The 57241-nt window shown below is 42.0% G+C and carries 56 protein-coding genes and 2 pseudogenes; 33 read left to right on the forward strand and 25 right to left on the reverse strand.

Annotated elements, in window-relative coordinates:
• Positions 1–141: 141 nt before the first annotated feature.
• The 4 genes from Q1J64_RS13810 to mutY all read right to left on the reverse strand — a co-directional run bounded on the left by Q1J64_RS13810 (position 142) and on the right by mutY (position 4129).
• Positions 142–1887, reverse strand: a complete 1746-nt coding sequence (locus Q1J64_RS13810) for an ABC transporter ATP-binding protein (protein ID WP_301109673.1) — start codon at positions 1885–1887, stop codon at positions 142–144.
• A 54-nt stretch (positions 1888–1941) separates the two neighbouring features.
• On the reverse strand, positions 1942–2484 hold the full coding sequence (gene ntdP, locus Q1J64_RS13815; protein ID WP_301109674.1) for a nucleoside tri-diphosphate phosphatase: 543 nt from the start codon (positions 2482–2484) through the stop codon (positions 1942–1944).
• A gap of 200 nt (positions 2485–2684) precedes the next feature.
• Entirely contained in the window at positions 2685–3011 is a 327-nt protein-coding gene (locus Q1J64_RS13820; RefSeq protein ID WP_301109675.1) for a gamma-type small acid-soluble spore protein, read from the reverse strand.
• A 71-nt stretch (positions 3012–3082) separates the two neighbouring features.
• The gene (gene mutY, locus Q1J64_RS13825; protein ID WP_301109676.1) at positions 3083–4129 is read right to left on the reverse strand and encodes an A/G-specific adenine glycosylase; all 1047 of its coding nucleotides are present in this window, start codon (positions 4127–4129) and stop codon (positions 3083–3085) included.
• A gap of 121 nt (positions 4130–4250) precedes the next feature.
• On the opposite strand from mutY, the gene Q1J64_RS13830 reads away from it, so the two are divergent.
• Positions 4251–5234, forward strand: a complete 984-nt coding sequence (locus Q1J64_RS13830; protein WP_301109677.1) for a metal-dependent hydrolase — start codon at positions 4251–4253, stop codon at positions 5232–5234.
• Positions 5235–5532: 298 nt separating this feature from the next.
• Here Q1J64_RS13830 and Q1J64_RS13835 read toward each other — a convergent pair whose 3' ends face one another.
• Positions 5533–5865 (reverse strand): YfhH family protein, encoded by a 333-nt coding sequence (locus Q1J64_RS13835; RefSeq protein WP_301109678.1) that lies wholly within the window; start codon positions 5863–5865, stop codon positions 5533–5535.
• Positions 5855–6667 carry a recombination regulator RecX gene (gene recX / locus Q1J64_RS13840; protein WP_301109679.1) on the reverse strand — a complete coding sequence of 271 codons (813 nt, stop codon included), beginning with the start codon at positions 6665–6667 and terminating at the stop codon, positions 5855–5857. The genes Q1J64_RS13835 and recX overlap by 11 nt, the downstream gene beginning before the upstream one ends.
• Before the next feature lie 93 nt (positions 6668–6760).
• On the opposite strand from recX, the gene Q1J64_RS13845 reads away from it, so the two are divergent.
• The 6 genes from Q1J64_RS13845 to Q1J64_RS13870 all read left to right on the forward strand — a co-directional run bounded on the left by Q1J64_RS13845 (position 6761) and on the right by Q1J64_RS13870 (position 13042).
• The gene (locus Q1J64_RS13845) at positions 6761–7657 is read left to right on the forward strand and encodes a TIGR01777 family oxidoreductase (protein ID WP_301109680.1); all 897 of its coding nucleotides are present in this window, start codon (positions 6761–6763) and stop codon (positions 7655–7657) included.
• Positions 7658–7763: 106 nt separating this feature from the next.
• Positions 7764–8564, forward strand: a complete 801-nt coding sequence (pdaA, locus tag Q1J64_RS13850) for a delta-lactam-biosynthetic de-N-acetylase (RefSeq protein ID WP_301109681.1) — start codon at positions 7764–7766, stop codon at positions 8562–8564.
• 364 nt (positions 8565–8928) lie between these two features.
• Entirely contained in the window at positions 8929–9141 is a 213-nt protein-coding gene (locus tag Q1J64_RS13855) for a hypothetical protein (protein ID WP_301109682.1), read from the forward strand.
• A 40-nt stretch (positions 9142–9181) separates the two neighbouring features.
• Positions 9182–9352, forward strand: a complete 171-nt coding sequence (locus Q1J64_RS13860) for an SE1561 family protein (protein ID WP_301109683.1) — start codon at positions 9182–9184, stop codon at positions 9350–9352.
• 26 nt (positions 9353–9378) lie between these two features.
• Entirely contained in the window at positions 9379–10911 is a 1533-nt protein-coding gene (locus Q1J64_RS13865) for a fumarate hydratase (RefSeq protein ID WP_301109684.1), read from the forward strand.
• Between the two features lie 226 nt (positions 10912–11137).
• Positions 11138–13042, forward strand: coding sequence for a heavy metal translocating P-type ATPase (locus Q1J64_RS13870; protein ID WP_301109686.1), 1905 nt, complete (start codon positions 11138–11140; stop codon positions 13040–13042).
• A gap of 39 nt (positions 13043–13081) precedes the next feature.
• Here the strand turns inward: Q1J64_RS13870 and Q1J64_RS13875 are convergent, their stop codons facing one another.
• Together Q1J64_RS13875 and Q1J64_RS13880 are read right to left on the reverse strand one after the other, a co-directional pair.
• Positions 13082–14029: a YihY/virulence factor BrkB family protein gene (locus tag Q1J64_RS13875; RefSeq protein WP_301109687.1), complete on the reverse strand. Its 948-nt coding sequence runs from the start codon at positions 14027–14029 to the stop codon at positions 13082–13084.
• Positions 14030–14067: 38 nt separating this feature from the next.
• On the reverse strand, positions 14068–14505 hold the full coding sequence (locus Q1J64_RS13880) for a YtxH domain-containing protein (protein ID WP_301109688.1): 438 nt from the start codon (positions 14503–14505) through the stop codon (positions 14068–14070).
• Between the two features lie 214 nt (positions 14506–14719).
• Between Q1J64_RS13880 and Q1J64_RS13885 the strand changes: the two genes are divergently transcribed.
• Together Q1J64_RS13885 and Q1J64_RS13890 are read left to right on the forward strand one after the other, a co-directional pair.
• On the forward strand, positions 14720–16075 hold the full coding sequence (locus tag Q1J64_RS13885) for an alanine/glycine:cation symporter family protein (protein ID WP_301109689.1): 1356 nt from the start codon (positions 14720–14722) through the stop codon (positions 16073–16075).
• A gap of 75 nt (positions 16076–16150) precedes the next feature.
• Positions 16151–16372: a DUF1128 domain-containing protein gene (locus tag Q1J64_RS13890; RefSeq protein ID WP_301109690.1), complete on the forward strand. Its 222-nt coding sequence runs from the start codon at positions 16151–16153 to the stop codon at positions 16370–16372.
• Between the two features lie 29 nt (positions 16373–16401).
• Here Q1J64_RS13890 and motB read toward each other — a convergent pair whose 3' ends face one another.
• The gene (gene motB / locus Q1J64_RS13895; RefSeq protein WP_301109691.1) at positions 16402–17169 is read right to left on the reverse strand and encodes a flagellar motor protein MotB; all 768 of its coding nucleotides are present in this window, start codon (positions 17167–17169) and stop codon (positions 16402–16404) included.
• Positions 17153–17968: a flagellar motor stator protein MotA gene (gene motA / locus Q1J64_RS13900; RefSeq protein ID WP_301109692.1), complete on the reverse strand. Its 816-nt coding sequence runs from the start codon at positions 17966–17968 to the stop codon at positions 17153–17155. The genes motB and motA overlap by 17 nt, the downstream gene beginning before the upstream one ends.
• 185 nt (positions 17969–18153) lie before the next feature.
• Between motA and Q1J64_RS13905 the strand changes: the two genes are divergently transcribed.
• From Q1J64_RS13905 to Q1J64_RS13915, 3 genes are all read left to right on the forward strand, one after another.
• Positions 18154–19386, forward strand: coding sequence for an aminopeptidase (locus Q1J64_RS13905; RefSeq protein ID WP_301109693.1), 1233 nt, complete (start codon positions 18154–18156; stop codon positions 19384–19386).
• Positions 19387–19494: 108 nt separating this feature from the next.
• The gene (locus Q1J64_RS13910) at positions 19495–19635 is read left to right on the forward strand and encodes a hypothetical protein (RefSeq protein ID WP_301109694.1); all 141 of its coding nucleotides are present in this window, start codon (positions 19495–19497) and stop codon (positions 19633–19635) included.
• 197 nt (positions 19636–19832) lie between these two features.
• Entirely contained in the window at positions 19833–20408 is a 576-nt protein-coding gene (locus tag Q1J64_RS13915) for a beta-class carbonic anhydrase (protein WP_301109695.1), read from the forward strand.
• Positions 20409–20470: 62 nt separating this feature from the next.
• Here the strand turns inward: Q1J64_RS13915 and Q1J64_RS13920 are convergent.
• A pseudogene (locus Q1J64_RS13920) lies at positions 20471–20833 on the reverse strand (NADPH-dependent FMN reductase); the annotation flags it as partial.
• A 276-nt stretch (positions 20834–21109) separates the two neighbouring features.
• Positions 21110–21655 carry a GNAT family N-acetyltransferase gene (locus tag Q1J64_RS13925; protein WP_301109696.1) on the reverse strand — a complete coding sequence of 182 codons (546 nt, stop codon included), beginning with the start codon at positions 21653–21655 and terminating at the stop codon, positions 21110–21112.
• Positions 21656–21917: 262 nt separating this feature from the next.
• Between Q1J64_RS13925 and Q1J64_RS13930 the strand changes: the two genes are divergently transcribed.
• From Q1J64_RS13930 to map, 3 genes are all read left to right on the forward strand, one after another.
• Positions 21918–22655, forward strand: coding sequence for a TspO-related membrane protein (locus Q1J64_RS13930; RefSeq protein WP_301109697.1), 738 nt, complete (start codon positions 21918–21920; stop codon positions 22653–22655).
• A 146-nt stretch (positions 22656–22801) separates the two neighbouring features.
• Positions 22802–23143 (forward strand): magnetosome magnetite crystal formation protein family, encoded by a 342-nt coding sequence (locus Q1J64_RS13935; protein ID WP_301109698.1) that lies wholly within the window; start codon positions 22802–22804, stop codon positions 23141–23143.
• A gap of 94 nt (positions 23144–23237) precedes the next feature.
• Positions 23238–23987 carry a type I methionyl aminopeptidase gene (map, locus tag Q1J64_RS13940; protein ID WP_301109699.1) on the forward strand — a complete coding sequence of 250 codons (750 nt, stop codon included), beginning with the start codon at positions 23238–23240 and terminating at the stop codon, positions 23985–23987.
• A gap of 161 nt (positions 23988–24148) precedes the next feature.
• Here the strand turns inward: map and Q1J64_RS13945 are convergent, their stop codons facing one another.
• From Q1J64_RS13945 to Q1J64_RS13960, 4 genes are read right to left on the reverse strand one after another with little or no spacing between them, the layout of a single operon-like run.
• Positions 24149–25525 carry an MATE family efflux transporter gene (locus tag Q1J64_RS13945; RefSeq protein ID WP_301109700.1) on the reverse strand — a complete coding sequence of 459 codons (1377 nt, stop codon included), beginning with the start codon at positions 25523–25525 and terminating at the stop codon, positions 24149–24151.
• Between the two features lie 53 nt (positions 25526–25578).
• Complete coding sequence (locus tag Q1J64_RS13950; RefSeq protein WP_301109701.1) at positions 25579–26268, reverse strand: helix-turn-helix transcriptional regulator; 690 nt, start codon at positions 26266–26268, stop codon at positions 25579–25581.
• 23 nt (positions 26269–26291) lie between these two features.
• Positions 26292–27470 (reverse strand): DEAD/DEAH box helicase, encoded by a 1179-nt coding sequence (locus tag Q1J64_RS13955; protein WP_301109702.1) that lies wholly within the window; start codon positions 27468–27470, stop codon positions 26292–26294.
• A gap of 38 nt (positions 27471–27508) precedes the next feature.
• Positions 27509–28552, reverse strand: coding sequence for a lipid II:glycine glycyltransferase FemX (locus tag Q1J64_RS13960; protein ID WP_301109703.1), 1044 nt, complete (start codon positions 28550–28552; stop codon positions 27509–27511).
• A gap of 289 nt (positions 28553–28841) precedes the next feature.
• On the opposite strand from Q1J64_RS13960, the gene Q1J64_RS13965 reads away from it, so the two are divergent.
• A complete protein-coding gene (locus Q1J64_RS13965; RefSeq protein WP_301109704.1) occupies positions 28842–30575 on the forward strand; it encodes a methyl-accepting chemotaxis protein in 1734 nt (577 codons plus the stop codon).
• A 143-nt stretch (positions 30576–30718) separates the two neighbouring features.
• On the opposite strand, the gene Q1J64_RS13970 is transcribed toward Q1J64_RS13965, so the two are convergent.
• The 3 genes from Q1J64_RS13970 to Q1J64_RS13980 all read right to left on the reverse strand — a co-directional run bounded on the left by Q1J64_RS13970 (position 30719) and on the right by Q1J64_RS13980 (position 33175).
• Positions 30719–31933 carry a carboxylate--amine ligase gene (locus Q1J64_RS13970; RefSeq protein WP_301109705.1) on the reverse strand — a complete coding sequence of 405 codons (1215 nt, stop codon included), beginning with the start codon at positions 31931–31933 and terminating at the stop codon, positions 30719–30721.
• 76 nt (positions 31934–32009) lie between these two features.
• Complete coding sequence (locus tag Q1J64_RS13975) at positions 32010–32711, reverse strand: RluA family pseudouridine synthase (RefSeq protein ID WP_301109706.1); 702 nt, start codon at positions 32709–32711, stop codon at positions 32010–32012.
• Complete coding sequence (locus Q1J64_RS13980) at positions 32708–33175, reverse strand: low molecular weight protein-tyrosine-phosphatase (RefSeq protein ID WP_301109707.1); 468 nt, start codon at positions 33173–33175, stop codon at positions 32708–32710. Before Q1J64_RS13980 ends, Q1J64_RS13975 begins: the two co-directional genes overlap by 4 nt.
• Positions 33176–33387: 212 nt before the next feature.
• Between Q1J64_RS13980 and Q1J64_RS13985 the strand changes: the two genes are divergently transcribed.
• The 3 genes from Q1J64_RS13985 to Q1J64_RS13995 all read left to right on the forward strand — a co-directional run bounded on the left by Q1J64_RS13985 (position 33388) and on the right by Q1J64_RS13995 (position 35454).
• Positions 33388–33762 (forward strand): SLAP domain-containing protein, encoded by a 375-nt coding sequence (locus tag Q1J64_RS13985; protein WP_301109708.1) that lies wholly within the window; start codon positions 33388–33390, stop codon positions 33760–33762.
• Positions 33763–34103: 341 nt separating this feature from the next.
• A complete protein-coding gene (locus tag Q1J64_RS13990) occupies positions 34104–34940 on the forward strand; it encodes a malate synthase (RefSeq protein WP_301109709.1) in 837 nt (278 codons plus the stop codon).
• Positions 34941–35103: 163 nt separating this feature from the next.
• Complete coding sequence (locus tag Q1J64_RS13995; protein ID WP_301109710.1) at positions 35104–35454, forward strand: DUF6568 family protein; 351 nt, start codon at positions 35104–35106, stop codon at positions 35452–35454.
• A gap of 80 nt (positions 35455–35534) precedes the next feature.
• Here the strand turns inward: Q1J64_RS13995 and Q1J64_RS14000 are convergent, their stop codons facing one another.
• Positions 35535–36251 (reverse strand): YebC/PmpR family DNA-binding transcriptional regulator, encoded by a 717-nt coding sequence (locus Q1J64_RS14000; RefSeq protein ID WP_301109711.1) that lies wholly within the window; start codon positions 36249–36251, stop codon positions 35535–35537.
• Positions 36252–36448: 197 nt separating this feature from the next.
• Here Q1J64_RS14000 and Q1J64_RS14005 point away from each other — a divergent pair, with 197 nt between their 5' ends.
• The 7 genes from Q1J64_RS14005 (at position 36449) to Q1J64_RS14035 (ending at position 41852) form a co-directional block, all read left to right on the forward strand.
• Positions 36449–37159 carry a phosphoadenylyl-sulfate reductase gene (locus tag Q1J64_RS14005; RefSeq protein ID WP_301109712.1) on the forward strand — a complete coding sequence of 237 codons (711 nt, stop codon included), beginning with the start codon at positions 36449–36451 and terminating at the stop codon, positions 37157–37159.
• Between the two features lie 68 nt (positions 37160–37227).
• Positions 37228–38370, forward strand: coding sequence for a sulfate adenylyltransferase (gene sat / locus Q1J64_RS14010; protein ID WP_301109713.1), 1143 nt, complete (start codon positions 37228–37230; stop codon positions 38368–38370).
• An 11-nt stretch (positions 38371–38381) separates the two neighbouring features.
• Positions 38382–38978, forward strand: a complete 597-nt coding sequence (gene cysC / locus Q1J64_RS14015) for an adenylyl-sulfate kinase (RefSeq protein WP_301109714.1) — start codon at positions 38382–38384, stop codon at positions 38976–38978.
• A 12-nt stretch (positions 38979–38990) separates the two neighbouring features.
• Positions 38991–39767, forward strand: a complete 777-nt coding sequence (gene cobA, locus Q1J64_RS14020; protein ID WP_301109715.1) for a uroporphyrinogen-III C-methyltransferase — start codon at positions 38991–38993, stop codon at positions 39765–39767.
• Positions 39764–40525, forward strand: coding sequence for a sirohydrochlorin chelatase (locus tag Q1J64_RS14025; RefSeq protein ID WP_301109716.1), 762 nt, complete (start codon positions 39764–39766; stop codon positions 40523–40525). The genes cobA and Q1J64_RS14025 overlap by 4 nt, the downstream gene beginning before the upstream one ends.
• Positions 40506–41147: a precorrin-2 dehydrogenase/sirohydrochlorin ferrochelatase family protein gene (locus tag Q1J64_RS14030; protein WP_301109717.1), complete on the forward strand. Its 642-nt coding sequence runs from the start codon at positions 40506–40508 to the stop codon at positions 41145–41147. The genes Q1J64_RS14025 and Q1J64_RS14030 overlap by 20 nt, the downstream gene beginning before the upstream one ends.
• A 267-nt stretch (positions 41148–41414) precedes the next feature.
• Complete coding sequence (locus Q1J64_RS14035) at positions 41415–41852, forward strand: VOC family protein (protein WP_301109718.1); 438 nt, start codon at positions 41415–41417, stop codon at positions 41850–41852.
• A 334-nt stretch (positions 41853–42186) separates the two neighbouring features.
• Here Q1J64_RS14035 and cysI read toward each other — a convergent pair whose 3' ends face one another.
• Positions 42187–43908 carry an assimilatory sulfite reductase (NADPH) hemoprotein subunit gene (cysI, locus tag Q1J64_RS14040; protein WP_301109719.1) on the reverse strand — a complete coding sequence of 574 codons (1722 nt, stop codon included), beginning with the start codon at positions 43906–43908 and terminating at the stop codon, positions 42187–42189.
• 23 nt (positions 43909–43931) lie between these two features.
• Positions 43932–45749 (reverse strand): assimilatory sulfite reductase (NADPH) flavoprotein subunit, encoded by a 1818-nt coding sequence (locus tag Q1J64_RS14045; protein WP_301109720.1) that lies wholly within the window; start codon positions 45747–45749, stop codon positions 43932–43934.
• 498 nt (positions 45750–46247) lie between these two features.
• Between Q1J64_RS14045 and Q1J64_RS14050 the strand changes: the two are divergent.
• The 5 genes and pseudogenes from Q1J64_RS14050 to Q1J64_RS14070 form a co-directional block, all read left to right on the forward strand.
• Positions 46248–46830: pseudogene (locus tag Q1J64_RS14050) on the forward strand (transposase); the annotation flags it as partial.
• A gap of 239 nt (positions 46831–47069) precedes the next feature.
• Positions 47070–47804 carry a twin-arginine translocase subunit TatC gene (gene tatC, locus Q1J64_RS14055; protein WP_301109721.1) on the forward strand — a complete coding sequence of 245 codons (735 nt, stop codon included), beginning with the start codon at positions 47070–47072 and terminating at the stop codon, positions 47802–47804.
• A gap of 18 nt (positions 47805–47822) precedes the next feature.
• On the forward strand, positions 47823–48566 hold the full coding sequence (locus Q1J64_RS14060) for a gluconate 2-dehydrogenase subunit 3 family protein (RefSeq protein ID WP_301109722.1): 744 nt from the start codon (positions 47823–47825) through the stop codon (positions 48564–48566).
• A 74-nt stretch (positions 48567–48640) separates the two neighbouring features.
• Positions 48641–50356 (forward strand): GMC family oxidoreductase, encoded by a 1716-nt coding sequence (locus Q1J64_RS14065; protein WP_301109723.1) that lies wholly within the window; start codon positions 48641–48643, stop codon positions 50354–50356.
• Positions 50357–50414: 58 nt separating this feature from the next.
• Entirely contained in the window at positions 50415–50621 is a 207-nt protein-coding gene (locus Q1J64_RS14070) for a twin-arginine translocase TatA/TatE family subunit (RefSeq protein WP_301109724.1), read from the forward strand.
• A gap of 447 nt (positions 50622–51068) precedes the next feature.
• Here the strand turns inward: Q1J64_RS14070 and Q1J64_RS14075 are convergent, their stop codons facing one another.
• The 3 genes from Q1J64_RS14075 to efeO are packed head-to-tail and all read right to left on the reverse strand — an operon-like array spanning position 51069 to position 54926.
• Positions 51069–52808 (reverse strand): FTR1 family iron permease, encoded by a 1740-nt coding sequence (locus Q1J64_RS14075; RefSeq protein WP_301109725.1) that lies wholly within the window; start codon positions 52806–52808, stop codon positions 51069–51071.
• Entirely contained in the window at positions 52783–54060 is a 1278-nt protein-coding gene (efeB, locus tag Q1J64_RS14080; protein ID WP_301109726.1) for an iron uptake transporter deferrochelatase/peroxidase subunit, read from the reverse strand. Before efeB ends, Q1J64_RS14075 begins: the two co-directional genes overlap by 26 nt.
• Before the next feature lie 5 nt (positions 54061–54065).
• Positions 54066–54926 carry an iron uptake system protein EfeO gene (gene efeO / locus Q1J64_RS14085; RefSeq protein ID WP_301109727.1) on the reverse strand — a complete coding sequence of 287 codons (861 nt, stop codon included), beginning with the start codon at positions 54924–54926 and terminating at the stop codon, positions 54066–54068.
• Positions 54927–55123: 197 nt separating this feature from the next.
• On the opposite strand from efeO, the gene Q1J64_RS14090 reads away from it, so the two are divergent.
• Positions 55124–56197, forward strand: coding sequence for a DUF2157 domain-containing protein (locus tag Q1J64_RS14090; RefSeq protein ID WP_301109728.1), 1074 nt, complete (start codon positions 55124–55126; stop codon positions 56195–56197).
• Entirely contained in the window at positions 56187–56726 is a 540-nt protein-coding gene (locus Q1J64_RS14095) for a GDYXXLXY domain-containing protein (protein ID WP_301109729.1), read from the forward strand. Before Q1J64_RS14090 ends, Q1J64_RS14095 begins: the two co-directional genes overlap by 11 nt.
• Positions 56727–57241: the final 515 nt, after the last annotated feature.

Consider the following 57241-nt stretch of genomic DNA (forward strand, 5'->3'; position numbering starts at 1 on the left):
TATATCCTGATTTCCCATCGAGATATTCATGAATAATCATCATCTTAAATTCATTACTATACTTAGCCACAATAAAACACCCCAAAAGTTAGATTTTATAACTCTAACTTTTGGGGTGCACATCACATCGACGTTTTTTTCTTATGCGCCAAGTTCCTGACGGTTAAACAGTCCAGCATATGTCCCGTTCTGTCTCATCAATTCCTGGTGTGTTCCTGATTCTTTTAATTCGCCGTGGTCTATCACATAAATACAGTCAGCATGTGTAATAGTCGACAAACGGTGCGCGACGATCAATGTTGTCCGCTCGTGCGCTAAACGTTCAAGGGAATCCTGGATTAGCGCTTCACTTTCCAAGTCAAGAGCGGATGTTGCTTCATCCAAAATCAGCAATGCCGGATTTTTTAAAAATACCCGTGCAATCGCGATACGCTGTTTTTGTCCACCTGATAATTTCACGCCCCGTTCACCGACACGTGTATCATATCCTTCCGACAGCGTTTCAATGAATTCATGTGCATTCGCAGCTTTTGCAGCCTCAATGACTTCTTCATCTGTGGCGTCAGGCTTGCCCATTAGAATATTACTTTTGACAGAATCACTGAACAGAATCGAATCCTGCAGTACCATGCCGATCTGATCGCGTACCGATTTAACCGCCACATCACGGATATCCTTGCCGTCAATGCGGATGGCGCCGGAAGTGACATCGTAAAAACGCGGAATCAAACTGATAATCGTCGACTTCCCTCCCCCGCTCATTCCGACAAGGGCTGCTGTTTCTCCCGGACGGATTGTTAGGCTGATATTCCTCAGTACTTCCTCTTCCTCATAAGCGAAAGTAACTTGATCAAACTGAATTTCTCCATCGATTGCAGGTAAATCTTTCGCATCTTTTTTATCTTCTACATCGTACTTTTCATTCATCAACTCAAGAACACGGTCCATTGACGCAAATGACTGTGTCAGTGATGTAGATGAATTAACCAGTCTGCGAAGCGGTGAATACAAACGTTCAATGAATGCGATAAATGCAACCATGGTTCCGACGGACAACGGGCCATTGATCACTTGATAACCCGCATAACCAATGACTAGCAATGGTGCAACGTCTGTGATGGTATTAACAACCGCGAACGCCTTCGCATTCCATCTCGTGTGCTCTATGGCGCTGTCGAGAAATTTATTATTCACTTCATCAAAGCGTTCCTGCTCTTTATCCTCGATCGCAAAACTTTTAATCACACTGACACCCGCCACTCGTTCATGCAGATAACTCTGCACATCGGCAAGTGCCTGGGAACGTTTGCGTGTCAATTCGCGAAGCTTTCCAAAGAAGTGCTTTACACTGAATGCGTAGAATGGAAACGCCAGCAGTGTAACCAATGTCAGCTTTACATCCAAGGTCAGCATGATACTTATTGCAATGATGATTGTTGCCAAGTCCAGCCAAACGTTCATTAAGCCGATCATGACGAAGTTCTTAGTCTGCTCAACGTCATTGATCACTCTTGAAATGACTTCACCTGCCCGTGTATTCGAATAGAACCGCAAACTCAATTTCTGCAGGTGTCCATATAAAGATTGACGGATATCAAACAGAATTTTATTACTGACAAGCTGCGCATAGTATTGGCGGTAATATTCCACAGGTGGCCGAATTAAAAAGAATAATACCGTTGTGCCGCCAAGCCAATAAAATAAATACTTGGTTTTATCCGGATCGGTCATTGTCGGCGAACCGATAATGTCGTCAATGACGATTTTCATCAATAACGGTAAAAATAATGGAATCGCAAATTTTATAACTCCGATGAAAACCGTAAAGATAATCTGCCAGTTATAAGGCTTTACGAATTGAAGATAGCGTTTAATACTTTCGCCCATATTGTTCCTCCTACCAAAAAAACCTGACTCGCACAAAGGCAAGCAGGTTGTTCTTTACTCTTCCTGAAGCTGTTTATAAAACTCATATCGGGAAGTCCAGACATCAATAAAATCAGGTGCAAACGGACCTTTCCGCTGTTTGATCCAGCCCAGGAGTTGTGTTAAATTTTCTTGTAGAATCTGATCGATGACTTCCGGATAGTTCATTTGGCGCTTATGATCGGCATATTCATCTTCGTCCAAAATCAAATAACTCATATCCGGGAATACTTTTACGTCTAAGTCATAATCAATGTATTTCAAAGACTTTTCATCAAACACAAACGGTGAACTCATATTAACATAATAGTAAACGCCGTCTTCCCGCAGCATGCAGATGATATTAAACCAGTTTTCCGCATGAAAATAACAAATAGATGGCTCGCGCGTTAGCCAAGTTCGCCCGTCTGATTCAGTCACAAGGGTGCGTTCATTTCCCCCAATGATGATGTTACGGGTACCTTTTAATACAGTTGTTTCCTGCCACACTCGGTGGATCTTACCATTATGTTTGTAACTGTGAATCTGGATCTTTTCTCCTTCTTTTGGGATTGCCATTTTTTCTACCACCTTTGAGCCCTCTGCCGCTGCCCTTGCTATCTGTTCATTATACCAACTGCTTTCCCAAATTTAAAACGATTCAACCATCTATTTCGTATTTGCTTCATTTCTATGGGACCCAAGAATGTTTTTATGTATAAAAAAACCGGTAGAAATGGCTTATGTTAGCCATTTCTACCGGTCGGCGATGTCCATACTTACTTTGAACCCTTATATTGGTTCGCACGTGCACCCGAAGCGTTTTGCTTGTTAGCTTCTGCTTGACGGTTCTGCTCTTTTACATGGTTCACATCTGTTTCAGATGCATATTCCTCATTCATGGATGACTGCATAGAAGAGGAAGCGGACTGCATTTGTCCAGCAGATTGCGCATTTTGCTGACGGACCTGGTTCACGTCCGTTTCAGATGCATACTCTTCGTTCATTGGCTGCTGCATAGCAGACTGCGCATTCTGCTGGCGCACTTGATTCGTATCTGTTTTAGATGGATCGTACTGAGCGTTACCTTTTGGTTGCTTAGGCATGGATTATTCACCTCCGTACCCCTTATGATGTCCACTGCACTTCTATTTATGCATTAAAATACAAGTAGTTTTTACCAATCAAGGCTTTCGATGATTTTCAAGACAGGTTTAGGCTTCGGAAGAGAATCAATTTCTTCTTTACTGAAAAATGTTAACTCTTCACTGGTCAGCGTTTCAGCCGTTTGTGCACGGTACGCATCTATTTCCCACGTAATGTGAGAGAAGACATGCGCAAACTCCGTCGTTTTAGTAACATTCTTCAGTTTGATGCCGCTTTGTTTTTCAAATGCCTCTGCTGCTGCAACGTCCTCCAGGTCGATCATAGGAAATTCCCATAGACCTGCAAGCAGACCTTTCCCCGGTCTTTTTTGCATTAGCCAATTGCCTTCTTCATTTTGAATTGCAAATGCACCAAGTTTAAGATGCTTCATTTTTTGCTTTTTACTCTTAATTGGCAGCTGCTGCTGTTTTCCTTGCTCAAAAGCGTTACAAAAATCACGAACCGGACATAATAAGCAGTGAGGATTCGGCGTACAGATCGTTGCACCCAGTTCCATCAGCGCCTGGTTGAAGGAGGATGGATCTTCTTCTGAAATCAGTTCCATCACAGCCTGCTCGAATAGTTTCTTATTTCGTGGAAGTGCAATATCTTCTTCAATCAATAAAATTCGCGATAATACGCGCATGACATTGCCATCCACTGCGTGTTCCGGCACTCCGTATGCAATACTCAGAATTGCACCCGCAGTATAAGGTCCGACACCTTTTAAAGAAGATATCTCTTTGCGGTTATTAGGCACTGTGCCGCCATACGTCTCCACTACTTCCCGTACGCCTGACTGCAGATTCCGCACGCGTGAATAATAGCCGAGTCCTTCCCACATTTTAAGAATCTCTTCTTCTTCGGCATTCGACAGATCCTCCATTGTCGGAAATTTTTCGATAAAACGCTCATAATAGGGAATGACTGTCTCTACACGCGTTTGCTGTAGCATGACTTCAGATACCCAAATATAATACGGATTACTTGTTCTTCTCCATGGCAGATCTCTTTTTTCGGCTTGATACCATGAAAGCAATGCCTGCTGGAATGCCTTCTTTTGTTCAATTATTTGCATAGTTACCTCACTATTCTATTCTTATGCTTTTAGTTCTCGTGAAAAAGGGTATATAATTACTATTAAGTTTAGAAAATTTTAGACAAATCTCGACACCTTCTGCAAAAAAAGGAGTGATGACTTGGATACAGGTACACATATTGCCATGGGTGTTGCCATTAGCGGACTGGCACTTGCCGATTATACGGTCGCAAATGATCCTTCTACAATGGGGGCAGTTTTTGCCGGTATCATGGTTGGTTCACTAATTCCCGATATCGATACTGTATTGAAACTTCGAAATAACGCGGTTTATTTACGCAATCACAGAGGAATTACACATTCTATTCCCGCCGTGATGCTGTGGCCTCTGCTGATATCTATTCTGCTAACATTCATAGTGCCGGGAGCTGTGTTTCTGCATGTTTGGGCATGGACATTTTTTGCGGTATTCATTCATGTATTTGTGGATATCTTTAATTCATACGGGACGCAAGCGCTTAGGCCATTTTCACAACGATGGGTTGCGATCGGCGTCATCAACACATTCGATCCGATTATTTTTGGTCTTCATGTAATGGCAATTTTAGCGTGGTTTTTTGGAACTGATCCTGTCGTGACAATGTTTACATTATATATTGTGATCTTTTTCTATTATTTACTTCGCTTCGCAGTCAAAGGCGCAGTCAAACGCGCAGTCAAAAAAACTGTGCCGGGCGCTACAGATATCTTCATTGCACCGACAATGAACTTTTTCCAGTGGCGCATAGCCGCCACAACAGAGGTTGATCACTATGTAGGACGGGCTTATGGTCGTTCAATCACGATATACGATCGTTTCAAGCGTGAACCGATGCCTGTTTCAAAAGAGATCTCGGTAGCTTTGGAGGATCCAAATATGCAGGCGTTTGTCTCCTTTTCGCCTCTTTATCGCTGGTCAGTTTCGTATGTGGGAGATCTGTGTGAGGTCCGTCTGATTGACTTGCGCTACCGCAGTAAAGGCTACTATCCCTTCGTCGCTGTTGCACATGTAGATGAAAATCTCGAAGTAGTAAATTCCTATACCGGTTGGATTTTCTCGGAAGACAAATTGCGCAAAAAACTGAACTTTGCACCAAACAATTAAAGAATGAGGCTGTCTTGAAAGATAACATTACTTTCAAGGCAGCTTTTTTTAATAAAACAGCTCGCGATTAGCCAAGTAACCGCACCAAAGAAGGTAGGATCCGAACCAAAAAGAATCAGGAGCGAACCAAAGTATGCTGGGAGCGCACATTTATACAGATTTACCGCACCAATCCAATCTCTAAACGCTCCAAACTGACAGCTCACCGCACCAATCCCTTTATCTACTGGTCCTAAAAATAAGAACCATCCTAAAAGTCAGATGAACCTGACTTTCTGGACAGCCCCGTTCTGTATTCTTATTTTCCGCTCTTTACGTCTTTAAGCATAGCAAGCGGTAAGGCTTCGATTGCTTTCTCTCCGCCTAAGCGATAACCCCAGGCGAATAAACCTTTTAAGTAATCAACCTGGAAAAACACACCGTCGTCGCCTTCAATACGATATATCTCTCCCGGCTTGATAGTTGCCGGATCTACCAGATAAGACTGAACCAATACGGCTTTGCGCTGATGCACTGCATATTCACTGATCATGCCCATCTGCTCCGCTTTTCGCGCTTTCTCCATAAGTACGCCAATTTCGCTGCGCAGTTCATTTTCATTCATTTCACTGTAATGTTTTTCAGTAGCCATCTTCTTCATTCCTTTTCTTTTCAATAAATAAATCAATTTGCGCAAGCGGTATTCCTTTTTGATACATCGATTGCTTTACGCGCTGCCGTAAATCTGAACCCGAATATTTGCTTTGGTAGCGTCTCCAGGCTTTTTCGCCAAAGGTTTCCGTAATATCAGTCCATTCATCTTCATCGCGTTCAATGGTCAAATTGCTCAACACTTCCGAAATCTGCTGATAGGAAAAACCTTTCCTTGCCAGTGTGTTCTGTATTTTTTGCTTAACTTGCGCAGGCGGCTGCTGAGAGTTTGAACGCATCGTTTTCTCAGCAAGCTTCATCGCATTTGCCATTTGATCTTCCATCGTATACTCCTCCAATGCTTGATTTTGCAGTTCTTTGGGTATACCTTTCTTATAGAGAGACTGCTGAATAGCTCTTGGTCCTTTAAGAGAGCTGTTCTTTTCTGTTCGAACGAGCGCTTCCGAAAAGGCTTCATCATTCAAAAAGCCCAATCGTTTCAGTTTCACGATTGCTTCGAGGACCACGGCCTCTCCATACTCCTTTTCGAGAAGTTTCTTTTTGACTTCCATTTCACTGCGCATGCGGAAAGATAAAAAATGCAGCGCACGGTTAAAGGCTTTTTCAATTTGATCGGCATAGACAATTTCATCGGATGCCCAGTCGTCCAATTCCATGCCCTTCGTGAGCTCAAATTTCACTAAAACGGATTCATGGACACTAAATGCGTACTGTTCATCGACGAAAATATTATAACGTTCGCTATCTCTTTTTTGTTGTGATATTTTGGTAATAAGCGGCACTTCTTCATCACCTACTTTGTATCAGTATACCGCTTCTTTAGAAGTTGGTCAGTAATAGTGTATTAATTTCTCAGAGATTGGAGGGTAACTATTATGAAAGTGGCAATAACAGGAGGAACAGGATTTATCGGCAGCATACTAACTGCCAAACTTCAACAAAATGGCCATGATGTAATTATTCTAACACGCAAACCTTCGTCTGAGCATGACGGCATTCAATACGTCCAGTGGCTGACAGATCATGCAGCACCTGAGAATGAAATCGGCCATTTGGATGCAATTGTGAATTTAGCGGGTGTATCGATCGATGAAGGTCGCTGGACATCTGAGCGTAAAAAAGCGATCCGTGATAGTCGGATTACAGCTACACAAGAGGTTTTGCGAATCGTACGGACATTGCCTGAAAAACCAAGTGTTCTGGTCAATGCCAGCGCAATCGGGATTTATCCGCCGTCACTCACTGCGGAATATACAGATTCATCTACAGCCGTCGGCGAAAACTTTCTTGCAAAGACTGTATATGACTGGGAAAATCTAGCTGAACATGCTGGCGATTTAGGTGTACGAACGGTGTTCACTCGATTCGGTATTGTCTTAGGCAAAAAAGGCGGTGCGCTTCCGCTGATCAAGTTGCCTTATCAATTATTCGCTGGCGGAAAAATTGGTTCAGGTAATCAGTGGTTTTCATGGGTCCATGTGGATGACGTCGCAAATGCCATTATCTTTTCATTGGAAAATAATGCAGTAAAAGGTCCTGTAAACGTTGTAGCGCCAAGTCCTATGCATATGAATGCATTCGGTAAGACGATAGCGAAAGTGCTCGGCAGACCACATTGGTTTCCAGTTCCAAGTTTCGCAATGGAACTGGCATTGGGTGAAAAAAGCATCGTCGTATTGGAAGGGCAGCATGTGCTGCCTACAAAGCTGTTACAAAACGGCTTTACATTCCAATATCCTTCATTAGAACCCGCCTTAAAAAATTTGTTGTAGAGCTCATTCGATTCAGGAGATGCCATCATCGCATCTCCGGTCATTTTAACATTCATACATATTAAAAGCCGTACAGCACATGCTTTATAAAAAGGAGTTGTGATGTATGGCTAAACATATTTCAGGAATTTTATTAGGCTCCATCTTGCTCATCGTAGGGATTCTGGTCAATCCGTACGCGGTAAAAGCAGAGGAATTTCATTGGGGATTCAAGAAATCGACGGACGGGGTTCCGCCTTCTGCAGGTTCTGAACTCGATAAGCTACTGGATGATCATGGAGCAATTTATAAAGGTCAAGGCGAAGAGAAGATTGTCTATTTGACCTTTGATAACGGCTACGAAAACGGCTACACCGAGAGTATTCTGGATACTTTAAAGAAAGAGAAGACCCCCGCCACCTTCTTCATAACAGGCCATTATGTAAAAAGCGCCAGCGATTTAGTGAAGCGCATGGTGAAAGACGGCCACGGAATCGGCAACCATTCCTATGATCATCCGAATATGGCTAATTTATCCGAGCAGCAAATGAAAGAAGAATGGAAAAAACTTGACGAAGCACTATATGCTGTTACAGGCATAAAGCGTACAGTCTACGCCCGCCCGCCTGAAGGCGTATTTAATGCTAAATTGCTTCAAGTAGGAAACGACCTCGGCTACCGTCATATTTTCTGGTCGGTTGCATTCATTGATTGGCACAGGGATCAGCCTAAAGGCAAAGACTATGCCTATAACGAATTAATGAAGCAGCTGCATCCTGGCGCTTTGATTCTGATGCATACGGTTTCTCCTGATAACTCGCAGGCTCTTCCCGATTTCATCCGGGACGCAAAGAAACAAGGTTATAAATTCCACACGCTGGATCAGCTGGTTGAAGAGTATGAAAGCAAAAATTCGATGACTCAATAAAAAAGAGACCTTGTCTGTATTGTTTCTCCAACAGACAAGGTCTCTAATTATTTGGTTCTTCTTCAATTTGCATGTGTGTATTCGTAGTTATCCAATTCCTAACCTCAATTGGACAGTTACGGATCCCCTCCTTCGTGTTTACGTATCTAGGATTCGATTCGTTTCTATAACTACGACCTCCTTTTCTTTTAATTATTCTGACTATACCATCTATTCTGTTAGTTGTAAACCCTTTTAATTCATTTATTTAAATATTTTGCTCGGGCTTAGGCTACAAGTATTTTCTGAATCCTCTCATCTACCGTCGAAATTAACTGCGGTTCCAGGCTATGAGCGCGCTAGCCGGTCCAATGAGCACGGCGGGGTGCGTAATGATCACGTAGACGAGCCAAATGATCACACGGCAGGAGTGTATGAGCGGCGGCGGCCGGGCTATGAGCGCTTGAACTTTTACTATGATCATTCGAAAAGTTTCTCTGGCATGCTAGCCGCGTCAAGAAGGCTTCCGTCGGGAAAGTCGGACATTGACCCGCACAAACATGAATCTCAAGCAGAAAATCAGATTGAAAAAGATTGATTTTTCATATACGATATCAATGATGGAAAGAGGTGGATGTATGGACACGTCACAGAACAAAGACCAAGTCGTCGAACTAAAAAACCGGTTCAATCAATTCCTAGAAACACTCGAAGCTATGGAACCGGAAAAAACTGACCTCCAAGAAATAGACCGGCTGATCATGCTTTTGGATGAGCTGGAAGAACAGATGGACAGTTATAAAAAATAACATATATATATATCGGGGGATTTGAGATGTACATAGAGAATATCGAAAAAAGTATGTATAATCTGATTTGTGAAACATCTACGAACTTACCTAAGGATGTTAGACGTGCGATTCTGGCTGCTAAAGAAAAAGAGAACAAAGGAACGAGCTCAGCCATGAGTTTAGACACGATTGCCAAGAATATTAATATGGCGGACGATAAGCTCTCTCCTATCTGTCAGGATACAGGACTTCCTACTTTCAAAATTAAAACACCAGTCGGCGTCAATCAATTAGAGATCAAGGCGGCAATCGTACGTGCAATTGAACTTGCTACAAAGGACGGAAAACTTCGCCCAAACGCAGTTGATTCATTGACTGGTGATAATAGTGGCAATAACTTGGGAATCGGTCTCCCTGTTGTGAAGTTTGAACAATGGGAAGAAGACCATATCGAAGTGAAATTGATTCTTAAAGGCGGCGGCTGTGAAAACAAGAATATCCAATACAGTCTGCCAACTGAATTAGAAGGTCTTGGACGTGCTGGACGCGATTTAGACGGTATCCGCAAGTGTGTACTTCACTCCGTTTATCAGGCGCAGGGACAGGGTTGTTCAGCTGGTTTCATTGGAGTGGGAATCGGCGGCGACCGTTCTTCCGGCTATGATTTGGCAAAAGAACAGCTATTCCGCGATGTAACAGATGTTAATCCTAACCCTGAGCTTGCTAAACTGGAAGAGTATATTCTGGAAAAAGCGAACACACTTGGAATTGGTACGATGGGCTTCGGCGGCGAAGCGACATTGCTTGGCTGTAAAGTTGGCGTCATGCACCGTATCCCTGCAAGTTTCTATGTTTCTGTAGCGTATAATTGCTGGGCTTATCGCCGTATGGCAGTGGATATTAATGCGGAGACTGGCGAAATTACAGACTGGCATTATAATGAAGGCGAGAAAATTGCATTTGAACAGCCAGCAGAAGAAACAAAATCGACTGCACGTGTAGTGAAACTGCAAGCTCCTATTTCAGAAGAAGAAATCCGCGATCTTCGTGTCGGCGACGTAGTGAAAATCTCCGGACGTATGTACACTGGACGGGATGCGATTCATAAGCATTTATCGGAAAATGATGCACCTGTAGATTTGAACGGCCAAGTTATTTATCATTGCGGCCCGGTTGTATTGAAAAATGAAGAAGGTAAATACGAAATCAAAGCAGCAGGGCCTACTACTTCGATTCGTGAAGAACCGTATCAAGGTGATATCATGAAGAAATTTGGTATCCGTGCGGTTGTCGGAAAAGGCGGCATGGGTCCTAACACGTTAGCTGCGCTTCAGGAACACGGAGGTGTGTACTTGAACGCAATTGGCGGTGCTGCTCAGTATTATGCAGACTGCATTAAAGAAGTTGAAGGTGTCGACTTGCTGGAGTTCGGTATTCCCGAAGCACTTTGGCATTTGCGTGTGGAAGATTTCACAGCCGTTGTCACAATGGATTCTCACGGCAACAGTCTTCATGCAGATATCGATAAATCATCATTGGAAAAACTATCTCAATACAAAGAAAAAGTCTTCAATTAATCAGCCGGTAGCGAATGAAATTTCATTCGCTGCTTTTTTTGAGTTTTCCGGTCAATTCAGTAACACTCCTTTTAAATTAGTGCTATACTATAATTAATAACAATTACAATTTCATAATCATTCTATTTTGAGGTCCAAAAAGTCGATTCTACTACTGTAGAGTCGACTTTACTGCTTTAATTATTCATTTGAAATTGAAATTCATTATCAATTAGGAGGAGTTCAAATGACAACACACACAAAAGAACAGCCCGAACAGAAAATTGACTGGTCAGCCCGCTTTGAATTAATTGCTGCTATTGTTTCAGGTATTTTCATATTAGCTGCATGGATTTTGAGTAAAAATGGCACAGAATCATTTGCTATCACACTATACATCATCGCATTTTTAATTGGCGGGTATGCCAAAGCGAAGGAGGGTATCGAAGAAACCATTAAAAATAAAGAGCTGAATGTTGAGATGCTGATGATATTTGCGGCAATCGGTTCCGGGATTATCGGCTATTGGGCTGAAGGTGCCATATTGATCTTTATTTTTGCAATCAGTGGTGCACTGGAAACCTACACGCTCAATAAAAGCCATAAAGAAATTTCTTCATTAATGGAGATGCAGCCTGAAGAAGCATGGTTGATTGGTGAAGATGGCAACGAGCACAAAGTCTCGACCTCTTCCTTGTCAATTGGAGCGGTATTACTGGTGAAACCGGGTGAACGCATTCCGGTTGACGGTCAAGTCGTAAGCGGGATTACATCGATAGATATGTCGGCAATTAACGGTGAATCGATTCCTGTGACGAAGCAAGAAAACGATGAACTGTTTGCAGGAACAGTGAACCTCAGCGGAGCCATCCGAATGACGATGACAAAGCCAAGTTCTGAAACATTATTTCAAAAGATTATTGCAATGGTCCAGAATGCACAAAGCGAAAAATCTCCTTCGCAGCAATTTATTGAACGCTTTGAAGGATCCTATGTAAAAATTGTACTGACTGCGGTTTTAATCATGATGGTCCTCCCCCACTTTGTTTTCGGTTGGGACTGGACGACAACATTCTATCGTGCCATCGTATTGCTGGTAGTCGCTTCCCCCTGTGCACTGATGGCTGCGATTATGCCTGCGACACTTGCAGCTGTTTCGAACGGTGCCCGACGCGGTGTGCTGTTTAAAGGCGGCGTTCACCTGGAGCATTTGAGCTCGCTGAACGCTTTTGCATTTGATAAAACTGGTACGTTAACAACAGGCAAACCGATTGTCATGGATTTCATTGTCAGAGAAGGAACTGATTCAAATGAAGCACTCGCTTTATTCGCAGGTGTCGAGTCTATGTCGAATCACCCGCTGGCTAAAGCAATCATTCAGTATGCCGATCAGCAGCAGGTCTTACCTGAGCGAAATCTTCAAATTGAAGACGTCCCGGGCTACGGGATCAAAGCCGAAACAGATCATGGTCTTATCCATATCGGGAATCCTAAATTTGTCGGCGTCGACCTAGTGGAGACATTTCAAGACGGCATCGCAACATCACTTGCCAATGAAGGTAAAACGGTCATTTTTATGAAAGATGAACAGGGTATTGTCGCGCTGGCCGCACTGAAAGATACACTGCGAAAAGAAGCCGTATCCTCTATTAAGGCATTGCAGGCGCTTGGCATCCGCACGGTGATGCTGACAGGAGACAATGAAAAAACTGCCCATGCCATTGCAGAAGAGGTCGGTGTGGACTCTTATGTTGCGGAATGCCTGCCTGAAGAGAAGGTTATTCATCTTAAGAAGTTATTGCACGAGTATAAAACAGTCGGCATGGTCGGCGACGGCATTAATGATGCACCCGCTCTCGCTACCGCCACTTCAGGCATTGCAATGGGTGAAGGAACAGATGTCGCTTTAGAAACAGCGGATGTCGTGCTGATGCAGAACGACTTGAACCGCCTGTCATATGCCATTAAGCTCTCAAGAAAAATGCAGCGCATCGTCAAGCAGAATGTCTTCTTCTCGATTGCAGTTATAGCAATCCTCATTATCTCGAACTTCATGCAGGTGGTTGATCTGCCGCTCGGTGTCATCGGTCACGAAGGCAGTACGATACTCGTCATACTGAATGGACTGCGAATGCTCAATAAAATTGAATAGGAAAAAGGCAAGAGCTGAATCATTCAGCTCTTGCCTTTTTTATACTATTGCCTGTTGCTTCTTTTCGTACCGCCCTTGCATGACTGAATTAATAATGCCGCCAATCAGCAATATGATAGCTGACAAATAGAGCCACATAATTAAAATGATGATTCCCGCGATACTGCCGTACGTATTCGCATAGCTGCCAAAATTACTAATATAGAAAGAGAAAGCCAGCGAAGTAAGTATCCAGCCGATCGTCGCGAAAATGGAACCTGGAATTATGCTTTTATAATGCAGCTTGGTATCTGGAACGAGCCAGTACAGCAATGAAAATACAGCAAAAATCATTACTGGCGGAATGAGAAAACGAATAAAATTCCAAACCGTTAAGAATGATTCTTCCAATCCTAAGAAGGAGAAGAAGAACTTACCGATTGGCTGGCCGAAAATCGGCAGAACCAAAGCTACTAGAACTGTAGCGATCAGCATGATTGTAAAGCCGATGGAAAGTCCTTTTGAAACGAAAAAATTACGGTCGTCTTCTACTTCATATGCTTGATTCAATCCTTTCGAAACAGCACTCATACCTTTAGATGCAGACCAGATTGTCGCGAGGATACCGACTGACAGCAAGCCGCCGCTGCGATTATCCAACACTTCGGAAAGTGTTCCTTCAATCAACGAAGCTGTGCTTTCTGGCGCGTACTCACGAATGAACAGGAATATCTGGCTTTGATCCAGATTCAAATAAGGTAAAAGCGTGAAAAGAAAGATTAGTAGAGGGAATAATGACAATAGGAAAAAGAACGCCAACTGTGAGCCAGCAGCTGATACATCCAATTCTTTCAATCGAATAATTAATTGTTTGATGAAGCCGCTCGTAGTTGTGGGATTAAAATCATCATCGTTCCCGTCCTTGACGTCATGAATAAATCCTTTTACTTTTTCGGTTCTAGAAACTTCCTCAGAATTTGAAGAAGGGGCTGCTTTGTGATGATTCACTTCATGCGTCCCCCTTTCATTTATTGACTCACTATTTATTACTTCACTAATGATACTACGTTTTTTTTTTGAACCATCGGCGGTAATGAACCGTCCTCCTGGTTAGTTTCGGCAGAAGATTGATTTGAATCCTCGTCGATAATCTGCTGATACTCTGTTTTTGCTTCGCTAAATGCCTCTTTCGTGTCGGTAAACATTTCTTTCACCTGCGGAGTCAATGTTTTAATTTCATCCACTTGTGCTTTAATGTATCCCACATCACCCTTCACTTGCTCGACAAGAGATTGAACTTTGTCTTTCTTTTCTTGGAACTGATTTTTCACTAAATCTGGATTTTCTTTGTAATACATAATTTTTTCATAAGAAACTCTTGCTGAAGTTGCTGTAGATTGTCTCGTTGCACGATCCAGCATACTGACGGCCGCGCCAATTATTGCGCCTCCTAAGATAAATCTTCCTAACTTGCTAGAACCCATGAATTTCGCCTCCTTATCGCGTTGACCTTTCACTTCATTATACCCACACTGCAAGTTACCAAACAACGAAAGTGACACTTATTTTAAAAAAAGCTTGACGCAGTGGTCTATTTTTCGGATTATTAACAATAACATGAAACAAGTGTATTTCTTTGAAAGGAGCTGATGCACAAGATGTAAAGATTGGATAAAATCATGTATTGGGGGCGAGAATATGGAGAGAATAGAGAATTTTTTAACTGCTGCATCAAATTTAATTTGGGGACCACCGCTGCTGATCTTATTAATTGGTACCGGAATATTTCTTACCATACGACTGACAGTTATTCAATTACGTTTATTACCGTACTCATTAAAACAAGTATTTTCACGAAAGCATGAAAAGAAAGCTGACGGAGATATTTCACAGTTCCAGGCACTAATGACAGCCATGGCCGCAACGGTTGGGGTCGGTAACATTGTCGGTGTTGCTTCCGCAGTAGTTGCAGGGGGCCCGGGTGCAATATTCTGGATGTGGCTGGCTGGATTCTTCGGGATGGCAACCAAATACAGTGAAGCGATCCTGGCAGTAAAATATCGTGTCAAGGATTCAAAAGGCTTAATGGCCGGCGGACCAATGTATTACCTGGAGCATGGTCTCAAGCAAAAATGGCTGGGTGTATTGTTCGCAATCTTCGGTGCGCTTGCGGCATTCGGAATTGGTAACGGCACACAATCAAAAGCCGTTGCGGACGTTATGAAAAGTACTTTCAGCGTTCCCCATTGGATTACAGGAGTAGCTCTTCTTGCATTTGGTGCGCTAGTAATCCTCGGCGGGATCAAATCTATCGGACGTGTAACCGCATTTTTCGTACCCATTATGGCATTGTTTTATTTCATTGCCGGGGCGATTGTTATGGTACTTAACATTGAGCAGGTACCGGCTGCATTTGGACTTATTTTCTCTGACGCATTTACCGGGCAGGCAGTAGCAGGCGGTGCAATCGGTACGGTCATCCGCTTCGGTGTTGCACGTGGTCTCTTCTCCAATGAAGCCGGACTTGGTTCTGCTCCTATTGCGGCTGCAGCTGCAAAAACAGACTATCCTGGACGTCAAGCTCTCGTGTCAATGACACAAGTTCTGTTTGACACGTTAATCATCTGTTCCATTACGGGTGTTACAATTGTTATGAGTAATCAATGGCAGGACAAATCGATTGATGCCGGCGCATTAACCGCTGCAGCATTCGGTTCATTCTTGGGAGACATCGGACCAATACTCGTCTCCATTGGTCTCGTATTCTTTGCTACTTCTACTATTTTAGGATGGAGTTATTATGGCGAGAAGTGTTTCCAATATCTTGTGCCGAATGCTAAAGCAGTTCTTATATATCGTGCAATATTCGTTTTATTCATTTATGTCGGTGCAACGTCTTCACTCGATCTGGTATGGCTGTTAGCAGATGTTTTGAACGGTCTGATGGCAATTCCAAACTTGATAGGACTTCTTGGATTATCAGGAGTAGTTGTGCTAGAGACAAGACGTTTCAAGAAGAAGATCGACGAAGAACGGGAAGAAGCAAAAAAATAACGTTTTACAGTTTAGTTGACAGCTTCCTGCTTTCGTGAAATGATAGATTTAATAGCATAGAAAGGCGGTTCCGTCATGGATTTATCTACAAAATCACCTGAAAATATTGCCTACATGATTGAAAAAATCAAAGAAAAGCTTCGCATGGTAAATGTGGATGCGATGAAATCTGATAATTTCAGCACAGAGCAATATGAAGACTTGTACTATATGTATGAAATGGTCATGAAACGTGATAATATCACACCAAATGAAATGCAGGCAATTGCTGCAGAGCTTGGTTCATTACGCAATTAAAAAGACTCCCTAAAGGGAGTCTTTTTTCGTTATTGCGGTTCAATGCTGGTCCCGTCTTCCATGACAAGCGGCTGAATGAGTACTTCTACTCTTCGATTTTTACTACGGTTTTCAATTGTATCATTTGGTACGATTGGTTTAAATTCACCGTATCCTTTTGCACTGAAAAGATTAGGATCCACTTCATTACTTTGAACGATAATTTCTAGAAAGTTCACCGCACGCATGACACTCAGTTTCCAGTTTGATGAATACTGCGCATTGTGAATTGGAATATCATCGGTGTGTCCGGTAATAATAACCTGACGCGGCCTGTCCAATGTAAGGAGCTGGGATATATCATGAGCAAGACTTTTATATTCCTGGCTAATCGCTGCTTCACCCGATTTAAATAGTACGCTGTCTCGGATTGTCAGCAATAATCCTTCACTCGTGAGCTCGGTATCAAATTGACTTTCCAGCTCATTCACTGCGATATACTCCTCAAGGTCCGCCTGCATTTCACCCAGCGACTGCTGATCTTCCAAATACGATGAGTTTTCATTCAGTTCCCCTACAGAATCGTCCGGCACCGGAACATTTGTTGGAGCGGATTCACTCATGATGCCGCTGCCGCTTTCGAATATTTCACTGAACACTGCCGACATCTGCTGAAATCGTCCTTCATCCACAGAACTGCTGGCAAATAGCACGATGAACAGCGCGAGCAGCAATGTTAATAAGTCAGCATAAGGCAGCAGCCAGGATTCATTGATATGTTCGATTTCATGTTTCTTTTTCTTACGTTTCTTCGACAACCTGACCAGCCTCCTTGCCATCGCCGCCGTCTGAAGCCAGCTTCTTCCGGTCTTCTACTGAAAGATAAGATGCGAGTTTTTGTTCAATCACACGAGGCGCTTCCCCTTCCAGTACGGATAGGATGCCTTCGATGACCATAATCTTCTGCCTGACTTCTTCCTTCGACTTACGAACGAGCTTATTAGAGAATGGGTGCCAAAGTACGTACCCCGTAAAGATCCCTAGCAGAGTGGCAACAAATGCTGCCGAGATTGCGTAACCAAGTGCATCCATATTATTCATATCGCTCAAGGCAGCAATAAGTCCGACAACTGCTCCAAGAACACCTAGCGTTGGTGCATAAGTACCGGCCTGTGAGAAGATCAACGCGCCAACAGAATGTCGTTCTTGCATCGCTTCCACTTCCTCACTTAACACATCACGTATATAATCTGCGTTCTGGCCGTCAATGGCTAGACCTAAGCCACTTTTTAAAAACGGATCTTCAATTTCATCTGTTTTAGCTTCTAAAGCTAATAAACCTTCACGGCGTGCTACATCTGCCCACGAAGAGAACAAACGGATTAAATCAGCGTCCGATGTCAGTTTTTGCTGAGTGAAAATAATTTTGAAAAGTTTAGGTACACGCTTCAATTCATTCATTGGGAAAGCAATAACTACTGCCGCTACAGTTCCGCCAATGATGATCAAAATTGCTGCCGGGTTGATTAGTGCATCAGGTGTTACCCCTTTAAGCGTCATCCCGACGAGAAGTGCGACTAAACCTACTACTAGTCCTACCACTGTGGATAAATCCATTTTAAAAGCCTCCAAGTACTTCATTCTTCTTATTATTTCGGTCAATTCCCGTAGTTCTTTAGTAGAAATGCAGAGCAAAACGTGATGATTTTATGACCGTTTAAATTCTTTCTGTTGCTTTATAATTGCGAAGTGAGATCCGCCCTTGATAATATTGACTTATTAAGTAATAAGGAGATGTTACAATGGAACAATTTCAACCACAACTTTCCAACTATGCTGAACTAGCCGTTAAAGTAGGTGTCAACATTCAGCCAAACCAATATTTATTTATAAGTGCTTCTACAGAAACTACTCAATTAGTCCGATTAATCGTTGAAGAAGCTTACGAAGCAGGTGCACGTCAAGTATTCGTTGACTGGACAGATGATGTTGTCACACGTCTACGCTTCGAAAAAGCTCCGGAAGATTCATTTGCGGATTTCCCATCCTGGAAGAAGATGGAACGTGAAGAGCTTGCTGAAAAAGGTGCTGCTTTTATGTCTATCGTCTCACAGGATCCCGATTTATTAAATGGCATTGAGTCCAAACGTATCCGAGATAATCAAAAGGCATCCAGCACTGCGCTCAGTAAGTTCAGACAAGCGATGCAGGCGGATAAATTCAGTTGGACTGTCATTGCTGCCGCTTCACCTACATGGGCTGCTAAAGTATTCCCTGACAAACCTTCTAATGAACAGGTTCCTGCTTTATGGGACGCGATTTTGCGCGCTGTGAGGGCGGATTTGCCCAATCCTGTAGATGCGTGGCTCAAGCATGATGAAAACCTTCATAAAAAGGTAGATTACCTGAATGGAAAACATTATCACAAACTCCATTATACAGCTCCTGGGACAGATTTAACAATAGAATTACCGGAAAAGCATCTATGGTGCGGAGCAGGAAGCATCAATCAGGCAGGACATGAATTTATGGCAAATATGCCAACGGAAGAAGTGTTTACAGCTCCGCTTAAGAATGGTGTGAACGGTTATGTATCAAGTACAAAACCCCTTAGCTATGCAGGGACAATCATCGATAAATTTAAAATTACATTTACAGACGGTGCGGTAACTGATATTTCTGCGGAGCAGGGAGAAGAAATGTTGAAGCAGCTGATCGATACAGATGAAGGCGCTAAGTTTTTAGGTGAAGTGGCGTTAGTGCCGAATGACTCTCCTATCTCAAACTCCAATATTTTATTTTATAATACGCTGTTCGATGAAAACGCCTCTAACCATTTGGCGATCGGCAGTGCATATGCCTTTAATTTAGACGGCGGGAAAGAGATGACTTCTGAGCAGCTGCAGGAAAATGGTTTGAACCAAAGCCTGACACATGTGGACTTCATGATCGGTTCAGAAGACATGGATATTGATGGAATTACAGCAGATGGAAACGTTGAACCTGTATTCCGTAAGGGTAATTGGGCATTCTAAAATCCGTCACATTTTATTCAAACTTTGATTAAGACTCTTAAAATTCACTTGGATATGGTGTATAATAAGTAATAGAACATATCATAAATTGAAATGAGGGACTCACAGATGGCTTTAATGTTCACTACAGTTATCGGTTACACAGTAGTACTTGGGCTGGCGTCATGGTTTACAATGCATTTCTTGGCGACTGCACTGGATTCATCTGACTCAGTAATCATTGATCCAAAACCTGAAGCAAGAAACTAATTTGTTATATTCCGTCTGAGATGGATATAGCTTTACAGGACAGAGTTGCCTCCCCGGCGACTCTGTTCTTTTATAATCTATTGAATACAACTGCAGTAGACAGAACATTTTGATGCTTCAGGCTGGAATATTAGGTAGCAGCGGGTGTAATATATGTATTGAGTGAAATAAGATTAAAGTCCAGGAGGGTTATAGAAATGACATCGTTATCTGAAATTATGAATTACAATCAAGCATTCGTGGAAGAAAAGAAATACGAAGAATTCGCTACTACCAAGTTTCCAAATAAGCGGATTGTCATCCTAACTTGCATGGACACCAGACTGATTGAATTGCTTCCTAAAGCAATGAATCTTAAGAATGGCGACGCAAAAATCATTAAAAGTGCAGGCGCCATTATTACACATCCATTCGGAGGTCTTATGCGAAGTATTCTGGTAGCAGTCTACGAACTGCAGGCAGATGAAGTATATGTAGTCGGCCACCATGACTGTGGTATGAGCTCGATCGATACAGACCGTATTCTCGGCAGTATGGTCGACCGTGGAATCAATCCCGAAATGTTTAAAACACTTAAATACTCAGGTATCGATATGGAAGCATGGCTGCATGGTTTCAGCGATGTCACAGAGAGCGTCAAAAAGAGTGTCGATGCAATCAAGAACCACCCATTGATTCCAACAGATGTAAACGTCCACGGACTTGTCATCGATCCTTCGAACGGCAAGCTGGATGTTATTGAAAATGGTTACGAAACAGCTGAAAGTGTATAATGGCTGTTAGTGGGCTGATCCCAAAATCATGATTGTATGATTTCTGGGACAGCCCTATTTTTTTATCTGAGTGTTTTTAACGCACCACTCCAGGCAATAACTTGGTCAAGCATCAAATCCACATTATCCCAATGCAGATCTTGCGGCTTCAATACCGATCCGTTTTCAAAATCAGTAAAAAGAGATAGTGTAGGATAAGTACGCACATCTGCAATCATTAGTTCTCCCCATATACCTCGCAAATGTTCTGCCGCTCGAGCCCCATCTGTTGAACCATAACTTACAATACCCGCAGCTTTGTTATTCCACGCATCACGTGCAAAATCCAATGCATTTTTCAACGCTCCTGAAATACTATAATTGTATTCCGTTACAACAAATACAAAACCATCCAAGCTAGCCAGTTTGTCGTTCCAAGCCGTAATTTACCGAGGAAGATTCTCGATTACCAACAGCCAGCCGTTCTATTTGAACAAGAGCTAGCGAAGTTAGCGTAATTTTTTAGAAAGTAAACCAAAGAAAAAACAGCTTTTAAAGGGAAGGAATAACGTCCACCTTCCATACATACACTGAAATTTATCTAAGTGGCTAACTTAATATTGCAATTTAGTAATATTTGTATACGAATTAAGAACCGGCTTCTATTCGAAGAGCCGGTTCTTAATTTTTGCTATCCATTTCCGCCATGCGGTCTTGCCCTGTCAATAATCTTCTTCTAAAATCGCGTACATATAGTGATCTTCCCATACACCGTTAATAAACAACAACTGGCGTAATAAGCCTTCTCTCTTAAAGCCTGCCTTTTCCAGTACTTTCACAGACCCGACGTTACGGGGAGATACATAAGCTTCCACCCGATGCAGATTGGCTTTCTCAAAAGCAAAATCATTCACCAAGCTCACTGCTTCTGTTCCAATTCCTCTGCCTGCCTGGTTTTGATCGATGGAATAACCGACAAACCCGCTGGAAAACGGCAGCCGCTTAATACTGTACAAAGAAATCTGTCCGATAATCATACTCGACCTCGAATCAAAAATCCCAAAATTGTATTCTCTTCGGTCACGCATTTGATAAAGTGATTCTCGGATTTTATCTCTCTGCATAGCAACAGTGTAATACGTGCTGTCATGCCGTGGTTCAAATTCTGTCCAATAATCTTTATTCGCAATAAGCAGCTGGGTAAACTGATAGGCATCATCTTCTGTTAGTACCCGCAAGTAACACTGCTCCCCTTCCAGTAAAATCATATTCTCCTCATCCTTTTCCAAGCATTCTGTTCTTATCGTATATTTCATTCTGGTTATGAATGAAATGGAGAATCCATGCTGTTTTCCTGAATTTGTTAGTATTCATTATAGTATCTTTCGCTTCTATAAGACAACTATATCAAAAAGTGAAAGTTTACAGTGAACAGAATGCCATACTTTTTTTATTTGTAAAGGAAAATTCATACTTTCCTCATTTATTATCCAATATTCTCTGTATACTATTGTTCAGGAGGATTTTATCATGCTAAGAATAATATTTATGGTACTTTCGCTGCTCATCATGATCGGCACACACATAGCTGCCAATTTGATTCCGTTGAATGGGCTGACTACATGGGAAATCGCCAATCGAGTACCTGTTTTGTTCATGCCGGCAGAATATGTCTTTTCCATCTGGATTGTGCTTGATCTGTTACTGGTGAGCTGGTTATATTCATTTGTTAAAACTTCAGCTGGTCTTTCTTCATCGATTGTCACTTTACGGACAATCTGTTTTAGTCTCAGCTGCTTTTTAAATATCGCATGGCTATTATTATGGCACTATGGCTTTTACTACTGCGCGATCGTCAGCGTTATCACTTTACTGATCTGCTTATTGGTTTTCTATTTTAGTTATCCGAAAATGGATTATCTGAGTCGGGAGCGCTTGCCAATCTCCGCCTACATGGGCTGGATTTTCATTGCGGTCATTGCGAACACATACTATGCTTTCAAATTTCATGACTGGACAGGATGGGGTCTCAGTGATCCGTTATGGACTGTCATCTTCTTGAGCCTGACTACCGCTATTGCTTTACACTTTATGTATCATTATCGGGATTCGATTTTCAATTTGATCATCATTTGGTCTTTCATCGGAATAGCGATTAAAAATGGTACGGATGAATTGTTTGTCTCTACAGCAGCTTTATTTCTTTCGGCAGTGATTGCTTTTATTTTATTCATGGGAAAACGTTTTTCTAAATTGAAAAGTTTATAAGCGGGCTGTCTGGGAGTCATGAAAACATGACTTTTTACAGACAGTCTTTTTTATGAACAATATTTCAAGTGATGTTTTAAGTAAAGAAGGGTATAGGTTATAGTATGAACTATCATGCTATAGTGGACTGAATTGGAGGTTACATTATGACAAATTCAAAATTACTCTCTTCTCTATGTTATTTCAGTATTTTTTTTGCTCCTCTTCTGCTGCCTGCTATTATCTTTTTTGCGACAGATGAGTTTGACGTCAAGCGACACGCAAAGAAATCCATTATTTCACATATCATTCCGATGGTTTTATTAATTGCAGGGTTTGTAGTCATGTCATTCTCTATTTTCTCTTTCGATCCACAGGTTGTTGCACCGTCTGACAACAACTTTATATTTTGGAGCCTAACTCCACTCGTTTTCATTATTTTATACAGTCTGCTGTTCCTTGTGGTATTAATTTGGAATGTTTATCAAGGAATTAAGGTATTAAGATAAGATAAAGCTTTTTGTGCAAATCACTAAAAGTTCATTGGGAGAGTATGATATAGTATGAATTGTATAATTTGTACGGAAGAAAGGACTTGTGAATATGATTATAAAAAGTGATGAGCAGTTAGAGGGGTTACGGAAGATCGGACGTATCGTCGCAGAAATTCGCGAGACGTTGAAAGAAGCTGCAGCACCGGGCGTGACGACGAAAGAACTTGATGAACTAGCCGGACGCTTATTTTCCGAAAAAGGTGCAGTTTCCGCTCCAATCGATCAATATGACTTCCCGGGCTATACGTGCATCAGCGTCAATCATCAGGTAGCACACGGGATCCCCGGCAGCTATGTTATTAAAGACGGCGATCTCGTCAACGTGGATGTGTCTGGTTCATGCGGCGGCTATTTCGCTGATACTGGTATCTCATTTGTAGTCGGTACGCCTGACGCCAATAAACAAAAACTGTGTGATGTGGCCAAATCTTCTTTAGAACGCGCGCTGGCAAAAGTCAAAGCAGGCTCCAGCCTGAATCAGATCGGTAAAGCAGTGGAACGTGAAGCAAAAGACAACGGTCTGCATGTCATAAAAAATCTGACAGGCCATGGGATCGGCACGTCGCTTCATGAAGAGCCGCAGCACATTCTGAATTACTATGATCCATGGGACAAGGAACTTTTGAAAGAAGGAATGGTTCTTGCTGTAGAGCCGTTTATTTCACAGAAAGCTGAACATGTCATCGAGCTGGATGATGGCTGGACGTTTGTTACGCCGGATAAATCCTTAGTGGCACAAATTGAGCATACAATTGTCGTGACGAAGGACGAACCGATTATCCTGACTTCCATTGACTAAAATTCATGAAGAGCATTTGCCATACGCGCAAATGCTCTTTTTTGTTTAGCTCTGTTAAACGAGATTACCGATAATTCATTAATATAGAAAAAGAATGTGTTTGGTACTATGAGATAATGCAATCCAATAAACTTTGCTTTTTGAAAACCTCAAGTGACCTTTTAATTCCCGCTATCTGTATATAAGGTTTTTTTGGCTTTACTAAAGAATAGTAAAGCAATAGCCAGAGTCAATATATCTGCCAGCGGGATTGCAAAGAAGATGGAAAATGCCGGACTAATGGAAAATATATCATAGTTCTCAAAAATATACGGCAATACTACGACTAACGGGATGACTGAAACGACTTGTCTCGTTATCCCAATGATTACTGCTTTCATTTCACTTCCTGTAACTTGCAGTAAAGTCATGATTGTATAAGTAATTCCCAGCATCGGGAAAGTGATGAAAATAACCTTGATAATGGACATGACCGATTCAATAATTGCTTGATCTCCTGTAAATATAATAAGGATGTACTTTCCGGCCAAGAATACAATCGCCGTTATCCCGATACCGTAAAAGAAGCAATATTGCACTGTTTTCTTCACAACCATAAACTTCTTCACTTCATCGCCTTTTCCATTGAAATAAGCAATAATTGTTTGAATAGCTTGTGTGATGCCGATGATTGGCATTAACATGAGCATGTACATTTTATTGGCAATATTCCACATCGCGATATGAGCATTGCCCCCTACAGTGAGTAACTGATAATTCACGATAAATGCGGTGACTCCTGCCAGCAATTGAATCGTCGTTTGGGCAAATCCAATTTTAAACATCTTATATGACATATAAACGAACGCTTTAAATGGAAATCGATTCGATGTAAACCAGTTTTTATTCTTCACCAGGTACATAACTGATAGGAAAGCACACACAACTTCACTAATCAAAGTTCCCAGTGCAATACCTACCATACCCAGCTGAAAGCCGAATGTGAGTATAGCATTACATACAATGTTAATAATCACAGAAAGAACAATGATCACGGCTTCAGCTTTTGGATTTCCGAATGCTCTGATAGTACTTGTCAGAGTGTAACCAACCGCACTAAATACATTACTGATAATAATAATTTTCAAATAATCCTGAGCAAGAGTATATACCTCCGTTTCAGCACCAAGCATTGATAATATGGGATTCATAAATAAGTAGACAAGCAGAGATGTACTTATGCTGACAACCAGCGTCATGGTAAAGCCGCTCTTGAAATAGTTGTTCAATTTCAACATGTCATTCCGACCTAAATATTTGGAAATCATAATGGCTGTAGAAATAGCAAAAAGTGTCTGGAGTGCAACAAACACAGCCAAAAGTGGTGATAGTAATCCCATTGCAGTCAATGCACTTTCACTTTGGCTACCTAAATGTCCCGCAAAGGATGTATCCACTACCGAAGTCATCGTTTCTATTATTAACGAGAACATTGCCGGAAGTGAGAATGTCATAATTAATTTATTTACTGATTGGCTTTCATATATATTATCTTTCATGATTTATCCCCCCAAAATACCATAATAGCACTCAAAACAAGTCATATAATGTCTTATTTGAGTGCTATCTTTATATTATCTTTATAAGGGATAAAGGTTCTTTCAAACTCCACATCCTTGATCTCCGCTTGACTAATTGTTGAGATTTTAATTAATAGATATTCTTTCTCAAAAGCATATAAATGTAAACCTTCAGGTCGCAACACATCACTAATAGGCGCAACAACGAGCTGCTCTCCATTTACTAAAATATCGAGAAGTTGCTCTTCATCCAGACAGTGATTTATTTTCTCATATATGCTTTCTGTCATATCAATTTTCTCTTCCACAAGATCTACTACTAAATAATTTTCTGCATCGTTCTCGTAAAGGTCAATCAACTCAGGCGAAATAAGAGACAACTTTTTCAACACACTATCTTTATGTTTTTTTATTGAGATACTATCAAACATAGATAGCGCAAAGGTAATCGTTTGCAGGTCTTCCTTTGTCAAAAAGCTTTTTGATAACTTGAAGTTTTCCTCTATATATATCCCACCTTGATTCCCCTGTTTGCAAGTTATTGGTATCCCCATCATAGACAGTTTATCGATATCTCTCTGAATGGTTTTAAGGCTCACCTCAAAGGTACGTGCTAACTCTTTATGGGTTGCTTTTTTCACTTTCAGTAAATAGAGCACGATTTCAAATTGACGATTTCGTATGATATTCCCCTCCAATGAATATAAAAAGAGCAAGCACAAATTACTTGCGCTGCTCCTCTAGGTTATTTCTTTTTCTTTTTTGGCTTTGAAGGCTTCGGGGCAGATTTACGCATATCGTCAACCGTTTTGGCGTTACCTTCAATCAGCTCACCGCTGTACCATACTTTCTGTACAGTCTTGATACCTTTTGTGACTTTGCGGTAATCCCGCTCTTCATTGTAAGACAATAAAGTAAGTACTTCCCCATCTGCTCCCGCACGTCCTGTACGTCCCGAACGATGCAGATACTGCTCCACTGTATGCGGAACATCTACATGGATTACATGTGTAAGTCCTTCAATATCCAGTCCGCGTGCCGCTAAATCCGTCGCGATCAGTACACGTATATTACCCTTCCGGAAATCTTCCAGCGTTTTCTGACGGTCAAATTTTTTCATATCAGAATAGAGAACTGCAACCGGCGCATCATTATACAGCAATTTCAGCTCTTTCATTCGCAGCTGATCTACATTGTTCATGAACGCAAGTGCACGTACGCCTGATAAGGATGATACCCCTCGCAGTGTATCGGTTTTCTTGCGGTCATCCACTTTTACATACGAATGAATAACATGTCCGATGTCTGGGATTTCATCAGCGTTGACTTGCAGACGAATTGGCTGCTGCATCATATTCTTAGCCACAAGCTCAATTTCTTCCGTTATGGTAGCAGAAACAACTGCCAGCTGACGTTCAGGATTGGCCGCTTCAATCAAATCTTTGACCAACACTCTGTACTCGCGTGACAATAGTTGATCCCCTTCATCGATTACAACGTATTTGACGTCATACATTTTCAGCTTTCTCTCTTTAACGAGTTCGTTCAGTCTTCCAGGCGTCCCCACAACAATCGTCGGCTTTTTCTTAAGCTTTTCGATCTGACGCTGCATATTGGCGCCCCCAATTAGCTGCGTGACCGTTACAGACGTACCTTCTACTAAATCACGAATGACATTGACGATTTGCATCGACAGCTCCTGAGAAGGTGTGATGATTAAAGCCTGTGTCTTCGGTAGATCTCCATTGACCATCTGAATCAAAGGTAATGCATAGGCTAATGTTTTACCTGTCCCCGTTGGAGATTCTGCTACGATATCTTTGCCAGCAAGCATTTCCGGAATCATCAATGATTGGATCGGCATCGGCTGTTTAAACTTCCATTTCGTGCGCAAAGATTCATTCAGCTCATCTAAAAAAGTCATTCGGTTCACTCTTTTCTTCAGTTGAGGAATTCAACCGTTTATTTTTTTTGGAGTTTCTTTTTCATCTTTTGAATTTTGGGCACGACTTTTACAAACATATTATAAATGAAAGGCTTATAAACTTTATCAATTTCACCAATAAATTCCGTCACACCGTCTTTTTGACAAAAACTGTTTTTGAAATTATATAATCCGTCCTGTTCACTATCCAGAACGAATACTCCGCCGAGGTCATATTGCTCTGCCCCGATCTCCAGTCCCCACAGCATCATTTCATAATTCATAAGATAGCTTGGGTTTAGATTGCGCTTTGTATTCGAACTGCCGGCATATAAATAATAAAGCTTGCCGTTATAATTGATTGTAATCGCGCCTGCTAAGTAGTCGTCTTCATGCTTCGCAATATAAATACGCAAATCATCGAATGCTTCACGCATTTTTACGAAGTAATCATACGAACGGATCGCAATTTGGTTACGCACGGACATTTCTTCATAAATTTCATAGAATCTCTTTAAATACTCATCACTTCGGGAATAGGAAACTTCTACGCCTTTACGCTCTGAACTTCTAATTTTACTTCTCGTACGGCCACGGAATTTCAACATTAAGGAATCAGGATCTTCACCTGTTAATTTGACAATCATATTGTAACGCGGCTGAATCAAGTCCTCTTTCCCGGCACCTTCATTACGCACTATGTAACCTGCATTACGGTAAAGTTTATCGAGCTCTTCAGTAAAGAGCTGTTCAGGATCCATTTTCAAAGCAAATGCTTTATATTTCTTCGCCAGCACATCTGCTTCTTTCAGCAGTTCTTCCACCAGTGCCTTGTCATGTAGATCACAAATCGGTCCTCTTGGAGCATATAGCAATGAATAGCCGCCAGGTACGGATTTGATGAGCAGTGACATAGCAGCTACGATTTCACCATCGCGTTCTACATATACTTGTTCATTTCCCCAATCATCTTTTACATTCGCCCAGTTAGGATCTTGTGTAATGGAACGAGTAGGTGCATTTCTTACAAATGTTTCATATCGTTTAACATCTTCTGCATTAGTTTTATCTAAAATCGGCACTTCCGGAACACTCCTTACGTTACTGCAGCTCCGTAAAATCAAGCTTTATAGACGATTCATTAAAGCGCTAAAAGTTACAGCCACAGCTCTATTAAGTGTATCCTACTGCATTTTTCAAGTCAAGAAACGAAGAGCCGCTGTCCTATTTGTGTCCTCCCGATGTCTCAATTACTTGACAAAGTATACATGTAAAGTGTTAGAAGCTATTCCGTTATTAATCAGAATAGCCTATACTAGAGAAAGGGATAAAGGTTTCACACTTTTTAGTTAACAGAGGGGGGAATACATAGTGAAAGGTTCAGTACGCAACAAATTGATAGCGCTTGCAGCTTTAGTGATTTTAATTCCATTATTAGTCGTGGGAATTGTTAACTACTTCGTTGCCAAGTCAGAATTAGAACAGGTTGGAGAAATGGGCCTGCAGAATGGCACTTATGCTGTCCTGGACTTAATTGACGAATTGAATGCACAGGTGGAAGCCGGTACACTCACTTTGCAGGAGGCACAGGATCGAGCCAAAGATAAAATCATGGGGTCATTGCAAGATGATGGGACACGTTCAATAGACAATCCATCAAAATATGGTGAAAACTTCTACTTTTATGTGGTAGATGAAGAAGGGATATTGCTCGTCCACCCTCAAAAAGAAGGCGAAAGTTTATATGAAACGAAGACAAAAGATGGACGTTATTTTATTCGCGAGGTAATCTCAGAAGCAAAAAATGGTGGAGGCTATGTCCAGTACGATTGGCCACTGCCTACAAACTTAAATGTAGAAGCGCCCAAAATTACGTACAGTCTGCAAGATCCTCATTGGGGATGGATCATTGCGGCCGGAACATACTTGGTAGACTTTAACGCAGGCGCGAAAAACGTTCTTTGGTATACCTTAATTTCTGTTGTTGTTTCAGTAGTTGTCGGTGTTGCCCTGTTTTCAATTTTCTCCGGCAGACTGACATCGTATATTAAGAATATCCGCTTAATTACAGCTGAAATTGCAGAGGGTAAGCTGACAGGATCTGATATTCCTATTCGTTCACGCGACGAACTCGGCCACCTTGCTGAAAATGTCAATGAAATGAAAAACAGTCTGAATGAAATGGTAGGTCATACGCGAGAATCATCAGATCGCATGCGGACATCCTCCGAGACTCTTAGCGCTATTACAGAAGAAGCAACCGCTTCAGCTGATGAAATCCACAGCGCCATTGCAGAAGTTTCAACAGGGGCAGTAACGCAGGCTGAGGAAGCAGAAGTAGCGATTAATATGGTTGATCACCTATCTTCTTTAATTTCAAATACGACAGAGCAATATGAACATGTCGTCAGCGAAATACGCAGTATCAATAGTCTGCAAAGCTCCGGAATGGAAAAAGCAGAAAACTTGGAAGAGAATTCGCAGAACTTCACAGTCGTCATCCATGATTTGCAAGGGAATTTCACGCAACTGATGTCTCGCATGAATGAGATTCAAACGATTGTACAGACAATTTCTTCGATCTCTGAACAGACTAACTTGCTGGCACTGAACGCTAGCATCGAAGCAGCACGTGCAGGTGAACACGGAAAAGGATTCGCCGTTGTAGCCAATGAAGTCCGTCAATTATCAGAAGATACGAATGAAGCGACGACAAGAGTCCGCGATTTATTGGTTCATATCCGCAAAGATACAACATCTGCAGAGAATCAAATGAAACATACATTGGATCTGTCGAGCAACCAGGCAGGCACAATATTAGAAACGAAGAGTGCTTTCGAGCAGTTATCTGGTTCAATCAATAACATTACAAGCCTGCTGCGTACGATGGAAAACGATATGAACAGCATGGATGACAACCGCCAGTCAGTTGTTCAGGCCATCAATCAAATTGCCTCTGTCGCAACCCAATCAGCAGCGGCGACTGAAGAAGTGAATGCTTCTATTGATGAACAAAAAGCAGCAATCAACACGATCATGCATGCTTCACTTGAACTTCATACAGAAGCTGAAAAGATGCATGACCTGGTGGACCGGTTCAGCTAAAAAAACCCATCTCCGTTTTGACGGAGATGGGTTTTAAGTTTGTAAGTGTGTAAGATGCCATTCCCCTGCGTTAGAGGCGGACGCCTTCCACTACGGTTCATTGGTTTGATTAGCATATATCCCTGCATCCTGAGTTTATTTACTTAATCAGAAGAATTATTATACTTCTTGTAGTAATTTATCTGTCTCATCAGCAAATACAATTTGCGTTTCATATGCTGATCTTTTTTGTAGAACAGCGGATTGCCGTACTTTCCTGCTTTTAGCAACGAACGGATTTCCTTTTCAATCGGCGGATTGTCGACGAACTTTTTCAGGACGGCTTTCGGCACGACCGTGAATAAGAAATGCTCATCTAGATATTTCAAAGGCTTCTCTTTTCCGTAAACTAAATCATCCACTAAGTACTTCGCCATATTCTCTCCGCACTGGGTAATATAGTAGCTTGAGCGTCCTTGTCGGATATTTACTTCAAATACTTTGAACTTGCCGTCACGCTCATCATATTTCAAATCAAAATTACCGTAGCCTACATAGCCGACTGCTTCCAGGAATTTGGTGAGCTTTGTCATGACCTCTTCATTGAATCGTGTGATGAGCGCCGTATAGTTCCCGATTGCCGTCATGGCGCGTTCCTGCAGAACGACCTGCGCAAATGTGATGAGCTGCGGTTTGCCGTGCTGATCTGCATAATAAACCGCGTCCCACATGAACGTATCATCTCCCGGAATGAAATCCTGGATGATCAGATCTTCTGTATAACCGCTAGCTTTTACCATCTGAATAATGCGATTGATCTCTTCATATGTATCTACTTTATAAATCTTTTGAAGACCTTCAAATGGATGACGATAATACTGTACTCCATCACTTGGCTTAATGATTACAGGAAACAGCACATGCTCCGTAAACGGTTCATCCGATAAACACGAGTGAAAATAAGTGGACGGTGTATCGATTCCATGGGCTGCGCACAGTTCATAGAAGTTCTTCTTAATATACACTTGGTTCATGATTTTTTCATCAATGTAATTGAATAGGAAATCTTCCTTTAACAGCTCGCGTTGTTCAATGATCAGCCGCACGTATAGATCGTCAGTTCCCACTAAAATCAGCTTTTGACCGTCCGTTCTGTATTTCTTTGCCACTTGACGTAAAAATTCCACAAACACTTTCGGATCATGCAGACCCGGATTCAGTTCCTGGATATCCGTAATCGTACTGTAGCTAGTAAAGGGTAACGGTTCTCTCCCTACAATAACGGATTTAATCTGATATTCTTCATGAAAAGATATTGCCATATTATATGCGTTAATATTTGTTCCGACAATGATCGGAATAAAAGGATGCTTGCTCATAAATTCCTCCAGCAGACGTTTTTCCATTTAAGTGTAGATGTCTCGAAATCGTAAGTCAAGAAACTGTCATCTCTCACTAGCCATAAGTTTTGTAAACTTGATTTCGATCATTCCAAAGCTCCCATGGATAGACTTTAGGCGGCTTTGATACAAACTGCATAATTTCTTTAGTGACAGGATGTTCAAATTCTAGCTTGTGCGCCCACAACGCAATCTGCTCACCGCGTTGATTGACCTTACTCCCATACTTTTGATCTCCATACAAAGGAAACCCTTCAGATGCAAGCTGAACGCGAATCTGATGAGATCGCCCTGTATGCAGGCGAACATTTACCAGACTGCTCTCAGAATAGGTTTCGATTACACGATAGTCTAATTTGGCCGACTTCGCTTCAGGGTGATTTTGCTTGACGCTGAACACTTGATTCCTTTGCCGGTCCTTGTAAAGAAAGTGATGGAGCGTTGCCTGTTTCTTTTTCGGCACCCCTCGCACAATTGCTAGGTACTCGCGATCAATAGACTGTCTTCGTAATTGATCTGATAGCCGGGAAGCTGCTTTTGAGGTTTTAGCGAACACCATCACACCGCCCACAGGACGATCCAATCGGTGTACTAAACCTAAATAGACATTTCCAGGTTTCTGATATCTTTTTTTCAAATCTTCTTTAAGTGCTGTCAATAAATCTTGATCACCGCTGCGGTCTTCCTGAACAGGTATATTAACTGGCTTTTCAATAACTAATAAATGATTGTCTTCGAATAAAATAGGAATGTTCATTTCGCAAACTTTTCCTTCTTTATAAGTTCCAACAATGACTGGCAGCCTTCCAAAACCAGATCATAAGTCTCTTGGAAATCACCTGTAAAGTATGGATCTGGCACGTCTTTTTGGTGACCCGTTAAATCCAAAAATCGAATGATGCGCTGATGGTCAGTATCTCCGAACCGTTCACGAATGTTCGCAATATTTTCCGCATCCATACCGATGATATAATCGAACCCTTCAGCATCCTCTTTTGTTAATTGACGGCCTGCCATTCCTTCAGAAGATACCTTATATTCCGCAAGTTTGGATAAAGTTCCCTGATGTGGCGGCTTGCCTACATGCCAATCGCTTGTACCGGCTGAGTCCACTTCGATTTTATCAGCAAATTGCTCATCAGCTATCATTTTTCGAAAGACCCCTTCTGCCATCGGTGATCGGCAGATATTTCCTAGACAAACAAATAAAACCCGTATCATGTCAATCTCTCCCCAATTCATATTTTAAGTGCACATTCCAGTATACATCATTCCACATGACCATTCAGCCAATCGAAAGAAGAATGTAACACGAATGAAATATAATTTACGAAACTTGCCTACCCATATATTCGTCAACTGAATTAGAAGTTATTTCTAGGACTAAATTATTAACAAGCAGGGAATAACTATGAGTAAAGGAGGTCTGTGATATGCAGGTTATATTTGAAAAAACATGGGAAGATACCTTGTCTGATAAACAAAAGCAAGCATTTATTCAAAAATATGGTATGAAAGATATGGTCAATGGAGGATTTACCGCTAGTCCCATTCTTATGAAGAAAAAGCGAAACGGCGGTCTCGTAGCTACGGTCTTTTTGCAAAATAACAGTTCTGTCCTTCTATCCTTAAATGAGATTTTTGCACATATAGAAAATGATTCAGGAGAGACAGTGGCAGAGGAACATTTTACACTGTCCCTTGAAATCCCACCATTCGCAGCTACTCCTTGGTCATTGGTTTTCTCGCCAGATCATGTGAACACTGTTTATGAACCTTTGGATTCTTGGAAATTAGTAGTAAAATAGTAGTGAAAATAGCTGCCTACATATTTCATGCTGGTAGCTGTTTTTATTTGGAAGAACTTACGCACGAGAGAGTCAAAATACTACATTGTACGATAAGCAAATGACTAATGTCAATGGTAAATTTGAGGAATTTCAGATTATATGGTATACTATATACATTACAGTAATAAAGACAGCACTCAATAGTCCTGCGCACTTGTTCCAGAAAGGAACTAAGAGCGTTTTTTTAATTTAAAAACTTGTTTATTTCATGTAAGAAAACAACTTTTTAAAGACAGGCAGTTCAGAAAAGATAAGCTGTCAAAATAAATATCAAAATATTATTAGGAGGAGTTTTTTTAGTGAATTTAGTTAATGAAGAAATAACTCATAACGTGTTTGGCGAAGGAAATATTGTGGAACATGAGGAATCGTTCATCACCGTAGATTTTAACAAGAACCTTAAAAAATTCGTTTATCCTGATGCTTTTGAGAACTTCATTACGTTAAATGATCGAGATATCGCCAAATCTTTGGAGCAAGTTTTCTCGAAAAGAAAGGCTGAAGAAAAAGTACTTGAAAAGAAACGGATAGAAGAAAAAGAGAACCAAATGCGTGAACAACAACGGAGAGAAATATTAAAAAATCATAAAATCCATGAAAGCTCACAAATTGTTTTCTGGCTTGATGAAACAGAACAAGAAGATGTATTTACCGACTGGAAAATCTCTACTGGCAGCATTCAAAGCGGGAAAAATAAAGGCCAGCCAAACAAAGTAGCTCGTTTGAGTGCTAATAGCGCAGGAATTTTAACGGCAAGAGCATCCGATCAGCAAGAAACCGAAAGACTGATTCTTGGACTCTACATGGTAGAGGAGACGTTCACCGGCAATCTAGACGCGGACGGTATGGTCCCTTCCCATACGAAATACAGAATTCAGCTATCCGAGCAAGAAGCAGAAAAAATGCCTTTCTGGAATTATTATGTGAATAAGAACTATCCTGATCGCGCTTCCTGGAACTCTGGTAAGTTTCGCTACTTCGACAATATTTGGACCGCTCAAATCCTAAAAGATCTCATTGCATTAAAAAAGGATGAAGAGCAAATTAAAGAAGCAGAACAATTCCTGGAATACTTCTGTAAAATGAATGCAATTGATATAGATAATATTCCAGAAGCAAACGGAATCTTAAGATAACGAAAGTAATTGTAAAAACAAGCGTAGTTGAGATATTCTCAACTACGCTTGTTTTTATAGGAAGAATAAAATGCAATGATGAGCCCAAATAAATAAGCATAATTTTTCTGGTCATTTACACATTACTGTATACTAATGATAATTAGAGGAAGGAGATTGAGAGATGTTTACTACTTATGAAAAGAATGTAGCTGGTTTTGATAAAATTGATTCTACAAAAGCTCAGGAATTGGTTAAAGGAGAAGGCGAAGCCGTTATCTATATCGGCAAGTCAGTCTGTCCTTTTTGCCAAACCTTTGTTGGCAAACTAAAAAAAGTTGCTGAGGAAACTGCTACTCCTATCTACTATGTAAATAGTGTGGAAAGCTCTGATATGGAAGGTATTACAGCCTTCCGTAAAGAATACAACATTCCAACGGTACCTGGTTTCATCTTTACGAATGGTGATACAGTTAACGTGAGATGTGATTCATCCATGTCAGAAGACGAAATCAAAGCTTATATGCATAAATAATTTGATTGCAAAACGATTTATTATCGACTTTGTATACAGAAAAAAGCAGCTGCCTGAAAAATTTCAGGACAGCTGCTTTTTTATGCTAAATCTACATTATGGTGAACTTGCTGCACATCTTCAAGATCTTCCAGTGCGTCGATCATCTTCTCAAACTGCTCCTGTGATTCTTCATCCAATGAAATTTCATTCTGCGCAAGCATTGTTAATTCAGCAACGGTAAAGTTGGTTACGCCAGCCTCACGTAATACTTCCTGTACTTCATGGAATTGAGATGGCTCTGCATAGATCACGACTTGCTCATCATGTTCTTCGATATCACGGACATCTACGTCAGCTTCAAGCATTAGCTCCAGCACTTCGTCGCCTGTCTTCCCTTCAATACCGATGACAGCTGACGGATCGAACATGTAGGCAACTGATCCGCTGACTCCCATGTTCCCTCCATTTTTACCAAACGCTGCGCGTACTTCAGACGCAGTGCGATTAACGTTATTAGTTAACGCATCTACGATAACCATTGCACCGTTGACTCCGAAACCTTCATAACGAAGTTCGTCGAAGTTTTCCTCGCCGCCGCCTTTTGCTTTTTCAATTGCCCGGTCAATGATGGCTTTCGGCACGCTGTATGTTTTAGCACGTTCCAGCACGAACTTCAGCGCTTGATTGGATTCAGGACTAGGGTCTCCTGACTTTGCAGCCACATAAATTTCACGGCCAAACTTCGCATAGATTCTACTTGTATTCGCATCTTTAGACGCTTTCTTTTCTTTAATATTATTCCATTTACGGCCCATTCGGTGCACACTCTTTCCTTTAGTTAGAATGGATTACTTCTATCTTTTAGTATACCAATAGAGAATTAACATGAAAAGTAAAAACTATTACTATTTTTTATCAGTCACCTCTCATATCCGACTATTCTAATTTGTATTGACTATTTTTAATTATCTGTTAAACTATAGGAAATCTTATAAGCGAGTGAGGGGAAGTAATGATCACGTTTGAAACTTGGAATGAAACGCCTGAACTCCCGATTTTCCCAGAATCCTCTGACACTAAGGGTGCCTCGGAAGTGTTGAATTGGGCTTATGATCATTATGGTGATGATCTAGTATACGCCTGCAGCTTTGGTATTGAAGGAATTGTACTGCTGGAACTGATTTCACGGGTGAAGCCGGATGCCAAGATTATCTTTTTGGACACCAACTATCATTTCAAAGAAACGTATGAAACGATTGAAAAAGTGAAAATACGTTATCCTCAGCTTACTATTCACATGCAACAGCCCGCTCTGACAATTGCTGAACAAGCTGAGAAATTCGGTGTGGACCTATGGAAAACGGAACCGAATAAATGTTGTGATATTCGCAAGGTTCAACCTTTAGAGAAAGCGATCTCCCCTTCTGTTGCCTGGATATCAGGTTTGCGAAAAGAGCAGTCCGAAACGCGAAAAGCGACGGAGTATCTGAATGTAGACCAGCGTTTCAAGAAAATTAAAGTATGTCCACTCATTCATTGGACGTGGAAAGATGTATGGCGATTCGTTCATAAACACCAGCTTGACTATAATGTACTGCACGACCAAGGATATCCGAGCATAGGATGCGAGACTTGCACAAAGCCAGCTTTCACTGAGGAAGACTTGCGATCGGGGCGCTGGACAGGAAGCGATAAGACAGAATGCGGACTGCACACTGATTAAATTTTTTTATTGTTAAAACCAAGTAATTTGATATGACTAATAACATTAAAAAGGATAGGTGTTTTTACATGACAAATATTCAAGCACATGGCGGTACATTGGTTAATTTATTCGACCCTTCTCTGTCGATTGAAGGCTTAAGCAAAAAAGTTTCCATTGATGCTACATCAGTAAGTGACTTAGAACTGATTGCGACTGGTGCCTACAGCCCGTTAACAGGATTTCTGACTTCAGCTGACTATCAGTCTGTTGTCGACAATATCAGATTAGCAGACGGAACGGTCTGGAGCCTGCCGATTACACTGCCTGTAAAAGACCGCTCTTTGTATACTGTAGGAGAAACCGTGCTATTGGAATATGAGGGAGATATTTACGGCACACTGACTATAGAAGATATTTTCGAACCTGATCAGCAAGAGGAAGCAGTCAAAGTTTATAAAACAGCAGACCTGCAACACCCCGGGGTCGCAAAGTTACACGACCGTGGGCATGTCTATCTAGGTGGCCCTATTAAATTAATTAAAAGAATCGAGCAGAAAAACTTTGCGGAATTCTATTTTGATCCGACGGAAACACGCGAAGTGTTTACAGCAAACGGCTGGAAGAAGATTGTCGGATTTCAAACACGTAACCCTGTCCACCGTGCACATGAGTATATCCAGAAAACTGCGCTGGAAATCGTCGATGCTTTACTGCTGAACCCGTTAGTCGGTGAAACGAAGTCTGATGACATTCCGGCAGACGTGCGGATGGAGAGCTATCAAGTGCTGTTGCGAGATTATTACCCGGAGGACCGCGTGAAATTAGCTGTCTTCCCTGCTGCAATGCGCTATGCGGGACCACGTGAAGCAATTTTTCATGCGCTTGTGCGAAAAAACTACGGCTGTACTCATTTCATTGTCGGTCGCGATCATGCGGGTGTCGGCGATTACTACGGAACGTATGATGCACAGGAAATCTTCTCGAATTTCACAACGGAAGAAATCGGCATTACGTTGTTGTTTTTCGAGCACAGCTTCTACTGCACAGCCTGCGGCAATATGGCTACACCAAAAACATGCCCTCATTCCAGTGAACAGCACGTCATTTTATCTGGAACGAAAGTGCGTGAAATGCTGAAACACGGAATATTGCCACCGCCGGAATTCAGCCGTAAAGAAGTAGTGGATGTGCTGATCAAAGGATTGAAACAAAATGAACTGGTGAAGTGAGGAGAGAAAAGATGTCGAAAAATATTGTATGGCATGAACAATTAGTCACGAAAGAAGAACAGCGAAAAAGAAACCGTCACCACAGTGCAGTCCTCTACTTCACTGGTCTGTCGGGATCGGGTAAATCGACAATCGCAAATGCAGCTGCTCGCCGGCTGCATGATCTCGGAGCAAATACGTATGTGCTCGATGGCGATAATGTCCGTCATGGTCTGAACAGCGACCTTGGCTTTACTGATGAAGCGCGGAAGGAAAATATCCGCCGAATCGGCGAAGTGGCGAAGCTGTTCATTGACAGCGGCCAGTTAGTTTTCACGGCTTTTATCTCCCCTTTCCAAGAAGATCGGGACAGTGTCAGGCGTTTAGTTGAAGCAGATGAATTTGTGGAGGTCTATATCAGCTGTCCTCTTGAGGCATGTGAAGAACGTGATCCAAAAGGTTTGTATGAAAAAGCACGTGCCGGTGTGATTCCCGAATTTACGGGTATCTCTTCTCCTTACGAAGCCCCTGAAAAGCCAGAATTGGTATTGGAAACAGATCGCTTCACAATTGAAGAATGTGTGGAGCAGCTGATCAGCTATTTGCGTGAAAATAAATGGATTGATTGAGGAGTGAATGAAATGGGCAAAATTTGGCTAGTCGGTGCCGGTCCTGGTGATCCAGACTTATTGACCGTAAAAGCAATGAAGACAATCGAGCAGGCTGACGTGATTCTGTATGACCGTTTAATTAACCAAGAAATTTTACAATACGCAAAACCAGGAGCTGAACTGATTTTTTGCGGCAAATTGCCGAAGCACCATTTCGTTCAGCAAGATACGATTAACTTTTTATTGGTTCAGCATGCGAAGCAGGGCAAACAAGTTGTACGTTTAAAAGGCGGCGACCCGTTTATTTTCGGACGAGGCGGCGAGGAAGCTGCATTCGCAGTGAGGCATGACGTACCTTTTGAAGTGATTCCGGGTATTACATCCGGAATCGCCGCCCCTGCATATGCAGGAATCCCGGTGACGCATCGTGATTACAGCGCTTCATTCGCCATCGTCACAGGACATCGCAAAGAAGGTGCTGAAGAGGAAGACAAGTGGGAGGCACTCGCTAAAGGGATCGATACACTTGCGATTTATATGGGGGTCAGCAATCTCGCCTATATTGAAGAACAATTAATCCGCCACGGAAAAAATCCAAATACGCCGGTTGCTTTTATTCATTGGGGGACGACGGAAACACAGCACACTGTAACAGCGACATTACAGACAATGACAGAAACGGCCCAACTGGAAGATGTCAAGAATCCGAGCATGATCATCATCGGAGAAGTCGTCCGACTGCGTGATGAATTGCAGTGGTTTAAAGAATCTTCTGAAGAGCGCCGATTGCACGAGGCGATGATATGAGAGCGATCCTATATATTTGCCATGGCAGCCGTGTGAAGTCTGGACAGCAGGCTGCTTTGGCGTTCTTTGAGAAAACGATGAAGACAGGCACTGCAGCGATTCAGGAGGCATGTTTCCTAGAGCTTGCGGAACCATCGATCGCAAAGGGTGTGGCAAACTGCATAGAACGCGGTGCGACAGAGATTGTTGCCTTACCGTTCCTGCTGTTGCGGGCGGGTCATGCTAACTTGGACATTCCCGCAGAACTGCAGCACGTAATGACGAAGTACCCTACTATTCCTCTTTATTACGGTGATCCAATCGGTGTGGATGAACGAATGGTCGACGTATTGATTGAACGCCTGCAGGAACAAGAAGAAGCGATACCCTGTGATGCAGAAATTTTACTGGTCGGTCGCGGCAGCAGTGATCCAGCAACCAAGCAGGATTTCACTGCAATCAAGCGGATATTTCAGGAGAAAACAGGATTGCAGCAAGTCAGAGTCGGCTATTTGGCGGCGTGCGGTCCAAGTTTCGAAGAGGAGCTGGAAAGGATTTTAGACAATCGTCCAGCTGAACTTTATATTCTGCCCTATCTGTTATTCACCGGGATTTTATTGAAAACAATCGAACGGACACTGAAAAATCTCGATACAACAACCGCCGTTCATCTATGTAATGAATTGGGCTATGATCCCGCCATTCACGCGATTTTAATTGAACGCGCTAATGAAGCGGCAGAAAGGAAGTGTGGACTGGATGTTCCCTATTATGCTTGAAAACTTGAAAGAAACAACCGTCACATTAGTCGGCGGAGGGCAAGTTGCCTATCATAAAGTAATCAATCTACAGCGATTCGGAATCTGTCCCACTGTCGTCAGTCCTGATTTCCATCCTTCGCTATTGACACTTGCCGAAAAAGGCACAGTGAAGCTCATTCAGAAAGAAGCAGAATGGGAGGATGTGAAAGACAGCTTCCTGACACTGCTTGTAACAGCCAATGAAACAGTCAATGACGAGCTTGCACGTCAATTGAAAAAAGCTGGTAAACTCGTTGTCCATGCTTCAAATCCTTCATTAGGAACGGCTCAAGTCCCTGCAGTTACAAGACGAGGGAAACTCGTCATCAGCGTATCGACCAGCGGTGCCAGTCCCTCTCTGGCGAAGAAGATCCGCACTGAGATCGCGGAACAGTACGATGAACGTTATGAAGAGTATGTAGATTTTCTGGCGGATGTCCGCCACTATGTAAAAGAACATATTTCAGAGCGTACGGACCGCAAAGTATGGCTGAAAGAGGTAATTGAACCGATCTATCTGAATGATAAAGCAGAACGGCAGGCGTTCCTAAATGAACTGCTGCGAGCCTTCCCTTCCGAACAGAAGCAGCTCAGCCGGTAAGAGTCAACAGTCTCTTACCGGTTATTTGTGTGAGGAAAACGTCAGCTTTTAGCAGATGATTTTAAAGATTACTTAACAAAAGAACCTTTTTCAAAAGTAGAAATTTCTACTTATACAAAGAAGACGATACATAAAAAGAGTAAGTGTAATAGAGAAACAACAGGACACGATAGATTGTGTAAAGGACACTAAACCTTCCGAATTATCGGTGTTATACTTATAACATTCCAGTTTTTGTTTACAATTAATAAGGGAGTGAATTATACAATGAATAGGATTAATCTAATTACACTTGGTGTAAAAGATATTCGAAAGTCACTACAGTTCTATCGTGATATTGGTTTTGAGGCTTCTGTAACAGGTGATGAGGAACAACCTGTCATTGTGTTTTTTAATAATGAAGGGTCAAAACTTGAGTTATTTCCGCTGGAAGAATTGGCAAAGGACATTAACAAAGAAAATCCTCCTGTCCTATCAAAAGATGGATTTCCAGGTTTTACGCTTGCTTATAATGCTAAATCAGCAAAAGAGGTTGATGACATTATTCAGTTGGTTAAAAAAGTGGGGGCTGAAGTTGTTAAGGAACCACAAAAACTTTCGTGGGGTGGATACGGAGGTTATTTCATTGACCCAGATGGTTATTACTGGGAAGTCGCGTATGGTTCTCTTTGGGAATTCGATGATTCGAATATGTTAATCATGTAAAACTGAATATTCTATAACTACCTTACTAGTGTAATTAGTTTAATGGAATCTCCAAAAAGCTAATGAATGAAGCTGGTGACCAATTAAGAAAAGATGAATACACAGAAGTAAGACTTAGTGCTTTTTCGGGGAATACAGCTTATACGAAAACATGGGCTTCAATATCAGAACAGTTACAATGAACTTACAGTTATAAACCCACATTTTATTGGGCATTTCTCATAATCGGAGTGTGGCAAAAATTTGTTTTGAGGCATCTTTTTTAAAAAAACTTCAGACCACACAGCAAAGCCTCATGCCCACAAACTTCGCATGAGGCTCATTCGTATTTTTATTACACCGTATGAAAATTTGTTCCATCTGTCGTCGCGGCAACAATTCCTACCCGTATGACAAAGTCACCGAAATGTTCGCCTGGCTCCCTTTCCTTCGCATAGCGGTTCAGGATCGGCCCAAGCTCCTCTAAAATTTCTTTCTCACCAACATTCTCACGATAGATCTTGCTCAATCTCTCCCCTGCAAATCCGCCGCCTAAATACATATTGTACTTACCCGGCCCTTTGCCGATGAATCCAATTTCCGCGAGTGCTGACCGGGCACAGCCATTCGGGCAACCTGTCATGCGCGTAATGATTTCTTGATCACCAAGTCCCGCTTCATCCAGCAGCCCTTCAAATTTTGTAATCAATGAAGGCAGATAACGCTCGGCTTCCGCCATCGCTAGACCGCATGTTGGCAATGATACACAAGCCATTGAGCTGCGTCGTAGAGCAGACTGTTCCGCAGGAGATTCTAATTGGTACGACGCAATAATTGCTTCGATTTTCTTTTTATTCGCAGCTGTTACATCGCCGAGCACCAAGTTTTGATTGGGACTCAACCTGAAATCGCCTGTATGGATTTCGGCAATTTCCCGCAGGGCTGTCATTAGTTTATAACTCTCCGTGTCGCACACACGGCCGTTTTCAATGAAAAATGTGTAGTTCCAGCGATTATTCACCGCTTCCACCCAGCCATAGCGATCACCATTATGATCAAAGTGATACGGCCGCACTTCCTCTAGTTCCCGTCCTAAACGGCTGTGCAGTTCTCCAATCAGCCAATCGAGGCCGCGTGAATCGATCGTATATTTGAACCGCGCATATTTCCGTACGGAGCGGTTGCCATAATCGTGCTGAATCATCATCAGCTGTTTTGCGACTTCTACTGTCTGCTCTGCAGGTATATAGCCAATTAAACGCCCGAGCTGCGGGTACGTCTGCTCATCACCGTGGGCCATCCCCATCCCTCCGCCAACTGCTACGTTGAAGCCTATCAGCTTACCATCTTCAACAATGGCAATCAGACCGATATCTTGCGAGAAGACATCCACATCATTCATCGGCGGAACCGCGATGCCAATTTTGAATTTTCGCGGCAAATATGTCGCGCCGTAAATAGGTTCTGTTTCTTCCGTACTGTCGACCACTTTTTCTCCGTCCAGCCAGATTTCATGGTAGGCATTTGTTTGTGGAAGCAAGTCTTCGCTCAATCGTTTCGACCATTCATACACTTCGGCATGGACCGGTGATTCATTCGGATTCGGGCTGCACATGACGTTTCGATTGACGTCTCCGCAAGCCGCAATCGAGTCAAGCAGTGCATCATTCATTTCCTTGATATTTTTCTTCATATTCCACTTTAGAATTCCATGCATTTGAAATGCTTGGCGTGTCGTCAGCTTTAATGTCCCATTACCGTATTTATGTGCGAGTTCATCCATCACCAGCCACTGTTTCGGTGTTGCAAATCCAGCTGGTGTTCGCACGCGGATCATGAATTGATACGCAGGTTCCAGTTTCTGCCGCTGGCGTTCCGTCCGTAGATCCCGGTCATCCTGCAGATAGCTGCCGTGGAATTTCATCAGGCGGTTATCATCGTCCGGAATTCCGGCGCTGAGAGAGTCTTTCATCGTTTCAATCAGATTCCCCCGAAGGTAATCACTCTCGATTTTAATTTCTTCCACGTCACTTGGCGGTCCTTCTACTATATGGACAGGTTTTGTTGTTGAAGTCATATCTCATTCCCCCTTCTAAATATTTAGTAAACGTCTCGCTGATAACGTTTTTCCTGAATCAGCTGCGTCAGGAATTGCTCGGATTCTTCAAGCGATTTGCCGCCTTCATGCCGAAGGATATCCACTAGCGTGTTATGAACGTCTTTCGCCATGTGCTGCTCGTCTCCACATACATAAATCGATGCCCCGTCTTCAATCCACTGGTATAATTCCTTGCCTGATTCTTTCATTCGGTGCTGTACGTAGACTTTCTCCGCTGTATCACGGGAAAACGCAACATCAAGGCGTGACAATGTGCCGTCTTTGACATAGTTTTGCCATTCTGTCTGATAATAAAAATCCGTCACATAATGTTGTTCTCCGAAAAATAGCCAGGACTTTCCTTCAGCACCTGTTTCACCGCGTTCTTCAATAAATGAACGGAATGGTGCAATCCCTGTTCCAGGACCTATCATAATGATCGGAGTTTCCGGATTGGCTGGCAGGCGGAAATTATCATTTTTGTGTATATAGACTGGCAGCGTATCACCGGGCTCTAGATTTTCAGCACACTGGATTGAACATACCCCCTGCCTGTTTCGGCCATGCGCTTCGTAACGCACTGTGCCAATCGTTAGATGCACTTCATCCGGATTCGCCTGCAGACTACTGGCTATCGAATAAAGTCTTGCCGGCAGCTTGCGGAGGATACCAACCAGCTGCTGTTCACTAATAGAAACCGGTCCGAAATCACGAAGGGCATCCAGCAGATCGCGACCATCCAGATAAGCGCGTAAGTCGTCTGACTGATCTGGTTTCAGCAACTGTTTCAGCTGTTCAGATTCAGAGTGATTTGACAGTTTTTCAAGCAGCGGTTTTGTCAATACGGTAATTTCAAAATGATTCAGCAATGCGATGCGAAGCGCCCGCCGTTCCCCCTGCAAATTAACTTCTACTGTTTCCTCCGCATTCCAGCTTCCAAGGTTTATAATCTCATCGACTAACTCGGAATTATTTTCAGGAAAAACCCCCAAACTGTCTCCCGGCTCATATGTCAGACCAGAACCCTCAAGAGAAAGTTCAATATGTCGCGTTTCTTTATTAGAGCCGCGGCCGTTTAAGTTAATATTCTCGAGTACTTCTGCTCGGAACGGGTTGGTACGGGAGTATTGTGAAGCTGAAACAGTCTCACCTGCCAAAGTCGCTGCCGCAGACTGTCCGCCTATAGAAATTTGAAGTGCGACTTCGACTGCCGCCAACCATTGTGCAGCAGGCTCGTCATAATCCAGATCACAATCGACACGCGGTGCCAGCGGTTTGGCACCAAGTTCAGCCAGTTTCTGATCGAAATCCGCACCGGTCTTACAGAAAAATTCATAAGAGCTGTCTCCTAGCGCTAATACGGAATACAGTAGATGATCGAGTTTTGGCGCTCTGCGGCCGTGCAGAAATTCATAGAATGGCAACGCGGTATCAGGCGGATCTCCTTCACCATGCGTACTGACAACTAACAGCAAATGCTCAATTTTCTTTAGAGTATTTGGCTTAAAATCACTCATCGACTGGATTGTTACATTAAAGGACTGCTCTTTTAATTTAGCCGCAGCTTGTTCCGCAATGCCCTGCCCGTTACCTGTTTGAGAGCCAAAAAGTATGGTCACTTCTTTCACAGCAGTCGGTACTTCGATTGCCGGACGTTCCAATACAGCGACAGCCGTGTCAGAAGACTTTCCCGTTGAATTAACTGCTGTCAGATAGCCGCTAAGCCAGCTTTGCTGTGATTCCGTAATAGTCGGAAGCAGCCGATTAAGCAATTCGATCTGCTCTTCACTAAAAGGACTGTTCGTTACTTGTAACGCCACATTCATCACCCTCACTTACTAATATAGTATTCTCTTTTGTCATCGTTTCATCGACAGCACCCCAACTGGCTTTGATGACAACTATTGTAAAAGATGTTTTTATTGTATTATGATTATTCCTATTAGTCAAGTAGGTTTTAAGTGTATTGTGATTTTTCAGAAACAAATTCCCGGCTGCAGCGATTAAAACGAATGGCGTGGTGAACAACGGCCTTGGTTCGTCTATAGAAAGTTTTGGAGCTGCACGGAAACATTTTGGTTCACTTTTTTTCGTTCAGTGCGGCGATGTTTTCAATCGGTAAATCGGCTTTTGGGCGCGCGACTCCCCCTTTCACAACGTCCAGAACAAAAATTTCACAAGACCACAACAGTTCAGCGCAAGTTATACAGCTTGTTCTTGTTGACCGTAGGTATCGGCAAGAATCGAGGTCTACAATCAGCGTTTTCGCCTGACGTGCGCGATGAAACCGATCGAGCAGTGTTTGATTCGCCGCCAGAAGCTACAATGCGCATTGTCAGACAATCGGTTTCCATCTCTTAGTCGCGTTCGACGGCTTGACCAGCGATTTCCTTAAAGCGAAACTGCGTCCCTGCAATGTCTACACGTCGAATGGCGTTGTGGATTTTATCCGACAGACGAAATACAAGATATCTCGAAGACCGACACCTACGTAGAAGATTCGATTTATCAAGCGGCTTCCTGGTCGAAACCTAGACCGATCGTCATTCAATCGACAAGTCCGCCGGCGAGCTGTTCTTTTGCCATGCCTTTTTCGTGACGAGCCTCGGAGAGTGCTTTTCTCCGCAAGCGATTGTGTATTCGTATCAGCAGCGTGGCACGATGGAAAACTTCATCAAGAAAGCCAAGGAGGGGTTCGGGTTCGGGTTCGGGTTCGATCAGATGAAAAGCCATGATTTCACGGTCAATGCCGCCCGCATGATGATCAGCTTGCTGGCCTACAATTTGACCAACTAGCTGCGCACACTCAGCTTTCCGGCTGCGTCGAAAGGGATTCAGATCGGAACGATCCGTACCCGATTAGTAAAAGTAGCAAGTAAAATAGAGCAGCTAAACCGTTCGACACCTTCTCTAATTCTGTCAGCTAAAAAGTGGTGAGAATTCGTAGATTTTCAGCTGATCATAAATAATTCTGGACTTAGTAAGAATATAGTTGGTAGTGTTAAGCATCTGATAACAGAAGAGATCATTATATTCAATTTTTAAAAAACAAAAAAGGTTATTGTAAATTCTTATTCAAAGTACTAAGATTAAGAACGCAAGGACGCCACTATTCAAAGTAAAAGGTTAGGTGAGGTAATTTGGAGCAGGAATTGACCTTGATAGGACACTTGAATGAATTAAGAAAAAGGATAATTATTGTTTTGGTTGCATTTATCCTTTCAATAACAGCAGGTTTTTTGGGGTCACCATTAATCCTTGAATTCATCAAGAATCAACCTTCCGCTCAAATGATCAATTGGAATGTCTTTGGATTCACTGATGGTTTTTTGATTTATTTTAAATGTGCAGTGCTGATAGCCATTTTATTCACATTGCCAGTTTTACTTTACCAACTTTGGGCTTTCGTAAAGCCAGGGCTTACAGCTAAAGAAGCGAAGGGGTCAATAATTTATGTTCCCATTTCGTTTTTACTATTTATTGTAGGTGTTTCTTTTAGTTATTTCGTTGTTTTTCCAATGGTTATACACTTTATGTCTAGCATAAATCAAAGCATTGGGGCGATAGAGACATACGGTATTTCACAATACTTTACTTTTATGTTTAATATCATTCTCCCCATTAGTATTATTTTTGAGATGCCAGTTGTTATTGTATTTTTAACCAAGATAGGGATTTTGAATCCCTTTGCACTAAAAAAGATGAGAAAGATTTCTTATTTCGTCTTAGTGATTGTAGGTGTTTCAATAACACCACCTGATTTCATATCAGATGTACTGATTATTATTCCTTTACTTCTTTTGTTTGAATTGAGTATAGTTTGTTCTCATTGGACTTACAAAAAGAGAATGAGAGATAGTAAGGATTTAAACTAATATTTAGGGGGTAACAAGATGTCGGAGCAAGACAAGAATCAGAGCAAAACATTTTCCAGACGCAACTTTCTTAAAAATGCAGGGTTGACGCTAGGTGGACTGGCTGTTGGTAGCGGGGTTGGAAGTGCGCTGACAGGCGGAAAAGTAAAAGAAGTGGAAGTAGAAAAAATCGTCGAAAATAAGGCCAATAAAGCGCTAATGTATTTCACTCCTGAACAGTTCCGGGTCATCGATGCAGCGAGCGAAAGAATTTTCCCGAAAGATGACAATGGTCCTGGTGCACATGAATTAGATGTTGTATACTTCATTGATCACCAATTAGCAGGCTCTTGGGGAACAGGGGCAAAAGAATATAGAATCGGTCCTTTTTATAAAGGTGAACCAACACAAGGCGATCAAAATCAATTAAACAGACAGCAAACGTTCGAAAACGGGATTAAAGGATTACAAGAACACAGTAATTCTATTTACCAAAAGAATTTCGAAAAACTAACAGAAGAAGAACAAGACGCAATTCTAACGGACTTTTCAGAGGACAAAGTACCGTTAAAAGGAGTATCATCACTTTATTTCTTCAATCTACTTCGCTCCGCTACACTTGAAGGGGCTTATTCCGATCCATTATATGGAGGGAATGCGGGTATGGAAGGCTGGAAAATGAAGAACTTCCCAGGACACCAAATGAGCATGGTAGAATCGATTAAGAGTGATAAATTCATCAAAATTGAGCCAATGAGCTTAAATTCTCAACACAACCACTAAGAAATAAGTTTATATAAAAACTTAATAGAGTAAACACATTAAAAATGTTTACTCTATTTAGGAGTGAATGGAAAATGGCAAAAACAATGAAAAAGACAGATGTAGTATTGATTGGAGTAGGCTGGTCGGGCGGTATTTTAGCAGCTGAACTAACAAAACAAGGGTACAATGTTGTTGGACTGGAAAAAGGAAAAGAGAGAAAAACAGCAGATTACTTCATGGGACACGATGAGTTACGCCAAGTATCTCGTTTTGAAATGGCGCATAATTTGTCGAAGGAAACTATCACATTTAGAAACAATGAAAAAATGAGAGCATTGCCAATGCGCCAATATGGTTCTTTTGTCTTAGGTGATGGACTCGGTGGGTCAGGAAACCTTTGGAACGGACAAACTTTCCGCTTTTTGCCATATGATTTCCAAATTAAAACGCTGACTGAAAAGCGTTATGGGAAAGATAAGATTCCTAAGGGAATGACATTGCAAGACTGGGGTATTACTTACGACGAAATAGAGCCTTATTACGATAAATTTGAGCAGATGGCTGGTATTTCCGGCGAAGAGAATCCATTAGCCGGAAAACGTTCTAATCCATATCCAACAAAGCCTATGTTAGCTCCACAATCCGTTGAAATATTCAAAGAAGCAGCGAAGAAATTAGGCTATCATCCATATATGATTCCATCAGCCAACTTATCAGAAAACTATACAAATCCCGATGGTGTTTCACGAGCAGCCTGTCAATATTGTGGTTTTTGTGAGAAGTTTGGCTGTGAGTATGGTGCAAAAGCAGACCCTGTCGTGACAGTCATTCCAACGGCAAAAGAGACTGGAAAATTTGAAGTGCGAACACATTCAAATGTCGTTGAAATTTTACATGAAGGAAATAAAGCAACAGGTGTGCGTTATATCGACACACAAACTGGGGAAGAATTCATCCAGCCAGCAGAAGTAGTAGCGGTAACAAGTTTTGTGTTAAACAATACTCGTTTGCTCTTAACTTCCAAAATGGGGAAACCATACGATCCAAAAACAGGCCGCGGTGTTATTGGTAAAAACTATGCATACCAAACTTTTGGAGCTGCAGCATTAGGTTTCTTCGATGAGAAGCAATTTAATTTATATGCAGGTGCAGGTGCACTCGGAGCTTCCATAGATGACTATAACGGTGATAATTTCGATCATACGAATTTGAATTTTCTACATGGCGGCAGTATGTCAATCCTTCAACTTGGTAACCGTCCAATCGAAAGCAATCCAACATTGCCAGGTACTAAAACTTGGGGTAAAGAATTTAAAGAAGGATCACTTAAATACACAAATCGTATGATTTCTATTGGTTCACAAGGTGCTTCAATGCCATATCAACACCATTATTTAGACTTGGATCCGACTTATAAAGATCAGTATGGAACACCTCTTCTAAGAATGACATTTGATTTTGAAGAGCAAGATCGTGAATTAGTTAAATACATGGGACCAATAGCAGAAGGAATCATGAAAGAAATGGGAGCAAGCAAAGTAATTGCTTACAACCAAATAGGTTCATACGACATTTCCCGGTACCAATCTACCCACAACACTGGTGGAGTGATTATGGGTAAAGATCCAGAAACAAGTGCATTGAATAGTTACTTGCAAATGTGGGATTTTGAAAATGTGTTTGTCCCAGGGGCAAGTGCTTTCCCTCATAACTCCGGCTACAACCCGACAACAACAGTGGGCGCGTTATCTTATCGTGCAGCAGAAGGAATCGATAAGTATCTTAAAAACGGCGGTTCTTTAGTATAATAATCATAATGGTTGAGGGGCTCGCCTTTTAACTCATTAAAACAGGAGTGAATGGAATATGATGAATATCGGCGTACCAGGGTTGGTTTTAATTTTAATTATTGCTTTAGTTATCTTTGGCCCAGCGAAATTGCCTCAATTAGGGAAGGCGATCGGTGAAACATTAAAAGAGTTCAAGAATTCAACTAAAGACGTTATGGATGAAGTAACTGAAGAGTTCAAATTGGAAGAAAAGAAAGAAGCTAAAAAAGAAGAACAAAAATAATAAAAAGCACCCAATTGATGTGCACCCCGAAAGTTAGAGTTACTATCTAACTTTTGGGGTGTTTTATTATGGCCTCAACGACTAACTGGTCCACTTTTTTAGGAAGCGAAGTTGGTGAACTACGACGTGATTCATGGCTATCATTGCACTGATATTGGTTAGAAAAAAACACTTCACTATTTGACTGCATGTTTTCTTCACAAGACTATTTTTAACTTTAGCGGAATCGTATCGGGGGCATCACCCGATCCAACACCTTAGGTTTCAGCTGCTTCATAAATTCACATATCGCTAACGAGTTCTTAGTACTACGTCCCGTTCAATCACCTCCCTCTCTATAAGTACCCGCGATTTCAGCGCACTCCTAACTTTACAACGCACAGGACAAAACTCTACAAAAAAACTGTTCTGAAAGTAGTTTATACTTTCAGAACAGCCTGTAACGCATCAGTTATATATGCCCATGCGGGACTTTTTGATTTTCTTAAGCCACGCTGCAGCCACAATGACAATCAATAGGGCCAGCTGTGCAACAATCGTTTCATTGGTCGGATAGAAACCAATCCAGTCAATAATCGGAAGTTTTGGCTGAACAGTAGTACTCACAACGTTTGTCAGCTGTAGCGTATGCAGGCTGACTCCGATAATTTTGAAGGCCAGTACATAGATTAGTATTGTAGCGACCGCGAAAAATCGGTGAATCGGAATACGATGACTTAATTTCGTAAAGATAAACGCTATAACCGCCAGAATGACTACAGCCAATAAAATACCAGCGACAAATTCCATCATAGACATTTTTGGAGCGATGCCTGCATAGAAAACCAATGTTTCAGCGCCTTCCCGGAATACCGAAAGAAAACTGACAGAGGCCATGGCTACGATGCTTCCTTTTGAGATGGCTTGCCCCATTTGTTTAGAAATATAGCGGTTCCAGGCAGCGACCGATGACTTCTGATGCATCCAGATTCCTACACCGATCATCAAAGCCGCTGCAATCAAGCCGATATATCCTTCCATCATTTCCCGGTCATTGCCGATTGTGACGGACTGAAGCACCGTAGACATCAAAATAGCTGCCACAATACTTAATAAGACTCCGGCAATCGCGCCAACATACACCCATTTACGCATCGATTGCTGATTTGCATTCGTCAAAAACGACAGTAATGCGACAATGATAAGCAATGCTTCCAGGCCTTCACGCAGTAAAATAAGAGCGGAATCCCAAAAACTAAAACTGTCATTTGACTGAAGCAAAGCCAGCTGCTGCTGAAACCCTCTGAGTTCATCATCGGCTTTTCTAACATCGTATCCGCTGTTAGAAAGCTGTCCAATCATCAAAGGCAATTCATTCTCCAGCTTCGTATAAAGAGAAGCGTTTTTTGTGCGCACTTCCCCTTCAACATTCGGCCAGATCTGAATAAATTCACGCAACGATCCTTTTGCATCTTCCAGCTTCCCATCCTGCAAAGACGCTGAGCTGTCATCCAATAATCCGATTAACGTTGACAAGGAATAATCCCCGGCAGCCTGTTCTTTCAAAGTACCCGCGACAAATTGATCAATCGTACTCGTTAAATCGTCGAACTGCGTCTTGAGCTCATCCAGATCTGGCTGTTGTTCTGCCAGTGTAATTCTCATGAATGCCATACTCGTCTCAATCGCACCGTAAGCAGAAATACTCTGTTCACGAACTGGACGTTCATTGCGGGTCCAGACAGCAATGAATTGCTTATTCGCTTGTTCAATCTCTTCTAATGAACCAGATTCAATAGACGCATGTAAATCGTTCAAAGCTGGTTCCATCACCTTACCGAACTCTTCACGCTGCGCCTGTTCATCAACAGGATTTTCTGCTTTTTCCAATGCATGCAGTGCTTTAGAAAGCTGACTTAATGCTTCACCGCGAGTTTGTGCATCGGCATTCAGTGAGTCTTTAATTGCTTGATCGATATTTTTGGCCAGCTTTTTATCAGAAGGCTTCTGCTGTTGCCAGCTCACTTCAAACTCTTTAATTGCCGCAATCGCTTCTGTGTCATCGCCTTTTTTCGTATCCATAATGGCATCGCTGATTGAAATGTACAGCTCACTGTAATTGGTTTCAGCAAATGCCAGACGAGTTGGAAAAAGCAGTAAAAGCAGTAAAAGAGGAATCCATTTATAAAATCGAGAACAGTGAGTCACCGATAAATCCTCCCTTTTGAATACCCGGGAAGCATGCAAACAGCGCACTGCCGCGATGCGTGATATATTCATTCAATTTATCTTCACGTCCAAAACTGTTTTGAATCGCGATAAACTGCTGAGGCCGTTTCTGGAATGAAAGAAACAGCAAGCCTGCGTCAAATGTTCCCGTTGCATCCATTACACCTGAACTGTAGGAAAAAGAGCGTCGGTAAATCCTCTCTTTTGCCTGCATAGCCAAACGAACATGGGAATTTTCCGCTACGACATACTCTCCGGAGGCGTCTTTTTCGTCCAAGTTCATTTCTTCCATTTCTTTCTTTTTACCAAGGGGTGCTCCCGTATCACGGTGTCTGCCGAATGTTGCTTCCTGTTCTTGCAATGCCGTCCGGTCCCACGTTTCCAAATGCATCTGAACTCTACGCACAGCCAAATAACTGCCGTTTGTCATCCAGCTTTTCGATTCGCCCGAACCAATCCAGACGACCTCGTTCATTTCTGTTTCTTTCGCAGCGTTCGGATTAATAGATCCATCTTTAAATGCGAATAAATTTCGTGGTGTTTCTTTCTTCTTGCCCTTCATCGGAAATGAGTTAAATCCTGCCTGCGACCATTTCAGACTAACTTTTCCCGAAGCTGCACGGACAAGATTTCTCACTGCGTGAAAGGCTACTTGCGGATCATCTGCGCATGCCTGAATACAGATGTCTCCTCCAGTATAGGCAGGGTCCAGCTGATCTTTCGGAAAATGCGGCAGGTCTTGTAATTCAGCAGGGCGTTTTGAAGCAAGCCCAAGCTGCTGTTTCTCAAATAATGAAGGACCAACTCCGAATGTCAGCGTCAGATTGGAAGCATCCAAGCCCACTGCTTCCCCTGTATCTTTTGCAGGAATCAGCATATTCGTAGCCGGATCTCCTACCTGCTCGCCATTCATCATTCGTACGGAAAGCGGTGTCCACATTTTGAACAAATCCATTAGTTCTTTCTGTGAGTTCACCAGCACATTCAGCGAAGCAAAATACACATAACTCTGCGTTTCAGTTGCAATACCGGATTGATGTTTACCATAGAAGTTAATCTTATGTTTCGCACGCGGATTATCTTCTTCCTCCACCATTCCAAATACGTTCAGCATACTGCCTATCCCCGAAGCCCCAATGACTACACCTGCAGCTCCGGCACCTGTATATTTCAGCATTTGACGACGTGATATTTTCTTCTCGTAGAATTTCTCTTCGGTTTGATCCGTCATTTCACTCACTCCATTACGATGCCCATCATACTTAATGGTTCACCTAGTTGATTGACCGCTTCGGATAAAGCTTTTGTATCTTCTTTGGTTAATTCTTCATAAGATATATAGCCGCCCTTGCCGTCTTCGTACTTCGCAAGCAAATCATCAATGGTTGTAAATTTATTATCCAGCTCTTTTACCAGGTCTTGGTCTTTAGAGGCGATTTTCTCTTTAAGAATTTCAAAAATCTTTTCTGCCCCTTCAATATTGGCTTTAAAGTCATAAAGGTCAGTATGGGAATAAATTTCTTCTTCCCCCGTGATTTTAGAAGTCGAGACTTCATTCAATAAATCAACTGCGCCGGTAATCATCAAGTCAGGTGAGACTTCGACCGTTTCAACACGCGCTCTCAATTCTTTTGCATCTTTCAACAATTGATCAGCCACTTCTCCGTAGCCATCCGTAGTGTTCTCTACCCACAAGCCATACTCGATTTTATGATAGCCGGACCATTCTTCTTCCCCCTGGCCTTCTTCTTGAATATCGGCAAGACGTGCATCGATGCGCGGGTCCAGATCACCAAAGCTTTCTGCAATCGGTTCAGACCGCTCAAAATACATTCTGGCGAGCGGATAAATTTCTTTTGCTTCTTCGATATTGCCTGCATTTACTGCGTTAACAAATTTCTCTGTATCCAGTACGAAATCATCCATCTGATCCAATGCAAATGCTTTATATGCTTCTGTTTCCGCCGTTAAATCAGGACTTTCACTCGGTGTGTCAGAAGGTGCTGGTGCTGTTGATGTTTCATTGGTATCTGTACCGCAAGCAGACAGCAAAATCCCTGTAGTAAGTGCAAATGCTCCTAGAATTCTATAGTTCATGATTTTCCCACTCTCTTTATACTTTGTTTTTATCAATGATAATCGTTCTCAAATAAAAGTCAATAGGAACTTAAAGGGAGTATATGTATTTTTCTTGTATTTTATTGTGATTCATAGATAGATAAGCGATACTATAGATGTAACTTCATACGATATAGTAGGTCTCATGAGTAACGAAACGAGAGGAGGCAGTTGAAATGAAGAGAAAAATCAGCAAGCCGCAGTACGAATTCCTCAAACAAGAATTCACTTTTCTCGAGCAACAGGGCAAGTTGGATTCAAGAAACACGCAAGACATATTGGAACTTTATGAACCAAAGGGAGCGACAAACTTTGTGCGCTTACTGCTTGTCTTCGGGGCTATATTAGTCGGAGTAGGGATTTTAAGCTTTATCGCAGGCAACTGGAACGGTCTAACTCCATATTCTAAGTTCGGATTAATTCTCATTACCTTTGTCTTATCTTATATCGCAGGCTATAAATTGGAACCAAATTACGAACGAACTTCCCGCAGCATGTATTATATCGGTGCAGCAATATACGGGGCCGGGATCTTTTTGATTGGCCAAAGTTTTCATTTGGACCACGCTGTCTATACAGATTTTCTATTATGGTCTGTCGGTATCCTGCCGCTAGCGTATTATCTGAAAGACCAGCTGCTCGCCGTATTCGCCAGCACCTTTTTAATTATCTATAGCTTTACAGCCTTCGAAACAGGCGGATTCGGACCATACTGGCTACTCTTAATGCTCCCGATTCTGTTTTGGATGAACGAGAAAAGGTTAGGGAGAAGAGGATCCATTTTCATTATGTCAGTCTTGCTGGCGACAGCGTTCATCGTCAATACACTGGAATCACTGTATGTTGACGAATGGATATCCATGCTGATCATCTTTGCTGGCGGACTGTTGCTGGCTCTCTTCCCTGTGAAACATTATGTGACAGAATCATCATGGATTGGCTCTATTTTGTTTGGTGTTACAGGCATCATGCTGACTTTCCCGTTTTCTTGGAGAGAGCTACCGTTTGATAACGTATTTCCTTTTATATTCACAGGTTTATTCATTATCTTATTAATTTACTTTCTCAGAAAAGACAGCTTACCAGCAATCTTGATTACCTGCGCATTAATCTACCGATATTACACAGATATCACGTATGATTTTATGCCAAAATCCTTATTCTTTATCATCGGCGGACTGCTGTTGATCACCTTTGGCTTCTGGTTCGAAAAATCGCGACGAGAGACGGTGAAACGTCATGAAGAATAAACGCAATTTATTCCTCATCGCTTTGGTCATTCCGATCCTGCTGCTATTATCATTGACATGGAAACCATTGTGGACACTTAATACAGGTACACCAATTGTGCTAGAGACCATACCGGTTGATCCACGAGATATTTTATATGGAGATTATGTCAGTCTACAGTTTGCTGTAGAAGAGTTTAAGGAAGATGTGATCGAACCCGAACTTCTGAAAGATCTAAAAAAGCAATCGTTCGGAAAAATAGTTGTCTATGCCGTACTGCAGAAGGAGCATGGAGATCTTTACGGATTAAAATCTGTTACTGCTGAAAAACCTGACAGTGGCATATTCTTAGAAGGACAGATGTACCGCTACGGCGACAGCATAGTGGGAGAAGAAATCACCTACTACGCTGACTTCCTGCCTGACCGCTTCTATGTACCCGAAAACACCGGGCAGCGGCTTGAAAACCTTTCGAGAAAAGGCAAACTCATCGCTAAAATGAAAGTTTACAACGGCTACACCGTACTTCAAGATATCCAACCAAAATAAGACTGTTGCCCATGTGGCAGCAGTTTTTTTAAATACATATTAAATTTTTAAGAAGTAAAGTGATTTATATTCATACGATACGCTTTCTGCGGACACTGCCTTAGCTAAGCGAACAGTGGTGGAATTCGTCTTGGAAAATTTCTGTGTTCTTTACAGAAATCATACAGCATGCACTCATGATGCTAGACTTTTACTTAGTTCAGGGACTTCGGCTCGCTGCGTTTTTTTACAAATATATTTGTTTTTCCTGCAAGTGTCGACCCTCCTACGCTACATTATCTTATTAACCTCTTATTAATACTTAATTATAGTAGGCTTAATCCGCAGTAAATCTGCAGAACTAATTGTATAAATTATTGAAAACAAAGCCAGTGTACCGGAGTGCAAGGCGGCGACTCCCTCTTGGAAATACGATAGTGACAAGGTTTATCGCGTTCTGAGTAAGACCAAAAAATATTTTTTCGGATGTATCTGTAGTATGTGTTCCCTAAATATACATGACTTTACGTATTATG

The sequence above is a fragment of the Sporosarcina sp. genome, assembly GCF_029257255.1.
Lineage (GTDB): Bacteria > Bacillota > Bacilli > Bacillales_A > Planococcaceae > Sporosarcina.

Excerpts from the sequence above, each read along its gene's own strand:
- Q1J64_RS13810 (WP_301109673.1), bottom strand. The coding sequence starts at position 1,887 with ATGGGCGAAAGTATTAAACGCTATCTTCAATTCGTAAAGCCTTATAAC.
- ntdP (WP_301109674.1), bottom strand. The coding sequence starts at position 2,484 with ATGGCAATCCCAAAAGAAGGAGAAAAGATCCAGATTCACAGTTACAAA.
- Q1J64_RS13820 (WP_301109675.1), bottom strand. The coding sequence starts at position 3,011 with ATGCCTAAGCAACCAAAAGGTAACGCTCAGTACGATCCATCTAAAACA.
- mutY (WP_301109676.1), bottom strand. The coding sequence starts at position 4,129 with ATGCAAATAATTGAACAAAAGAAGGCATTCCAGCAGGCATTGCTTTCA.
- Q1J64_RS13835 (WP_301109678.1), bottom strand. The coding sequence starts at position 5,865 with ATGGCTACTGAAAAACATTACAGTGAAATGAATGAAAATGAACTGCGC.
- Q1J64_RS13845 (WP_301109680.1), top strand. The coding sequence starts at position 6,761 with ATGAAAGTGGCAATAACAGGAGGAACAGGATTTATCGGCAGCATACTA.
- pdaA (WP_301109681.1), top strand. The coding sequence starts at position 7,764 with ATGGCTAAACATATTTCAGGAATTTTATTAGGCTCCATCTTGCTCATC.
- Q1J64_RS13860 (WP_301109683.1), top strand. The coding sequence starts at position 9,182 with ATGGACACGTCACAGAACAAAGACCAAGTCGTCGAACTAAAAAACCGG.
- Q1J64_RS13865 (WP_301109684.1), top strand. The coding sequence starts at position 9,379 with ATGTACATAGAGAATATCGAAAAAAGTATGTATAATCTGATTTGTGAA.
- Q1J64_RS13870 (WP_301109686.1), top strand. The coding sequence starts at position 11,138 with ATGACAACACACACAAAAGAACAGCCCGAACAGAAAATTGACTGGTCA.
- Q1J64_RS13880 (WP_301109688.1), bottom strand. The coding sequence starts at position 14,505 with ATGGGTTCTAGCAAGTTAGGAAGATTTATCTTAGGAGGCGCAATAATT.
- Q1J64_RS13885 (WP_301109689.1), top strand. The coding sequence starts at position 14,720 with ATGGAGAGAATAGAGAATTTTTTAACTGCTGCATCAAATTTAATTTGG.
- Q1J64_RS13890 (WP_301109690.1), top strand. The coding sequence starts at position 16,151 with ATGGATTTATCTACAAAATCACCTGAAAATATTGCCTACATGATTGAA.
- motA (WP_301109692.1), bottom strand. The coding sequence starts at position 17,968 with ATGGATTTATCCACAGTGGTAGGACTAGTAGTAGGTTTAGTCGCACTT.
- Q1J64_RS13905 (WP_301109693.1), top strand. The coding sequence starts at position 18,154 with ATGGAACAATTTCAACCACAACTTTCCAACTATGCTGAACTAGCCGTT.
- Q1J64_RS13910 (WP_301109694.1), top strand. The coding sequence starts at position 19,495 with ATGGCTTTAATGTTCACTACAGTTATCGGTTACACAGTAGTACTTGGG.
- Q1J64_RS13915 (WP_301109695.1), top strand. The coding sequence starts at position 19,833 with ATGACATCGTTATCTGAAATTATGAATTACAATCAAGCATTCGTGGAA.
- Q1J64_RS13925 (WP_301109696.1), bottom strand. The coding sequence starts at position 21,655 with ATGATTTTACTGGAAGGGGAGCAGTGTTACTTGCGGGTACTAACAGAA.
- Q1J64_RS13930 (WP_301109697.1), top strand. The coding sequence starts at position 21,918 with ATGCTAAGAATAATATTTATGGTACTTTCGCTGCTCATCATGATCGGC.
- Q1J64_RS13935 (WP_301109698.1), top strand. The coding sequence starts at position 22,802 with ATGACAAATTCAAAATTACTCTCTTCTCTATGTTATTTCAGTATTTTT.
- map (WP_301109699.1), top strand. The coding sequence starts at position 23,238 with ATGATTATAAAAAGTGATGAGCAGTTAGAGGGGTTACGGAAGATCGGA.
- Q1J64_RS13945 (WP_301109700.1), bottom strand. The coding sequence starts at position 25,525 with ATGAAAGATAATATATATGAAAGCCAATCAGTAAATAAATTAATTATG.
- Q1J64_RS13955 (WP_301109702.1), bottom strand. The coding sequence starts at position 27,470 with ATGACTTTTTTAGATGAGCTGAATGAATCTTTGCGCACGAAATGGAAG.
- Q1J64_RS13970 (WP_301109705.1), bottom strand. The coding sequence starts at position 31,933 with ATGAGCAAGCATCCTTTTATTCCGATCATTGTCGGAACAAATATTAAC.
- Q1J64_RS13975 (WP_301109706.1), bottom strand. The coding sequence starts at position 32,711 with ATGAACATTCCTATTTTATTCGAAGACAATCATTTATTAGTTATTGAA.
- Q1J64_RS13980 (WP_301109707.1), bottom strand. The coding sequence starts at position 33,175 with ATGATACGGGTTTTATTTGTTTGTCTAGGAAATATCTGCCGATCACCG.
- Q1J64_RS13985 (WP_301109708.1), top strand. The coding sequence starts at position 33,388 with ATGCAGGTTATATTTGAAAAAACATGGGAAGATACCTTGTCTGATAAA.
- Q1J64_RS13995 (WP_301109710.1), top strand. The coding sequence starts at position 35,104 with ATGTTTACTACTTATGAAAAGAATGTAGCTGGTTTTGATAAAATTGAT.
- Q1J64_RS14000 (WP_301109711.1), bottom strand. The coding sequence starts at position 36,251 with ATGGGCCGTAAATGGAATAATATTAAAGAAAAGAAAGCGTCTAAAGAT.
- Q1J64_RS14005 (WP_301109712.1), top strand. The coding sequence starts at position 36,449 with ATGATCACGTTTGAAACTTGGAATGAAACGCCTGAACTCCCGATTTTC.
- sat (WP_301109713.1), top strand. The coding sequence starts at position 37,228 with ATGACAAATATTCAAGCACATGGCGGTACATTGGTTAATTTATTCGAC.
- cysC (WP_301109714.1), top strand. The coding sequence starts at position 38,382 with ATGTCGAAAAATATTGTATGGCATGAACAATTAGTCACGAAAGAAGAA.
- cobA (WP_301109715.1), top strand. The coding sequence starts at position 38,991 with ATGGGCAAAATTTGGCTAGTCGGTGCCGGTCCTGGTGATCCAGACTTA.
- Q1J64_RS14025 (WP_301109716.1), top strand. The coding sequence starts at position 39,764 with ATGAGAGCGATCCTATATATTTGCCATGGCAGCCGTGTGAAGTCTGGA.
- Q1J64_RS14030 (WP_301109717.1), top strand. The coding sequence starts at position 40,506 with ATGTTCCCTATTATGCTTGAAAACTTGAAAGAAACAACCGTCACATTA.
- Q1J64_RS14035 (WP_301109718.1), top strand. The coding sequence starts at position 41,415 with ATGAATAGGATTAATCTAATTACACTTGGTGTAAAAGATATTCGAAAG.
- cysI (WP_301109719.1), bottom strand. The coding sequence starts at position 43,908 with ATGACTTCAACAACAAAACCTGTCCATATAGTAGAAGGACCGCCAAGT.
- Q1J64_RS14060 (WP_301109722.1), top strand. The coding sequence starts at position 47,823 with ATGTCGGAGCAAGACAAGAATCAGAGCAAAACATTTTCCAGACGCAAC.
- Q1J64_RS14065 (WP_301109723.1), top strand. The coding sequence starts at position 48,641 with ATGGCAAAAACAATGAAAAAGACAGATGTAGTATTGATTGGAGTAGGC.
- Q1J64_RS14070 (WP_301109724.1), top strand. The coding sequence starts at position 50,415 with ATGATGAATATCGGCGTACCAGGGTTGGTTTTAATTTTAATTATTGCT.
- efeB (WP_301109726.1), bottom strand. The coding sequence starts at position 54,060 with ATGACGGATCAAACCGAAGAGAAATTCTACGAGAAGAAAATATCACGT.
- efeO (WP_301109727.1), bottom strand. The coding sequence starts at position 54,926 with ATGAACTATAGAATTCTAGGAGCATTTGCACTTACTACAGGGATTTTG.
- Q1J64_RS14090 (WP_301109728.1), top strand. The coding sequence starts at position 55,124 with ATGAAGAGAAAAATCAGCAAGCCGCAGTACGAATTCCTCAAACAAGAA.
- Q1J64_RS14095 (WP_301109729.1), top strand. The coding sequence starts at position 56,187 with ATGAAGAATAAACGCAATTTATTCCTCATCGCTTTGGTCATTCCGATC.